We start from the raw sequence: 56,763 nt of genomic DNA, 5'->3' as shown, positions 1-56,763 counted from the left end.
TCCCGACGGTGAAGGAACTGATCGACCGCATCATGGCGGATGCCGAAGTGCTGATCCGCCAGCGGCTGCAGCGCATGCTGACGCTGAGCCTGGCGCAGCGCACGGCCGAGATGGCCTGAAGCGACGGGAAAGACGCCGCGGTGCTTGCCTGGCCTGCGTCAGGCCGGGCGCGCCGACCAGGCCAGCAGCAAGGCCATCGCGACGATCAGCAGGCCACCGAGCAGGTTGATGCGGCGCAGGCGCGCCGCATCGAACACCGCGCGCGTGCTGACCGAATGGGCCGCCATCACCCAAGCGACATCGATCAGGATGCCCAGGGCGATCGGCACCAGGGAATAGCCCAGCAAGGTCGGCGTGGAGAGCGTGGCGTCCTGGCCCAGGTAGCCCGGCACGATGGTGCCGAACATGATGAAGGCCTTGGGATTGGTGAGTCCCACGATCATTCCCGCGGTGAGTGATTTGGCGCCTTTCCCGGCGGACGGGTCGCGGCCTGGCGGGGCGGCCGAAGGCCTGGAAAAGATGTACTGCAGGCCGATCAGGAGCAAGGCCGCGGCACCGAGGAGCCGCATGACCGTGAGCAGGTTCGGCGAGCGCAGGACCAGCGCCCCCAGGCCCAGCGAACAGACGATGGCCACGCTGTACATCCCGAGGGCGTTGCCCACCACACCGTGCACGGCCCGCCGGCGGCCCGCGCTCAGCGTCTGCCCGATCAGGAACATGATCGTCGGGCCCGGGATGGCAATCAGGATGGTGCTGGTGATGAGCAGGCCCCACAGGCCTTGCAGCGATGCGACGCTCTGGTGCATGGTTCCCCCTCGATCTAAATCATGTCTTTTTCGGGTCCGGCTTTGAGAAGTCCAAGTGTCGGCTGAACTCTTAGAGCTTCGACGACTTCGTCTGGCGTCATGAGCGGGTAGCACTTGTCCAGATGTTCGTCGAGCACAGGCAGCATGCTGCGTCGCTCCGGCCACCCCAGTGCGGCGGCGCATGCATTGAACGCCGTGTTCCTGTACTGGTCGACATTGGTTTCGGGATCCACATAGTCGTCCATATCCCAGCGTCCGATGAGACTCTCTTGCATGTGGAACTGATGCGTTTCGATGCCGTCGCGGACAACGTGGAACACAGGGTGAATGTAGGCGCTCTTGGATGTGTCGAAGTGATCCGCTGGCAGCGTGAAGTAGTGTGTGGGGAGGGCGCCATCGCCATAGCGATGGAATCCATATTCGAACACCACTTCGAGCTGATTCGGCACGCTGCCCCAGCGTTCCTTGTTGTACTGTCGCGGGAATGGTGGCCAAACGCGCGCCAGCACTTCATGGTCACCCTCCATCTCGAAAGTGACCATGCTTGCGAAATATCCGAACAGTTCGAACAAGGGCATGGTGGTGCTCACCAGTTTCACCAGGAACGCCGACAACTCCTCAAGGGCATGCGAAGGGCTCAGGCGCGAGAACTGTCTTTCGAGCACAGGGCGGAGCGGCTGTGCGTGGTACTTCTCCGCAACAATCTGGCCAAGCGCTAGGATGTTGCAGCGGAATCCATGGACAAAGCCCGAGGCCGCATCGGGATCATTGGTCCGCGTCGGTGCTCCGATGAAGTAAAGACCTGGAACATTGACGGACTCCCATGTCGAATTGAGCAAGCAGTACTTGCCCTTCTCGTCACGCAGCGGCCGCACGGTGTCCATGTCGAAGATGTCGGCCATCGTGTAGTTGAATCCGCTGCAAACGATGATCTCATCGACCATCCCGGTTCGTCGCAGCCACCGCGGCGGTGTCCAGTGAGGGCAGGCCGTGTCATATCGGAGCAGCAGCCGGCCGGCATCCTTGCCGCTCGGAATCCTTGTCACTTCCACGATTCTGTCGCTGACGATGTTGTTGTTCGATTTGAGTTGCATCAGATCGAACACATCGGCCACCTGCGCACGGATGTCGTGAACGTTGTGGCTCTGGCGTGCGAACTTTGGCAGAGACTTGGTGAGAATGCGGGTCTCGGCCGTGATGCCGACAAGAAAATGAGCGATTTCGAAAGCCGAGTTTCCCCGGCCGATGACCGCGACGATCTTGTTCCTGTAGCGCTCGACGGCCAGCACCGGGTCGAAGTCTTCGTACATCGTGCAGGTATCCGAATTCAGCCCCTTCACGTCGGGCAGGAGGGCCTCGCTCTTGCCGGTTCCGCAGAAGATCCGATCGGCCGTCAAGCTCGACTCACCGTTGACCTCAATGACGAAAAGATCGTGGGGACGTGAGATCGCCGTGACGCGGGAATGAGTGCGGATGGAAGAGGTCAGTCCCATGTTCTTTGCCAGATACTGAAGGTACTTCTTATACGTCTTCGCGCATGGCCAGTGCTCTGAAGTCCATTCCGTGAAACGTAGCTTGGGATCTTTGCGAGCGTCTTCTTCGCTGATCGAACTCAGCGTGTGCCAGTCATAGCGCATGCGGTACGTGTGGCTCTCGCCAGGGACGTACTTTTTGTTGAGGGAAATCAGCTGCCCACATACCGGCACGCGATCCCATTGACCGCCCACTGCTTCGCTGCCTTCGAGCAGAAGATAGTCGATGCCTGATTTGCTGAACTCCAGCGCCAGATTCAGCCCGGCCGGGCCACCTCCGACAATCAGGTTCGGGTAGTGGTTCTTCATGTCTGTTACTCCCTTAGAAAACGACGCACACGTGAAAGAAATGAGGTTGAGAAGCCTCAAGCGAGCGCTGACATCTGGCAGTCGACACCGGCCTGTACGTTGTCCACGACGGGCTGGCTTTCCGCCAGCGAACCAGATTGCACTGCCGAGGAGGACTTCGATGCCGCCGGAGCGCCTGCCCAGAGAGGAATCAAGGGACGTGGCAGTGCGACAAGAAGACTGGGGCACTTGGCAGGAGGCCGACCGGCCGCGCCTTCAAGAGGGTCGCCCAGGTGCCACGTCTCGACAATGGCGATGTCGGCCTGGTCGAGAAGATCAAAGGCCAAGCCCCTGCGCTGGACAGGTCCCTGTGCTCGCATGGTGGCGACGGCCTCGGGCTTAAGAGGCGCGCGCACTCCCGCAACGCCTGTCGCCAGCTCGTTTGACCTTTTTGCAAGGATCTCCACAAGCGCTTCCTCCCAGAAACTGGGAAGATTTCACCTCGCGAAGACTTGTAGCGCAATCACCAATTTGGTTTAAATCGCCAAGATCGAGGGATGGTCTCCACTGCGAGGGCAGTCTGCGCGTCGTCGGTATAGCAGCACCAGATCGCACGGGGTTACCGCATCACGAGCTGAGGCGCTAGGCGTACAACCCGTCGATCATCCCCGCGTACTTCGACTCGATCACGCGCCGGCGCAGGCGCAGCTGGGGCGTGAGTTCCTCGTCGTGTCCGCCCAGCAGCCGGGGCAGGATGGCGAAGCGATGGATGCGCCGGGCCGCGGGCAGGCCTGCGTTGAGCGCTTCCAACTGCTGCGCGATCAGCTGCTGGATCTCCGGCTGCGCGACCAGCTGCGCATAGTCGGTGTAGGGCACGTGGTGGTCCTGCGCGTACTTGAACACCCGCTCGGGCTCCAGCGCCAGCACGCAGGTGCAATGCGCGCGCCGGGCGCGCACCAGCATCGCATCCGACACATAGGCGTTGGCGCGCAGCAGGCGCTCGAGCTCGTCGGCCACCAGCGTGTCGCCGGGCGCGGCCTCGATGCGCTCGCTGCGCCGCCCGAGGATGCGCAGGCGGCCGTCGGCCTGCACGGTGCCGAGGTCGCCGGTGGCGAACCAGCCCTCGGCCGTGGCCTCGCGCCGCTGCAGCGCGCCGGCCGACCAGTAGCCCGCCAGCACGGCCGGCCCCCGAAGCAGGATCTCGCCGTCGGCGGCCAGCCGCACCTCGGTGCGCGGCGCCGGGGGCGCGCCCTCGGCCTGCAGCCAGACCATGCCGCAGGCTTCCGCCAGCCCGTAGACCTCGGCCAGCGGCAGGCCCAGCGCGGTGTACCACTGCACCAGCGGCTCGGACAGCGAGGCGGTGCTCACCAGCGCGAGCCGCGCGCGCGCCAGGCCCAGCGAGGCGCGCACGCGCCGCAGCGCGGTGCGGCCGATCCAGCCGGGGCGCCGGGCCGCCACGCTGCGGCGGTAGAACCGCTGGAAGGCGGGCCGGGTGTCGCCCGCGAGGATGTCGGTGCGCGCATGCAGCCGCTCCCAGAAGCGCGGCGGCCCCGAGACCCAGTGCGGTGCGGCTTCGCGCAGATCGTTGAACACCGTGCCCGGGCTTTCGGCGAAGTGCACCACACCGCCCGCCACCAGCGGGATGCCGGTGGCCAGCAACCGCTCGTCGGCCTGCGCCAGCGGCGCGAAGGACAGCGAGTGGTCGCCGGCCTGCGCACCCAGGCCGGCCTGCAGGGCCTGCACCTGGTGCAGCAGCGCCCGCTGCGTCACGGCCGCGAGCCGCGCGGGCGCGCTGGTGCCCGCGGTGCCGATCAGCGCCGCGACCTGCGCGCCGGTGCCGGCCGCGATGCGGGCCTCGAACAGCGCGGTGTCCGGGTGTTGACGGCCCTGCTGCAACAGCGCGGCATAGGTGCCCACGGCCGGGTCGGCCAGCCCGCGCAGGCCGCGGTCGTCGATCACGCAGATGCGGCGCAGCGCCGGGCAGCGGCCGCGCGCCTGCAGGGCCTTCATCAGCTGCTCGGCGTTCTCCACCAGCAGCACGCGCGTGCCGGCCTCGTGCAGCGCATGCGCGACCTCTTCGTCGGAGCTCGAGGGGTAGAGGCCGTGGCTCACGAAACCCATGGCCTGCGCGGCCAGGTCCATGCAGAGCCACTCGGGGCGGTTGTGCGAGAGGATCGATACCACCTCGCCCGGCTGCAGCCCGGCCGCGTCGAGCGCCAGGCCGAGCGCGCGCGCCTCGTCGAAGTAGCGGCCCCAGTCCATGGTGGTCCAGATGCCCAGCCGCTTGTGGCGCAGCGCGGGCTGCGCGGCCCACTGCGTGCAGCGCTGGCGCCACCACTGCGGCAGCGTGGCGACGCCGTGGGGCAGTGCGTGGTCGGCCATGGCGCTCACGCGCTCTTCGCCGGATCGAGGACGCCCGAGCGGCCGATCCACTGGCCCTTGACCACCTGCTCGACCTGGATCCACTCGGGGTCGACGTGGCCGTTGCTGTAGTGCTGCGCATCGTAGGAAGACAGGCCGCGGTACTTCGAGGCCTGCAGCGCCTTCACCAGGCTGTCGGTGCTGAGCGCGCGGCCGGCCGCCTCCACGCCCTGGAAGAACCATGACGCGTAGTCGTAGAAGGCCAGTGAGATGTCCTGCGGCTCGAGCTTGAAGCGCTTGCGGTAGCTGTCGGCCCAGGTCTTCTCGGCGGCCGAGACCTGGTCCGCCGGCGTGATGCGCCAGGTGCCGATGCCGTAGAGCCCCTCGACCGAGGCCTTGCCCAGCGTGGCCGTGAGTTCGGCGCGGCCCGGGCTGGAGGTCAGCACGTTGACGTCGGTCCAGCCCAGCTTCTTCACCTCGGCCGCCACCGCGATCGTCTCGCGCGTGGTGGTGGCGGCCACGATCAGGTCGGCGCCCGCAGCCTTCATGCGCGCCACCTGCGAGGAGAAGTCGATGTCGCCGACCTTGTAGCTGGCTTCGGCCACCAGCGTGAGCTTGCGGGCCTGCAGCGCGCTCTTCACGCCCTTGCCCACGAGGTCGCCGAAGGGGCCTTCCTGGTAGATGAAGCCGACCTTCTTGCTGCCCAGGTTCTCCACCGCCCAGCGGATGCCGGCGGCGGTGCTGGTGTCGTAGTGGATGTTGTTGGTGAACAGCAGCGGCGAGTTGCCCGCGGCCTGGCGCACCAGCGCGGAGGCGGCATAGGGCGCGAAGCAGACGATGCCCGCGTCGACCAGCTTCTTGGCCGTGGCCACGGTCGGGCCCGAGCCGAAGGGGCACAGCATCGCGAAGATCTCGTCGCGCCGGATCAGCTTGTCCACCGCGCGCACCGCCTGCGAGGCCTGGCTCGCGTTGTCCTCGATCACGAAGCGGATCTTGCGGCCGTGCAGGCCGCCGGCCTCGTTGAGCTCGTCGACCCGCATCTGCAGGCCGTTGCGGATCGGCGGCGCCGCCACCGACACCGGCCCCGAGAGGTCCAGGTGCGTGCCGATCACGATCTCCTTGTCGGAAATGCCGCCGGCGCGCGCGGGAAGCGCAAGGAAGGCCGGTGCGAGCCCGGCCAGGCCCGAGCTCAGGAGGGTTCTGCGGCGAAGGGTCATGCGTGTCTCCAGTGGATGTTGAAAGTGATGCGTCGCGTGTTCGTCGTCAATGCCAGCTCAGGCTGCGCCGCGGCGGGCGCACGCCGCCCGCGGTGCCGTGCGCCACGTGCGCCACCGCGTGGCCGAGGTAGAAGCGCTGGACGTCGTCGCGCGCGCTCAGCTCGGCGCAACGGCCGGCCGCGACCACGCGGCCCAGCTCGACGATGTAGCCGTCGTCGGCCGAGGCCAGCGCGATGGCGGCGTTCTGTTCCACCACCAGCACGGCGGTGTGGGTCTCGGCGCTGATGCGCCGGACGATGCCGAAGATCTCCTTGGTGAACAGCGGCGACAGGCCCAGCGAGGGCTCGTCGAGCAGCAGCAGCCGGGGCTGGGCCATGAAGGCGCGGCCGATGGCCACCATCTGCTGCTCGCCGCCCGAGAGCAGGCCCGCGCGCTGCCGGCGGCGCTCGCGCAGCCGCGGGAACCAGTCGTAGACGCGCTCGAGGTCGCGCGCGATGCCTTCGCGCGGGCGCCGCGCGAAGGCGCCCATGCGCAGGTTCTCCTCCACCGTGAGGAAGGGAAAGAGCTGGCGGCCTTCGGGCACCAGCACCACGCCGGCGCGGCAGACCGCGTCGGCATCGAGGCCGTCGATGCGCCGGCCGTCGAAGTGCACGCTGCCGCGCGCCGGGTCGATCACGCCCGCGATGGTGTTGAGCAGCGTGGTCTTGCCCGCGCCGTTGGCGCCCAGCACCGCCACGATGCGGCCGGCCTGGACCTCGAGGCTCACGCCCCGGATGGCGTTGACCGGGCCGTACCAGGTCTCGATGTTGCGCACGGAAAGCAGCGTGTCCACGGTTCAGGTCCCCAGGTAGGCCGCGATCACGCGCGGATCGGACTGCACTTCGGCCGGCGTGCCCGTCATCAGCACCTGGCCCTGTTCCATCACGAGCACGCGGTCGGCCACGGCCGAGACCAGCGACATGTCGTGCTCGACCATCACCACCGTGATGCCGAGTTCGTTCTGGATGTCCTCGATCCAGTAGGCGAGCTCGCGCGTTTCCTCCGGGTTGAGGCCGGAGGCCGGCTCGTCGAGCAGCAGCAGCGAAGGCTCGGCCGCGAGCGCCCGGCCGAGCTCGACGATCTTGCGGATGCCGTAGGGCAGGCCCGCCACCGGGCTCATGCGGTAGGGCGTGAGCGCGAGGAAGTCGATCACCTGCTCGACGCGTTCGCGGCTCAGGAGTTCGGCGCGCTGCACCGACGGCAGGTTGAGCATCTGCGAGAACACGTTGCCGTGCGGCGCGCGGTGCCGGCCCAGCAGCAGGTTCTCGAGCACGGTCGCGCCCTCGAACAGCTCGATGTTCTGGAAGGTGCGCGCCACGCCGCGCCGCACGATGTCGTGGCGCGCCACGCGCGTGATGTCCTGGCCGGCCACGCGGATGCGGCCGCTGCTGGCGTCGAACACGCGCGTGACCAGGTTGAAGACCGAGGTCTTGCCCGCGCCATTGGGGCCGATGATCGCGAACACCTCGCCGCGCTGCACCGAGAAGTGCACGTCGCGCACCGCCTTCACGCCGCCGAAGGACAGGCTCAGGCCGTCGACCTCGAGCAGCGGCTCGGCCGCGGCATCGCGGATCGCGGCCGATTCGGGAATGCTCAGCGCCTTCATGCGCGCTCCGATCGCATGTAGGCCTTGGCGCGCTTGGCGCTGGCGGTGCGCAGGAAGGGGAAGTCGCGCGCCAGCGCGCGGATGCGCATCCAGCGCCCGTTGAGGCCCGTGGGCTCGAGCAGCACGAAGAAGGTCAGCACCGCGCCGTAGACGAAGAGCTCCAGCCCGAACTGGTCGGCGATGCGCGAAGGCAGCGCGCCCTTGAGCAGCGAGATCAGCGAAGGCAGCAGGCCGATCAGCAGCGCGCCGAGGATCGCGCCGCGCAGGCTGCCCATGCCGCCGATGAACACCATCAGCACCAGCTGCAGCGACAGCGCCAGGCCGAAGCTCTCGGGCGTGATGAACTGGATCTGGTGCGCCATCAGCGCGCCCGCGATGCCGCTGATGCCGGCCGACAGCACGAAGGCCGTGACCTTGGTGCGCGCCACGTGGATGCCCAGGCCCTGGGCCGCGGCCTCGGAGTCGCGCACGCCCACGAAGGAGCGGCCGATGGACGAGCGCATCAGGTTGAGCAGCCCCAGCAGCACCGCCACCAGCAGCGCCAGGCAGAGGAAGTAGAAGGCGCGCGGCCCGCCCAGGCTGAAGCCGAACAGCAGCGGCTCGGGCACCGCCAGGCCGCTGTGGCCGCCGGTCACGCCCTTCCAGCGGCCGATCACGTGCTCGGTCACGATGGCGAAGGCCAGCGTCACCACCGACAGGTGCAGCCCCGACACGCGGATGGCCGGCAGGCCGATCGCCAGCCCGGCCAGCGCCGCCACGCAGGCCGCGCCCAGCAGCGAGAGCGGCAGCGGCACGCCGGCCGTGAGCAGCAGCGCATGCACGTAGGCGCCCAGGCCGATGAAGGCCGATTGCCCCAGCGACACCTGGCCGGTGAAGCCGGTGAGCGTCATCAGGCCCAGGCTGGCGATGCAGAGGATGAAGACGAAGGCGACCTCGCCCACGTAGAAGGTCGGCAGCAGCAAGGGGGCGGCGAGCAGCACCACGGCGAGCGCCAGGTAGGCCAGGCGGCCCGGCAGCGTGGGCAGCAGCCGGCGGCCCTGGCGGTAGTCGGTTTCGTAGCGCATGGTGGTCAGACCCTCCGGCCGTGGGCTTCGCCCAGCAGCCCCTTGGGGAAGAACACCAGCACCGCGATCAGCACCAGGTAGGGCATGACGTCCTTGAAGCCGTCGGGCAGGTAGACGCCCGAGAACTGCTCGATCAGCCCGATCAGCAGGCCGCCGACGATGGCGCCGGGCACGCTGCCGAAGCCGCCCAGCACCAGCGCCGAGAAGGCCTTGAGCATCACGAACCAGAGGCTCAGGTCGACCAGCGAGATCGGCGCGAGCAGCAGCCCGCACAGCGCCGCGATGGCGCCCGAGATGGCCCACACCAGCGAGTTGAGCCGCTTCACGCGCACGCCGCTGAGGTAGGCCGCGAGCTGGTTCTGCGAGGCGGCCTGGATCGCCACGCCAAGCGAGGTGCGCGCCATGAAGACGAACAGCAGCGCGGTCACGGCCAGCGCGGCCGCGACGATCACCAGGTTGAGGTCGGCCACCACCGCGCCGCCGAAGCGCGTGGTCTGGCCGGTCCAGGGCGTGTCGTAGGTGCGCGAGTCGGGGCCGAACACCATGCTCACGCCGCCGCGGATCATGAAGCCGATGCCGATGGTCAGCATCACGCCGGCGAACTGCGGCTGGCCGACGATCACGCGCATCACGCGGGCCTCGAGCAAATACGAGAACAGCGCGATGACCAGCACCACCAGCGGCAGCACGGCCCAGAAGGGCAGGCCCACGCCCTCGATCAGCCACCAGCCGAGGAAGGCCGACAGCATCAGGATGTCGCCGTGCGCGAAGTTCAGCACCTCGGTGGCCTTGTAGCCCAGCACCAGGCCGAGCGCGACGAGGCTGTAGATGGCGCCGGTCGACGCACCCTGCAGGCCCAGTTGAAACAACTGCGAAGTGTCCAAAGCGTGTGCACCCTTCTATGAAAAACGTTGGTTAACCAAACGATCGACAGACTATAGATTCGGCCGAAGCGCGCGGTCAACGGCGCGCGTCGCGTATTCGCTAGGGGTATGCCCTAGACGCGGAAGGTGGGGAGGCGGTGTTCCCGCGCGCGGTGTGCGCGCGGGTTTTCTTCGACGCTCCGGGCGATGGCTGGGCCGCGCCGGAAGGGGTCGGGCCCGGCCGGCGTGGGCCTAGAAGCGGTAGCCCAGCTTGACCCAGACGCTGCGCGGCGTGCCTTCGGTGTAGCCGTTGTAGCCGCCCAGGCCGCTGTCGTAGCGCTTGTTGCCGAGGTTCTCGACGTTGACCGAGGCGCTGAGCTGCCGGCTGAACTCGTAGCGCGCCATCAGGCCGACCAGCGTCAGGCCGCCCTGCGTGGCCCGGCCGAGGCCGTAGTACTCGTCGTAGTAGATGCCGCTCTGGTAGCTCAGGCTGCCGCCCACGGTGAGCCGCTGCCAGTCGCCAGGCAGCCGGTAGCTGGTCGCGATGCGCAGCAGGCGGCGCGGCAAGGAGGTGTTGAGCAGCAGCGCGTCCGCGTCCCGCTTGGCGTGGTACGTGTAGCCGCCCATGAGCTGCCAGCCGCGCGCGAGCTCGCCCGACACGGTGGCCTCGAAGCCCTTGCTGCGCGCGCCCCGCACGGCCCGCGAGGGAATGGTGCCGTCGGGCAGCGGCGCGGCGCCATCGAGGGTCACCGCCAGGTTGTCCTCCTGCGTGCGGAAGACGGCGAAGCCGGTGTTGAGCTTGCCGTCCAGGTGCTCGCTCTTGACGCCCACTTCGACATTGCGGCCACGCCGCGGCGCGAGCACGCTGTTGTTCACGTCCTTGGCGGTGTTGGGCTGGAAGATGTCGGTATAGCTCGCGTAGACCGAGAAGGCCTTGCTCAGGTCGTAGACGACGCCGAAGTAGGGCGTGAACACGCCGTTGGCCCGGTCCTGCGGCGCGCGGGCGGTGCTGGCGACGCCGTCGGTCCATTCGGTCGAGAAGCCCGCATTGCGCCACCAGCTGAGCCGGCCGCCGACGATGACCGACAGGTCGTCGGTCGGCCGCAGCCGGGTCGATCCGTAGAGGCCCCGCTGTTCGGTCTGCTCGCCGAAGCGCAGCACCGGGTAGATGAAGTCCGGCCGCACCGAGGCCGCCAGGTTGCCGAGCGTGATCGCCTCCTGGTCCTGGCTTTGCGGCACCGAGCTGTTGGCGGTCACCGCGTAGGTGTAGCGGTTCAGGTTCAGACCGAAGCTGGCCTGGTGCGTGCGGCCGAACAGTTCGAAGGGTCCGGTGGCGTGCAGGTCGAAGGACTTGTTGCGGCCCTCCGCCGGGTTGTCGCCACGGTCGAGCACGCCTTCCTGCGTGACCGGATCGAAGGACGAGGGATAGAGCCAAAGGTCGCCGCCCGCGCGGTCGCGCCGGTTCTTCACCGTCGCCGCCTCGGCCTTGACGCGCCAGCCATTGGCCAGCCGGTGCTCGAGGTTCAGGAACAGGCGGTCGGTGCGCATGTCCCAGTGGCTCCAGGGCGCGCTCGAGTTGAAGGACACCGGCAGGTGCGTGCGCGAGCCGTCGGTGTAGAACAGCGGCGTCTGGCCGAAGTTGGCGCCCTGGATCGCGGTCTTCTGGTATTCATAGCCCAGCGCCACCGTGGTGTCGGGCGATGCATCGATCTCGACGATGCCGTAGAGCAGGTCCTCGCGGCGCTTCTTGTACGCGGTGAAGGTGTCGCCGTCGGAATGCGAGGTCACCACGCGGCCGCGCACCGTGCCCGCCGCGTTGAGCTTGCCGCCGATGTCGGCCTCGGCGCCGTAGCGGTTCCACGAGCCGGCGCCGATCGACACGCTGCCCGCGAACTCCGGGGTCGGCCGCTTGCGCACCAGGTTGATCGAACCGCCGGGCGTGCCCACGCCGTTGAGCAGGCCGGCCGCGCCGCGGACGACCTCGACGCGGTCGTAGATCGCGGTGCCGACCATGCTCGGTTCGCCGGCCACGCTGTTGAAGGCCAGCGTGGGAATGCCGTCGAGCATGGTGCTCAGGTCGAAGCCGCGCGACGAGTAGGTCACGCGCTCGTCGATCCGGTCGGCCACGATGCCGGGCGTCTGCCGCAGCACGTCGTTGAGCGTGACCAGGTGCTGCTCGTCCATCTGCTGGCGCGTGACCACGCTGACCGATTGCGGCGTCTGGCGCAGCGACAGGTCCATGCGCGTGCCGGCACCGGTGATGCGCGTGGTGTAGGCGCCCGTGCCCTCGGTCGTGCCGTCGATGCCGGCCTGCGCCGTCACGTTCACCTGCGGCAGGGTGGCGCGATCGGCCGCCGCGGCCGCGGCGCGCTGGATCGTCACCTGCGAGGCGCCGCTGCGCACCGCGACCAGGCCGCTGCCGCCCAGCATCCGGTCGAGCGCCTGCTGCACCGTGAGGCGGCCCGCGAGCGCGGGCGAGCGCAGGCCGCTCAGCACCTCGCCGGCGGCGAAGACCTGGAGGCCGGTCTGGCGCGAGAGCGCCTGCAGGGCCGAGGCCAGCGGCTGGGCCGGCAGTTCGAGGTCGAACACCGCGGCCGTCAGTTCGGGGGCCTGGGCCGCGGCCGCGCCGTGCCAGCCGGCGAGGGGAAGGCCGAAGGCGGTGGCGAGCGCGGCGCTCAGCAGGCGCTGACGCGGCGAGGAAAAAAACAGGCGAGGCATGGATCGGGGCTCCGGTAGGGTCGATACAGCCAAGACGTTCGGGCGCGCGAAACGGAGACAGCCCCGTCGCAAGGCGCGTGCGGTGCGCGGGCGCTCAGCGCGGCTTGAGCACCACGCTGCCATCCGTCTGCGGTACGGCGGCCAGCGGCAGGATCGACGGCAAGGCCGCGAGCAGGCCCGCGGACTCGTTGCTTCGGAAGCGGCCCGACAGGCGCATCGCGTCGACGCGTGCGTCGGCCGTGACGATGGGCTGCGCGCGGTAGCTGTTGACCGTCGCCAGTGCCTCGCCCAGCGGCGTGTTCTCGAACACCAGCCAGCCCTCGCGCCAGGCCGCGAGCGCTGCGGTGTCGGCCTGCCGCACCGGTTCGGCGCGGCCCTCGCGGATCTCCAGCAGTTCGCCGCCGCGCAGCTCGATCACGCTGGCTCCGGCCGGTGCGCCCGGTGGCGCATGCAACTGGACGCGCACATGACCACGTTCGACCCCGATGCTGACCGGCCCGCCGCGGTCGCGCACGGTGAAGGCGGTGCCGACCACCTCGATGGTGGCCGCGCGGGTGTGGATCCAGAACGGGCGCTCGCGGTCGTGCGCGACCTCGAAGCGCACCTCGCCGCGCGCCATCGCGACCATTCGGCGCTGGCGGTAGAGCGTCACGTCGAGCTGGCTCTGCGGCGCCAGGTCGAGCCGGCTGCCGGGTGCGCCGTCGAGGCCGTCGGCCAGCATCACGCGCAGCGTCTGCGCAGTGCGCGTGGCATAGGCCGCCGCGAAGACCGGTTGCTGCCAGTACCACTGCACTCCGCGGCCCGCGGCCAGGCCGGCGCCCAGCAGGCCGGCCACCGAGAGCAGCAGCTTGCGTCGCTGCGCCCGCGCCGGGGCGAGCGGAGGGCGGGCGGGTTCGTCGAAGCGCGCGCGCAGGCCATCGGCCATGCCGCCGAGCGCGTCCCAGCGCGCGCGGGCCTCCTGGGCCGCCGCCGCATGTTCGGGGGATCGGCCGCACCACCGGTGTAGCGCCAGCCGGGCCTGCTGCGCGGCCTCGCCGGGCGCGATCTCGCTGTCGACGATCAGCGCCAGCGCGCCTTCGATCAGGCGCTCGTCCGGCGCGCGCATCGCCAGGCCGCGGCTCACGGGCGGTCTTCGGCCAGCGTCGCGTCGAAGCCGGCGCGGTGCGACACCACGGCGGGCTCGATCAGCTCCGCGCGCAAGGACGCGAAGACGCGCGAGCAGTCGAGGGTGGCGCGCAGCACATGCTTGGCCACGGCCATCTCGGTGATGTGCAGCCGCTGCGCGATCTCCGCGCGCGAGTGGCTGTAGGCGCGGAACAGCAGGAACACCTCGCGCCGGCGCGGCGGCAGCTGCTCCAGCGTCTGGACCACCCGCGCCAGCACCCGCTGCTGGGCCAGCAGGTATTCGCCCGAAGGCGCTGCGAGGTGGGTGCCGAGCACGGCCTGCGAACGGACCCATTCCTGCGCGACCTTGTGGCGGCGCGCCTCGTCGATGCAGAGGTTGCGGGCCACGCGGAACAGCAGGGCGCGGGGCGATTCGATGGCATCGCCCGCGAGGGTGTCGGCGCTCCCCGCCGGGCCGCGCCGGCCCGTGGCCTGCGCGTACACACGCTCGAAGCTGGATTGCGCGATGTCCGCCGCATGGTGCGGATCCCGCAGCTCGCGCGCGAGCTGCCGACGCAGGTCCGCACAGTGGACAACAAGTTCCTGGACGAGATCGCGCATCCGACCGTCTTCTCGCAAGCGTGGACCCTGCGCCCGGCCGAAGGGCGCCGCGTGATCCGGAGGGGTTGTAAATGGGAATTATTCTTATCAAAGTGTAGCACCGGGCCGTGGCGGCCTGGGCCTCGCCGCGGTGCGGCGTGCCTGCGCGGCACCCGGGCCGGGCATACTCGACCCGCCAACAACTTGCCTGAAATCTCTCCGAATGGACAAAGAAGTCGACGCCGCGGTGCTCGCGGTCATCAATGAAAAACGCCTGCTGGGCGACAAGCGCACACCGGTCGAGATCATCGCCAAGATGGGCGTGTTCGACGCGCGCCAGCAAGCCTCCGAATCCGCCTGGCTGGCGACAGGCGACAACGTGATCGCCACCATCTGGGCCGAGTTCGTCAGCGTGGGCGCGGGCGGGCGCTGGTTCTACCTCGAGTCGCTCGACGCACAGCAGCGCCTGGGCGGCAACGGTGAACGCACCGCGCTGCAGGTGCAGCGCGCCAAGGACCGCTTCAAGCTGCTCAAGCGCTCGCTCGACGCGGGCCAGTCCTTCCGCGCCGTGCTGCAGACCAACCGCGTGGCCATCGCCGACCTGGAAACCGACAAGGCCGCCAAGGTCTCGATGCGCGTGCCGGACGACGAGGAATGGCATGTCGCGAGCTGGGACGCCGACCTCAAGGTCGCGGTGCTGGTGCGCGGCCCGCGCGGCTGGCTGCCCAGCGACGACGAGATGAAGGCCGCCCGCGCGCGCGGCAGCGTGCCGCCGCCGGCACCGGTCGTCACGTCCGGCCCGATGTCGAGGGACGAGGTCCAGGCGGCCGCGATGGCCTACCTGGTCAAGCACTTCTCGAGCTATGGCTACAAGGCCGAGGACGTGGCGAGCCAGGGCCTGGGCTATGCGATCGAGGTGTCGGACAAGAAGGGCAACACGCTGCTCAAGCTGGCGGTCAAGGGCACGGCCCGCGGCGTGCCCAGCTTCCAGCTCGACAGCGTGGAACGCGCGGCCGCCCAGCGCGGCGACCCGTGGCGGCTGGCGGTGGTGATGGACATCGGCGGCCCCGCCGCCCAGCACAAGATCTACAAGCCCACCGAGATCGACAGCGCGCCGGGCCTCGAGCCCTTGCTGAGCTGAGGCTGCACCCTGCAAAAAGCCGCTGGCGCCTTGCGGGGCCAGCGGCTTTTTCGTGGGCGGGCCGGATCAGAAGTCGACCAGGCTCACACCGATGCTCAGCACCGTGCGCTTGCGGTTGTAGTCGACCAGCGTGTCGCCGTAGCCGTGGAACAGCTGGGTGTGGAAGCGCAGGTTGCTGGTGACCGGATTGCCGATGGCCTTGAACCATTCGAGGCGGATCGAGCCGCGGCCGCTGTCGCGCAGGTTGTTGCGCACGGTCATGCCGAAGGTGTTGTCGCGGTCGTAGTTCCAGCGGCCGGTGACCTCGGCACGGCCGATGTAGTCGGCGATGTCCGGGTTGTCGTCGCTGTCGGCGTTCTCCTTCCAGCGCTTCCAGATGCGGGCCGAGACCTGGAAGCGGTCGTCGAGCTCCATGCCGCCCATCAGGTAGGTGCGGTTCCAGCTGCGCGACAGCGGCAGGCTCTGGCCGTTGGACTGGTGCACGATGCCCACGCCCAGGTAGCGCCAGCGCCAGCCGAAGGGCAGCCGGAAGTCGGCCGGGTAGACGTACATCATCTCCGGCTCGTGGTCGGTGCTGCGGAAGGGGCGCGAGATCTCGCCGTTGAACAGCTGCCAGGTCGACTGCTGGGAGTAGGCGAACCAGAGCGAGTCCTTCTTCTGCGGATCGTTCGAGGTCAGCAGCCCCTGGGCCAGCTTGGTGCGCATCGACAGGCCCAGGCGCATCTCGTTGGCCTGGTAGTCCACGGCCGTGCCGGTGTGGTCGGCGGCGGGCGAGGTGGGCACGTCGGGCTTGTGCGTGGCGGCCGAGATCGACACGTTGAGCGGGCGGTAGCCGCGGAAGCCGAAGGTGCCGCAGTCGCTGCCCTCCTCCAGTTCCCAGAAGCGCGAGAAGGTCGAGTACTGGCGGTCGCGGCAGCCCTGCTCGGTGGCCACGGCCACCACGCGGGTCGCGGGGATGCTGGCATCGACCGGCGGCGCGGGCTGCGTGCTGGCGAGCACCGGCGGCGCGCTGGGCACGGCCGCGGCCGGCAGCGTCTGCTGCTGGGCCCAGCGGTCGAAGCAGGCCAGGCGCGCGTCCTTGCTGTCGGCCAGGCGCTGGCACTGCTGCCAGGTCAGCTGGTCGCTGGCGAGCGAGCTGGCCGGCTTGTCGGCCGGCTGTGCATGGGCCGCGCCCATGCCCGCCAGCAGCGCGGCCAGCGCGGCGCCGTGCCAGGTCGTCAGGGGGGACCGATCTTGCGCAGCACGAAGGGCTGCTCGCTGTCGTCGCTTGAATTTCGCCATGTTCCTTTGAACTCCTTGCCGCATGAGCCGGCCTGCATTTCGCCCGACCAGACTGCGCTGATGGCGCGGCCGTCCAGGGATTCGTCGAAGACCAGAAAGCCTTCGTCGCCGATGTCGCCCGACAGCTGGGCTGTCTGGTAGCCGCGCGTGATGGTGCCACGCACGCTGCCTTGGTATTCGGGATGTTCGGCCAATCGCACGTCGGCCGGCGCCGCGAGATTTCCGAAACGGGCCTCCCAGCGGCCGTAGAGCGCTTCGGGCGGCAGTTCGCCGGCGTTGGCCGGGCAGGCCTCGGTCGCATGCGCGGGCGCGCCCAGCAGGCCGGCGAACGTCACCAGCAGCCACAGCGATGCGATGCGGCGCTTCATCGGTCGGCGGCCGCAGCGGCGGCGGCCGCGGCGGCGTTGTCCTGCACCTTGCGCGCGAACTCGGCGCGCAGCGCCTTGAGCTTCTCGCGCGGGTCTTCCTTGATGGTGGTCTTGTCCAGGCCCATCTCGGCGATGAAGCGGCTGGGCTGGGTGGCGATCATCTCGCGGCCCTTCTTGCGTCGCTTGGTCCAGCTCACGGCCAGCGTGCGCTGGGCGCGCGTGATGCCCACGTACATCAGCCGGCGCTCTTCCTGCAGCCGCTGCAGCGTGTCGTCGCTGACCTTCTGCTGGCGGCCGTCGTCGTCGTCGAGCTTGAAGGGCAGCGTGCCCTCGTTCACACCGATCAGCAGCACGTGCGGCCATTCGAGGCCCTTGGAGGCATGCAGCGTCGACAGCGTCACCACGTTCTGGTCCTTCTCGCGCTCGCTGATGGTCGACAGCAGCGAGATGGTCTGCGCCACCTCGAGCAGGTTCTTGCGCTCGCTCTCGACGGTGGCGCCCGAGGTGTCGTCGATCTCGCCGCCGCAGCGCGCGGCCATCCAGTCGCAGAACTCGAGCACGTTGGTCCAGCGCGTGGCGGCCGCGCTCTCGCTGTCCTCGCCGTCGTAGAGATGCTGCTCGTAGCCGATCTCCTTGAGCCATTCGGTCATGAAGGCCCGCGCGGCTTCGGCGCCCACGGTGTGGCGCGCCTTGTATTCGAGGTCGTTGATGTAGCGGCCGAACTCGAGCAGGCCCTCGAGCGTGCGCTTGGGGATCACGCTGGGCAGCGAGGAACTGAACAGCGCGCCGAACAGGCTCAGCTTGTACTGGCTCGCGAAGGTGCCCAGCGAGGCCAGCGTGGTGTGGCCGATGCCGCGCTTGGGCGTGGTCACGGCGCGCAGGAAGGCCGGGTCGTCGTCGTTGTTGGTCCAGAGCCGGAACCAGCCGCAGAGGTCCTTGATCTCGGCGCGGTCGAAGAAGCTCTGGCCGCCCGAGACCTTGTAGGGGATCTGCGCCTTGCGCAGCGCCTGCTCGAAGACCCGCGCCATGTGGTTGGCGCGGTAGAGGATCGCGAAGTCGCGGAACTCCTTGTGCTGCTCACCCTGCGTCACCGCGGTGCCGGCGCGCAGGCTCACGATGCGGGCCACGGCGCGCTCGGCCTCGTGGGCCTCGTTGTCGGCGTCGACCACGCGCACCGGCTCGCCCTCGCCCAGTTCGCTGAACAGCGTCTTGGGGAACAGCTTGGGGTTGGGGCCGATCACGTTGTTGGCCGCGCGCAGGATCGCGCTGGTGGAGCGGTAGTTCTGCTCCAGCTTGATGACCTTGAGCTTCGGATAGTCGATCGGCAGCTTGCGCAGGTTGTCCAGCGTGGCGCCGCGCCAGCCGTAGATCGACTGGTCGTCGTCGCCCACGGCGGTGAAGTGGCCCTCGGTGCCGACCAGCGCCTTGAGCACCTCGTACTGCGTGGCGTTGGTGTCCTGGTACTCGTCGACCAGCACATGGCCCAGCGTGTTCTGCCATTTCTCGCGCACCGCCTCGTGCTCGCGCAGCAGCTTGAGCGGCATGCCGATCAGGTCGTCGAAATCCACGCTCTGGTAGGCCGTGAGCCGCTCCTCGTAGCGCGCCATGATCTGCGCCGTGATGCGCTCGTTGTCGTCGGCGGCGATGGCCTCGGCCTGGGCCGCGTTGAGGCCCATGTTCTTCCACTTGCTGATGGTCCACTGCCAGATGCGCGCGGTGGCGGTGTCGCTGCTGCCGCCCGCGTCCTTGAGGATCTTGGTGACGTCGTCGCTGTCGAGGATGCTGAAGGCCGGCTTCAGGCCCAGCACCGCGCCGTCCTCGCGCATCATGCGCACGCCCAGCGCGTGGAAGGTGCAGACCACCACATGCTTGGCGTCGCGCCCGATCAGCCCCTTGGCGCGCTCGCGCATCTCGGCGGCGGCCTTGTTGGTGAAGGTGATGGCGGCGATGCGCTTGGGCGCCATGCCTGCCTGGATCAGGCGGCCGATCTTGTGCGTGATGACGCGCGTCTTGCCGGAGCCTGCACCGGCCAGCACGAGGCAGGGACCATGCAGGTAGTTGACGGCTTCCTGCTGGGCGAGATTGAGACCGGAAGACATGCGGGCGTGAGCGGCGAGGAGGGCAGGCGCAAAGCGCGCAATGATACTGGCGCGCCGAAAAGCCCGGCCTTGACGGAACGCCTTCCGGCGTGCATGCGGATGGGTGTTCGTCGCACGCGCCAGGGCGCCGCCGCGTGTTAAGACCGCGGCCTCCTTGCGTGCAACACCATGAAAAAAACAAGACATCCGCTCACGATCGTGCTCTGGACCGCGCTGCTGACCGTGCTGGCCACGGTGCTGGTGCTGAACTTCATCCCCGGCGAGAAGAAAATCGACCAGCACATCGAACGCGAGTACGGCCTGCATGACCCGCAGTTCCGCCGCGCGATGGGCGTGCTGCTCGGGCCGGCCATCGTGCAGGGCAACCGCTTCGAGGCGTTGCACAACGGCGACCAGATCTTCCCGCCCATGCTGGCCGCCATCCGCGGCGCGCAACAGAGCATCACCTTCGAGACCTACATCTACTGGTCGGGCGACATCGGCCGGGCCTTCGCCGACGCGCTGGCCGAGCGCGCACGGGCCGGCGTGCGCGTGCACGTGCTGCTCGACTGGGTCGGCAGCGCGAAGATCGACGAGCGTTTCCTGCAGGAGATGGAGAAGGCCGGCGTCGAGATCCGCAAGTTCCACAAGCCGAGCTGGTACGACATCGCGCGCATGAACAACCGCACCCACCGCAAGCTGCTGGTGGTCGACGGCGCGGTGGGCTTCACCGGCGGCGTGGGCATCGCGCCCGAATGGACCGGCCACGCGCAGGACCCCGAACACTGGCGCGACTCGCACTTCAGGGTCGAGGGGCCGGTGGTGGCGCAGATGCAGGCGGTCTTCATGGACAACTGGGTCAAGGTCTCGGGCCAGGTGCTGCACGGCGAGCGCTACTTCCCGGCGCTGCAGGCGCACGATGCGCGCGCGCCGGGCGCGGGCGGCGGCGCGCAGATGTTCAGCAGCTCGCCCTCGGGCGGCAGCGAGAGCATGCACCTGATGTACCTGCTGGCGATCACCGCGGCCGAGCGCTCGATCGAACTCTCCAGCGCCTATTTCGTGCCGGACGCGCTCACGCGCGACGCGCTGGTGGCCGCGGTGCGGCGCGGCGTGCGGGTGCGCATCATCACGCCCGGGCCGATCATCGATGCGCAGACCGTGCGCGGCGCGTCGCGCGCGGCGTGGGGCCCGCTGCTGGAGGCGGGCGTGCAGATGCATGAGTACCAGCCGACCATGTTCCATTGCAAGGTGCTGGTGGTCGACGACTTCCTGGTCTCGGTCGGCTCGACCAACTTCGACAACCGCTCCTTCCGCCTCAACGACGAGGCCAACCTCAACATCTACGACGAGGCCTTCGCCAAGGCGCAGGTCGCGACCTTCGAGGACGACCTGCGGCAGAGCCGCGCCGTCACGCTGGCGCAGTGGCAGGCGCGCCCGCTGCGCGAGAAGGCGATGGAGCACCTGGCGAGCCTGCTGTCGGCGCAGCTTTGACGGCGGCGACAATGCCGCCGTGCTGCCGATCTTCCTCGTCACCTTCCCCTTCTTCGCGCTGATCGCGGCCGGCTACGCGGCCGCGCGCTTGCGGGTGCTGCCGCTCGAGGCGATCCCCGGCCTCAACGTCTTCGTGCTGTATTTCGCGCTGCCCTGCATGCTCTACCGCTTCGGCGCCGGCACGCCGATCGCGCAACTGCTCGACGGCAGCGTGGCGATGGTCTGGGGGCTGTGCGCGCTGGCGGTGGTGGCGGTCATGGTGTGGCGCACGCGCAGCGCGCGCATCGGCTGGAACGACGCGTCCTTCGGCGCGCTGGTGGCGGCCTTTCCCAACACCGGCTTCATGGGCGTGCCGCTTCTGGCCGCGCTGCTCGGGCCGGGCGTGGCGGGACCGGTGATCATCACGATCACCTTCGACATGGTGGTCACCTCCTCGCTGTGCATCGCGCTGTCGCGGCTCGACGGCGCCGACGAGCATGGCGCGGCCAAGGCCGTGCGGCAGGCGTTGCGCGGCATGTTCATGAACCCGCTGCCCTGGTCGATCCTGCTGGGCGCGCTGGCCTCGGCGCTGCAGGTCCAGCTGTTCGGGCCGATCGATCGCACGGTCACGATGCTGGCCGACGCCGCCTCGCCGGCCGCGTTGTTCACCATCGGCGCGGTGCTCGCGCGCTCGGCGCTCGTGGCCCGCCGCCAGCCCGCGCTGGGACTGGCGCGCGTCGGCGACGTGCTGCCCGTGGTGCTGGCCAAGCTGCTGCTGCATCCGCTGCTGGTCTGGGCCGCGGCGCGTGGCGCGATCGCGTGGGGCCTGCCACTGAGCCAGCCGGCGCTGGTGGCGATCGTGCTCGTGGCCGCGCTGCCGAGCGCCAGCAACGTGTCGATGCTGGCCGAACGCTTCGGCGCCGACAACGGGCGCATCGCCCGGATCATCCTCTGGACCACCGTGGCGGCCTTCTTCACCTTCCCGCTGGCCGTGGGTTGGTTGAACTGAGGGCTCTCTTCGGGGCTAGTTCGTCAGGACGCCCAATTGATAGGGGTCAGCGCCGGACAGCAACTCGCACTTGGAAAAGTCGCGTCCCTGGGTGCCATCGCAGTAGAAGGTGTTGTACACGCGCCCGAACAGCGTGGGCGAGGAGGTGAACAGCACGCCGTGGTCGGCGCGCCAGTTCTCGCGCGGGGCGCTGCCGCCGGTTTCCACCAGGGGCGTGCTGGCGGACGGGGCCGGCGCGGTGAACTCGGCCAGCGTGCGGTGGGTGTCGTCGCCGCGCCAGCGGGTCGCCATCTCCTCGGCCGTGGGCCGCGCGGCGACCGGCAGCAGCAGGCCGTTGATCTGCAGGCCCGAGCCGAAACGGTGCGACTTGGCGGCCAGGAAGGCGTAGGCGCAGGCCGCCTGGCACTGGCCGCGCACCTCGGTCTGCACGCCGCTGCTGCGGATGGCCGCGGCATAGGCGCCGGCCGCCTCGGCGGTGCCGCCGAAGGCGTCCTCGAACACCACGGTGCGCACCTTGCCCGAAGCCAGCTGTTCGCTGAAGGCGGGCAGCGTCTCGGCATCGAGCTGGCCGATCACGAGCAGGCGGTTGCCTTCGTGCTTGAGCTCGGCGGCGGGGGCCACCGAGGCGGTGGCCAGCAGGCACAACAGCCCGGTCAGGCGAGACAGGGTTCCCAGCAGTGTCATGGCGTCACTCCGGTGCGGGCCCGCGCGGGCCCGTGGCTACAGCTTGCGCAGCCCGCCCTCGGCGTCAACTGCATTTGCAAAGTATTGCCGATGCCAGGGGGCCGGCGGGGAAAAACTTAGATCTGCTGCGGGTCGACGTCGATCAGCCAGCGGATCACGCCCTTGCCCTCGGGCGTGCGGCGCAGCGCGTTCAGCACCGGCTGCCACTGGGCCAGCAGGCGCTGCAGCGCGGCGCGCGAATGGCTTTCCAGCAGCATCTGGGCACGCTCCACGTTGGCCACGCGCTGGATCGTCAGGGGCACGGCCGGGTAGCGCACCACATGCTCGCCACCTTCCAGCGTCTCGGCGGCGGCGCTCGCGGCCTGCAGGAAGGCCTGGGCCGCGGCCTGTGTGCGCGCGTCGGCGCGCAGCAGCGCCTGGAAGGCGAAGGGCGGCATCCGGGCCGCGCTGCGCTGCGCCAGCTCGCCGGCGGCGAAGGCGGGGTAGTCGTGGCGGCGCAGCGCGGCGAACAGCGCATGGTCGGTGTGATGGGTCTGCAGCCACATCTCGGCGGTGCTGCCCTGGGCCGCCAGGTAGGCCGCGTCGCGCCCGGCCCGGCCGGCCGACTGCATCAGCAGGCTGAACAGCCGCTCCGGCGCGCGGAAGTCGCTGGAGAACAGCGCGCCGTCGGGGTTCACGGCCGCCACCAGCGTGATGCGGCGGAAGTCGTGGCCCTTGGCGATCATCTGGGTGCCGACCAGCACGTCGACTTCGCCCGCATGCACCGCCGCCAGCTGCGCGGCCAGCGCGCCCTGCTTCTTGGTGCTGTCGGCGTCGATGCGCGCGATGCGCACCGGGCTGCCGTCGGGCCGGGTCACCGCGGCGAACAGCGTGCCCAGGTGCTCCTCCAGCTGCTCGGTGCCGCGGCCGACCGGCGCGATGTCGGGGTTGCCGCAGGCCGGGCAGGCGCGCGGCACGCGCTCGGTGAAGCCGCAGTGGTGGCAGCGCAGCGTGCGGTCGATCTTGTGGAACACGCGGTAGGCGCTGCAGTGCGGGCACTCGCTCTTCCAGTCGCAGTCGCCGCAGGCCAGCACCGGCGCGTAGCCGCGGCGGTTGAGGAACACCATGCTCTGCTCGCCGCGCGCGATGCGCTGGCCGATGGCGTCGAGCAGCACGCCCGAGAGCACCGTCTTTCCCGGCTGCAGCCGCATGTCGACCAACCGCACCGCGGGCAGCGCGCCGGCGCCGATGCGCGAGGGCATGGCCAGCCGCACATAGCGCCCGCCCGGGTCGCCGGCCTCGGCCGGGCGGCTCTGGTGCCAGCTTTCGAGCGAGGGCGTGGCCGAGCCCAGGATCACCTTGGCGCCCTCGCGCCGGCCGCGCCACACGGCCAGGTCGCGCGCCGAGTAGCGCGCGCCTTCCTGCTGCTTGTAGCTGGGGTCGTGTTCCTCGTCGACCACGATCAGCGCCAGCCCCGGCATCGAGGCGAACACCGCCATGCGCGTGCCCAGCACGATGCGCGCCGTGCCCGCGTGCGCCGCCAGCCAGCTGGCCAGGCGCTGCGGATTCGTCATGCCGCTGTGCAGCGAGACCACCGCGCCGGCGCCGAAGCGGGCCTCGAAGCGTTCGCGGAAGCGGGCCTCCAGCTGCGGCGTGAGGTTGATCTCGGGCACCATCACCAGCGCCTGGGCCTCGGGCGCGCGGGCCAGCAGCGTGGCCACGGCCTGCAGGTAGACCTCGGTCTTGCCGCTGCCGGTGCTGCCGAACAGCAGGAAGGGGCCGGGCTCGCCGGCGATGCGTTGCAGCGCCTCGGCCTGCTCGGGGCTGACCGGCAGCGCGCCGGCCGCGGCGTCGGCCTCGGGCGTGTCGGTCACCGGGCCGCCCTGGCGCTTGAGCCGGCGCGTGAGCTGCACGCTGCTCAGGTCGCGCAGCTGCGGCGGCAGGGCCGCCAGCGCGATCTCGCCCAGCGAGCGCTGGTAGTAGCGCGCGGCGAACGTGACCAGGTCGCGCCAGCCCTCGCCCAGCGGCGCCAGCGCGTCGAGCGCCGCGCCCACCGGCTTGAGTTCCAGGGCCGCGTCCGCCTCGCCCATCGGCTGGCTCTGCCAGGCCACGCCCAGCACCTCGCGGCGCCCCAGCGGCACGCGCACCAGGGTGCCGGCCGGCAGCGCCGCCGGGGCCACATAGCTCAGCAGATCGCCCAATGCGGCATGCGCGGGCGTGTGGACGGCGACCTCGACTCGCCAATTCATGGGAGGGCTCCGAAAGCGGTGAAAGTTAAAGCGACGTGGAGCAAGGTGCCTTAAGTCGTTGATTTTCTTGCAGTTTGCAATTGATCCAGTGTTTCTGTGGATAACTTTGTTGATATCCCCGCCCGATCCGCCTGCAGCCCTTGAGAATCAAGGCTTTGGGCGAACTGCCCGCAAAAAAAGCATCCGGCCAAAGCCATATGAATCAACGACTTAGCGGCGCTATCGCTTTGTGAGCAGGGCTTCCTCGCCCTCGGATAATTTTCCGCACCGCAACACGTGTTTTGTGCATAAGTCAACCGCGGGCGCACTTTGGACTTGACAAACGGGAAGCGCCGCTTTTCCGGTTGCAACCGGATGTAGCCGGCGCGCCGTGTCAGCGGCGCAGCGCGCGGGACTGCGCGTGCACCGCCTGCACCAGTGCCGCCACGTGGTCGGGCGGCGTGAACTGGCTGATGCCATGGCCCAGGTTGAAGATGTGGGTCGGGCCCTTGCTGTCGCGGTCGGTGTGCGGCCGGCCGAAGGCCTGCAGCACTTTCGCCACCTCGGCTTCGATCCGCGCCGGCGGCGCGAACAGCACGTTGGGGTCGATGTTGCCTTGCAGCGCCTTGGCCTGCGGGCCCTCGCCGACCAGCGCGCGCGCCTTGGCCAGGTTCACCGTCCAGTCCACGCCCAGCACCTCGCAGTCGAGCGCGCGCATGGCTTCCAGCCACAGGCCGCCGCCCTTGGTGAACACCAGGCGCGGCACCGGCGTGCCGTCGGCGCCCTCGCGCTTCAACTGCGACAGCACGCGGGCCGTGTAGGCCAGGCTGAATTCCTGGAAGGCGCCGTCGGCCAGCACGCCGCCCCAGCTGTCGAACAGCATCACGGCCTGCGCGCCGGCGTCGATCTGGGCGTTGAGGTAGGCCGCCACGGCGTCGGCATTGACGCTCAGCAGCCGGTGCATCAGGTCGGGGCGGCTGTAGAGCATCGACTTGACCAGGCGGTAGTCGCTCGAGCCCGCGCCCTCGACCATGTAGCAGGCCAGCGTCCAGGGGCTGCCCGAGAAGCCGATCAGCGGCACCCGGCCGTTGAGCGCGCGGCGGATCGAGGCGACGGCGTCGAACACGTAGCGCAGCTTCTCCATGTCCGGCACCTCGAGCGCCGCGACGGCGGCCTCGTCGCGCACCGGGCGGGCGAAGCGCGGGCCTTCACCGGCCTCGAAGGACAGGCCCAGGCCCATCGCGTCGGGCACGGTCAGGATGTCGGAGAACAGGATCGAGGCGTCGAGCGGGAAGCGCTCCAGCGGTTGCAGCGTGACCTCGGTCGCGTAGTCGACGTTGGTGGCCAGCCCCATGAAGCTGCCGGCGCGGGCGCGCGTCGCGACGTACTCCGGCAGGTAGCGCCCGGCCTGGCGCATCAGCCAGACGGGGGTGTGGTCGGTGGCCTGGCGCCAGCAGGCGCGCAGGAAGGTGTCGTTGGTCAGGGGAGCGAAGGCCATCCCCCGATTGTCGAGGAAGTGCGTCCCCGGACTTTGGACTCAGGTCTTGTACTTGATCGAGCAGCCGTAGGGCCGGGTCGTGGCGGCCGAGATCGGCTGGCCGCCGAAGGCCTCGCGCAGCGCCTGGTTCACGTAGTTGGTGGCGGTCTTGATGTCGTCGGGCCGGGCCGACGGGATGCTGTCGATGCCGCCCGCGTACACCAGCGTGCCTTTGGGGTCGATGATGAACAGGTGGGGCGTGGTGCGCGCGCCGTAGGCCTGGCCGATGCTGCCGTCCTCGTCCATCAGCACGGCGGTGGGCGCGGCCGACTGGGTCTTCATCCAGCTGTCCAATGCGGCCGGCTGCAGGTAGTCGCTGGCGGCGCGTTCGGTGGAGTTGATGGCCAGCCAGACCACGCCCCGGGCGGTGGCCGCCTTCTGCGTGGCCGGCATGTTGCCGCTGCCGTAGTGCTTGCGCACGAAGGGGCAGCCGGGGTTGGTCCATTCGAGCACCACGTACTTGCCGGCGAAATCCGAGAGCTTGTGCTGTGCGCCGCGGGTGTCGACGGCGACGAAATCGGGGGCGGGCTGGCCCACGGCGGGCGCGGCATGGGCCGGGGCGCCGATCAGCAGCGTGCTGCCCAGGGCGACGGCGGCGGCCATCACGGCGCGGCGGGATGCGCGGCTCAGCGCGGCGCCGGCCTGGCGGGCGGCGTGGGCGGAACGCGATGCGGACGATGTCAAAGACGGCATGGTCGGCGGGTCTCCTGTCAGAAAATCAAACAACGGCGACAGCTTAGAACGCTTTTCTCATCGCGATGTGACAAGCCGTAGTGCCCTCAGGAAGGACCGGGGCTCGCGCCTTCAGAGCCGGTCCAGCGCGGCTCGCACATCGTCCTTGCTCAGGATCTCGGTCAGCACCACCGGCGGCTTGCCCGGCGCCTGCAGCACATAGACCGGCACGCCGCTGCGGCCCAGCGCATTGAGCGCGGCGGTGATCGCCGGGTCCTGCCGCGTCCAGTCGGCGCGCAGCATCGCCACCTGGCGGCGGTCGAACTCGGCCAGCAGCGCGGCGTCGCCGAGCGTGGTCTTCTTGTTGTACTGGCAGGTCACGCACCAGGCGGCGGTGAAATCGACGAACACCGGCCGACCGGCCGCATGCAGCTCGGCCACCCGCGCGGCCGACCAGGGCTGCCAGCGCTCGCCGTTCGCAGCCGCCAGCGTCGCCGGTTCCAGCGGCCGCACGATGTTGCCGCCGATCGCCACGGCCAGCGCCGCGGTGGAGGCCAGCACCAGGCCGCCCACCACCCAGCGCGTGCGGCCGCGCAGCGTGAGCGACCACACGATGGCCGCCAGGCAGACCAGCAGCCCCAGCAGCGCGCCCGCGCCGTCGATGCCGCTCTGCTGCCCCAGCACCCAGACCAGCCAGGCCACGGTGGCGAACATCGGGAAGGCCATCACGCGGCGCAGCGTGTCCATCCAGGGGCCGGGCCGCGGCAGCAGGCGCGCCACCGCGGGCACGAAGCCGGCCACCAGGTAGGGCAGCGCCAGGCCCAGGCCCAGCGCGCCGAACAGCATCAGCGCCTGCGGCGCCGGCAGCGCGATCGCGATGCCCAGCGAGGCGCCCATGAAGGGCGCGGTGCAGGGCGAGGCGACCACCACCGCCAGGATGCCGGAGAGGAAATCGTTGGCGATCGGGTGCTTGACCTGGGCCGCGCACAGCGATCGCGGGGCCAGCAGGCCGAACTCGAACACGCCCGCGAGGTTCAGGCCGATCAGCGTGAACAGCGCCGCCAGCGCCGCCACCACGGCCGGCGACTGCAGCTGGAAGCCCCAGCCCAGCTGCTCGCCGGCCGCGCGCAGGGCGAGGATGGCGGCGCCCAGCGCCAGGAAGGTGACGATCACGCCGGCCGTGTAGGCCAGCCCGGCGCTGCGGTGGCCGCGGCGGTCGCCCGCCTGGTTGGCGAAGGCCAGCACCTTGATCGCCAGCACCGGGAACACGCAGGGCATCAGGTTGAGCAGCAGGCCGCCCAGCAAGGCGCCGAGCAGGGCGGCGAAGAAGCCGGTGTTCGAGGTCTGGGGCGCCGTCTGGGGGGCGACCGCATTGGCCGCCAGCGCGGCCTGCAGTGCCGGCGAGACCTGCGTGGGGGCCGCCACCGTGGCCCAGGTGCCCGTGACGGGCGCCTCGGCGCGCCACGCGACTGGCGCGCCGGCCACGCGGTCGGCCTCGGCCAGCGCCACCACCACCGGCATCACCGTCGGGCTGGCGCTGCGGTGCTCGGCCAGCGGCAGCGTGGCGGTCCAGCGCTCGCCCTGCCAGGCCTGGGTCCAGTCGCGGCCGGAGACCGCGGCGGTGTGGATCACCTCGCCGGTCTCGGGGAAGAACTCCAGCGTCTTGCCGCGCGCCGCGGCCGGCAGGCCGTCGAGCTGCACGCGCAGCGTCTGGTCGACCACTTCGATCGCGCCCTTCGGCGCCAGCGGCGCGGGCTGGGCCGCGAAGGCCGCGTCGAAATCGGCCTTGTGCAGCGCCGTCGAGCCCTGGGCCGGCAGCCGCAGCGCGAACTCGCCTTCCTCGGGGATGCATTCCTTGCGGCAGACCAGCCACGAGGCCTTGAGCTTGACGTCGACGCCGGCCGCGCCGGTCAGCCCGGCCGCGGGCGTGAAGCCGGGCGCGACCGTGAGCGGCACCGGCAGCAGCACGGTGTTTTCGTAGCCGTAGTTGGCCAGGGTGCCGATCGCGATCTTCTTGGGCACCGGCCAGGCGATGTCGCCCGCGGCCAGGCCGGCCGGCAGCGTCCATTGCAGTTCGGTCGGCAGGCCGGAGTCGCCGGCGTTCTTCCAGTAGGTGTGCCACTCGGGCTGGTGCGCGATCTGCAGGCCCAGCCAGACCGTGGCGCCCGGGCCCACGCCGTCGGGCGCATGGGCCACCAGTTCGGCCCGCACGTGCGGGGTGGTGACGACCGAGGAGACGCGGGGAGAGAGCTGCGCGGCGACGGGCAGGACGGCCGCCAGTGCGAGCGCGGCCAGGGAGAAACGGGACAGAAAGGATCGGAGCATGCCGGCAGTCGGAGCGGAAGACGGGGAGATGGTTCCTGGCCAGGCCGTATCGTTGCCGGGCGTCGTCAGGGCCCGATGGTAGCGGTGGCACCGGTTTCAGGCCGGCCCACGCCAGAAAGCGCCCACAGCCGACAGGCGGAAATGCGCGGCGCACGCATGCTCGCGCCCGTTCCGGGCCCGTGTTGCGGCCCTGTGTCGACCAAGGAGCCCCGAATGAACCGAACCGCCCGCCTCTGCATGATCCCCCTCGCCGCGGCGCTGATGGCGGCCTGCGGCGAAACCGCCCGCCTGCCCTTCGAGGCCGGCGTCGGCCCGAGCCCGCAGCTGCCGGCGCCCAACAAGACCTTCATTCCCACGCTCAAGATCGCCGAGGCGGTGGGCTGGACCGACGCGGCCGGCCCGACCGCGCCGGCCGGCTTCACCGTGACCGCGCTGGCGCGCCAGCTCGACCATCCGCGCTGGGTCTACACGCTGCCCAACGGCGACGTGCTGGTGGCCGAGAGCAACAAGCCGCCCAAGGAGCCGGGCGCGCCCGAGGCCAAGAAGGGCCCGTTCGGCATGATCAAGGACTTCGTGCAGGGCAAGGTGATGAAGCGCGCCGGCGCCGAGGTGCCCAGCGCCAACCGCATCACGCTGCTGCGCGACACCGATGGCGACGGCGTGGCCGAGACGCGCAGCGTCTTCATCCAGGGGCTGCAGTCGCCCTACGGCATGGCGCTGGTCGGCAACGAGCTGTTCATCGCCAACGCCAACGCGCTGGTCAAGGTGCCCTACGCCGAAGGCCAGACCGCCGCGGCCGGCGCGCCGGTCAAGGTGACCGACCTGCCGGCCGGCATCAACCACCACTGGACCAAGAACGTGATCGCCAGCCCCGACGGCAGCAAGCTCTACGTGACCGTCGGCTCCAACAGCAACATCGGCGAGAACGGGCTCGAGGCCGAGGAGGGCCGGGCCGCGGTCTGGGAGGTCGACACGAAGAGCGGCGAGAAGCGCCTGTTCGCCAGCGGCCTGCGCAACCCCAACGGCCTGGCCTGGGAGCCCGACACCAACGTGCTGTTCACCGTGGTCAACGAGCGCGACGAGATCGGCAGCGACCTGGTGCCGGACTACCTGACCTCGGTCAAGGACGGCGCCTTCTACGGCTGGCCCTGGAGCTACTACGGCGGCAACGTCGACATCCGCGTGCAGCCGCAGCAGCCCGACCGCGTGGCCAAGGCCATCGCACCCGACTACGCGCTGGGCACCCACGTCGCGCCCCTGGGCCTGACCTTCTCCCATGCGCGCGGCATGCCGGCCGAGTTCGCCACCGGCGTGTTCATCGGCGAGCACGGCTCCTGGAACCGCAACCCGCCGTCCGGCTACAAGGTGGTCTTCGTGCCCTTCATCGGCGGCAAGCCCACCGGGCAGCCGGTGGACTTCCTGACCGGCTTCCTGTCGGCGGAGGGCAAGGCGCAGGGCCGCCCGGTCGGCGTGGCGCTCGACAAGGGCGGTGCGCTGCTGGTGGCCGACGACGTGGGCAACGTGGTCTGGCGCGTGGCGAAGTCGCGCTAGAAACCCTGCAGCACCACCTTGCCCTGCGCCGTGCCGCTCTCGATCAGCGCATGGGCGCGGCGCAGGTTGGCCGCGTTGATGGGGCCGAAGCTCGCGTTGGCCGTGGTGCGGATGCGGCCGGCGTCGACCAGGGTCGCGAGCTCGGCCAGGATCTGGCCCTGCTCGGCCATGTCGGGCGTCTGGAAGCGCGCCCGGGCGAACATCATTTCCCAGTGCAGCGACAGCGACTTGGTCTTGAGCGGCATCGCGTCGAGCACCGGCATGTCGTCGATCACGCCGATCTTGCCCTGGGGCTTGAGGCTCTCGATGATCTGCGCGTAGTGCTGCGCGGTCTGCGTGAGGGCCGCCACCATGTCCACCTCGCCGAAGCCGCCGGCCTGCAGTTCGGCGGCCAGCGGCTTCGCATGGTCGATCACCGCGTGCGCGCCCAGGCCGAGGCACCAGGCGCGCGTCTCGGCGCGTGAGGCGGTGGCGATCACGCGCAATTGCGTGAGCTGGCGGGCGAGCTGGATCAGGATCGAGCCCACGCCGCCCGCGCCGCCCACCACCAGCAGCGTCTGGCCCGCGCCGCCGCCCTGCGGCACGCCCAGCCGGTCGAACAGCAGCTCCCAGGCGGTGATCGCGGTCAGCGGCAGCGCCGCGGCCTGCGCGTCGTCGAGGCTGCGCGGCGACTTGGCGGCGATGCGCTCGTCGACCACGTGCAGTTCCGAATTGGCGCCGGGCCGGGTGATCGAGCCCGCGTAGTAGACGCGGTCGCCGGCCCGGAAGCCGGTCACCTCGCTGCCCACGGCCTCGACCGTGCCGGCCGCGTCCCAGCCCAGCACCCGGGCCTGGCCGGCCTCGGGCGCCATGTTCTTGCGCACCTTGGTGTCGACCGGGTTGACCGAGATCGCGTTCACCCGCACCAGCAGGTCGCGCGGTCCGGCCACGGGCGCGGGCAGTTCGATGTCCTGCAGCGCGGCCGCATCGTCGATGGGAAGGGACTGGTAGTAGCCGATGGCTTTCATGGGGAAACCTTTCAGAAGATGGCCGCACTGTAGAAGCCATCGATTCATTTGATAAGCTGCCTCAAGAAACTATGAGTTTCAAATGAAGATTGAAAATCTCTCCGACCTGCGGGTGCTGGTCCAGACCGCGCAGGCCGGCAGCCTGAGCGGCGCGGCGCGCGTGCTGGGCATCACGCCGGCGGCGGCCAGCGCCACGCTCAAGCGGCTCGAGGCGCAGCTGGGCGCGCGCCTGTTCGAGCGCTCGACCCGCGCGCTGCGGCTCACGCCCCAGGGCCAGACCCTGCTCGACTACGCGGGCCGCGCGCTCGACCTGCTGGCCGAAGGCGAATCGCTGGTGACGGCCGAGGGCGGCGCGCTGGTCGGCCGGCTGCGCGTGGCCGCGCCCTCCGACCTCACGCGCAGCACGCTGCTGCCCTGGCTCGACGCATTCCTCGACGCCCATCCCGGCGTGCAGCTGGACCTGTCGGTGGGCGACCGGCCGCTGGACGTGATGCGCGACGAGGTCGACGTGGCGCTGCGCTACGGCCCGCTGGCCGACTCGCGGCTGGTGGCGCGCCTGCTCACCATGAGCCGGCCGCTGCTGTGGGCCTCGCCCGAGTACCTGCGCCGCCATCCCGCGCCGCGGGTGCCGCAGGACCTGCTGCAGCACAACTGCCTGACCTTCCACCGCAACGGGCGGCACCACCGCCTCTGGCGCTTCGCGAAGCAGGGCCAGTGGACGCAGGTGCGGGTCGACGGCGACCGCGTGGTCGACGACGCCTCGCTCTCGCGCCAGTGGGCGCTGGCCGGCCGCGGCATCACCTTCAAGTCCGAGCTCGACGTGCTGCAGGACCAGGCCGCCGGCACGCTGGTGCGGCTGCTGCCCGACTGGGACACCGAGCCCTACCCGCTGCATGCGCTGATGCCCAGCGGGCGTTTCGTGCCGGCGAGGGTGCGCGCGCTGGTGGACTTTCTCGCGGCCCGCTGCGCGGCGCTCGCCGTGCGCGAAAATCAGGGGCACCCGACCGCCCCATGAAAACGCGCAAACCCCTCACCTCCTCCACGCCCTTCATCCGGGTCTCCGACAGCGGCGTCCACGGCCTGGGCGCCTTCGCGACCCGCGCACTGCCGGCGCAGTCGGTGCTCGGCCTCTACGAAGGCCGGCGCTACACGCCCGCGCAGATCGCCACCAAGGCCTGGAACGACCAGCTGACCTACCTGTTCCGGCTGTCCAACGACGAGACCATCGACGGCGCCAAGGGCGGCAACGCGACCCGCCACCTCAACCATTCCTGCGACCCTAACTGCGAGGCGGTCGAGGTCTACGACGAGACCGGCGAACTGGTGCTGCAGTTCCAGACCCTGGTGGCGGTCGAGGCCGGCGACGAGCTGTTCATCGACTACAGCCTGACGGCCGAGGAGGGCTCGCCCGCCAGCGACTACCGCTGCCATTGCGGTGCCGCCAGCTGCCGCGGCACCATGCTGGCGCCGGTGACCACCGACGCGGAGGAAGAGAGCTTCGATTCCTTCGGCTTCTCGCTGGAACCGCGCGCCGCCTAAGATCGCGCGCATGACCGCTTCCGCTCCTTCCGCCGCGCCGCGCCGCTTCTGGTCGCAACTCACGACGCGCGATTTCGCCGCGCTCGACCCGGCCGCCACGGTCGCGGTGCTGCCCCTGGGCGCGACCGAGCAGCACGGCCCGCACCTGCCGCTGGGCGTGGACTCGGTGCTGGCCGACGGCATCGTGGCCGCCGCGCTGCCGCTGCTGCCGGCCACGCTGCCCGCGCTGTTCCTGCCCACGCAGCACATCGGCCTGAGCCCCGAGCATGCGAACTTCCCGGGCACGCTGACCCTGTCGTCCGAGACGCTGATCCGCCTCTGGCGCGAGATCGGCGCCGGCGTGGCGCGCGCGGGCGTGCGCAAGCTGGTGCTGTTCAACGCGCACGGCGGCCACACCGGCGCGATGGACATCGCCGCGCGCGAGCTGCGCGCCGCGCACGGCCTGATCGTCTACAGCGTGAGCTGGTTCAACCTGCCGCTGGGCGAGGCCGGCGCGCAATTCAGCGCCGAGGAGCACCGCTTCGGCGTGCACGCGGGCGAGATCGAGACCGCGATGATGCTGGCGCTGGCGCCCGACCAGGTCGTGATGGGCGCGGCGCAGGATTTCGATTCGGCCTCGCGCCAGCGTGCCGGCGCCTACCCGATCCTGGGCAACGGCCGCAGCGCCAAGCTGGGCTGGGCGATGGAGGACTACAACGCCCACGGCGCCGCGGGCAACGCGGCCGCGGCCACCGCGCCGCGCGGCCAGGCGGTGGTCGATGCGGCGGCGCGCGCACTGGCCCAGCTGCTGGCCGAGGTCTCGCGGCTGCCGCTCTCGGTGATCGGCACGCCCGCGCCCTGAGGGCTCAGCCCGCGATCGCCGGCCCGGCCGGTGCGTCCTGCTCGATGCGGACCGAGCCGTCGGGCCGTTCGCAGGTGCCGATCAGCAGGCCGCTCGCGATCGCATGCGCGCGCAGCGCGTCGATCACTTCGTCGCGTCCCGGTGTCTCCGAGAACTCGGGCAGTGCCGCGAGCGCATAGAGCTGGAAGGCATAGCGGTGCAGGCCGTGGCCCGGCGGCGGATCGGGCGGCAGCCAGGCCGCCTGCAGATAGGAGTTGCGGCCCACGTGCAGGCCGGTGCCCGGCTGGCCCGCGCTCGGCAGCGCGGCCTCGGCGAGCGCGCCGTCGCCGGTCGGCAGCCCCACCACGATCGCATGCACCAGCGGCTGCGGCGTGGGCGAATCGGCGTCTTCCACCAGCAGCACGCAGCAGGCCGCGCCGGCCGGCACGCCGGTCCATTGCAGCGGCGGCGACAGGCCTTCGCCCTCGGGTGCGTCCGCGGTGTAGCGCGCGGGCAGCGGGGCGTGGTCGGCGAAGGCCAGGCTGCTCAGCGTGATCGCCGCCATGCCCTCGCGCAGGCCCAGCGTGTTGAAGACGATCGCGTCGAGGCCGGCGCGCACGCCGTGCAGCGCATGGCCGATCACATCGGGAAGTTTTTCGAGCATTCCTGCGGTATAGCGCGTCGGTGACCACATCCGTGTAGGACGCCGCAGGACAGCCAAGCGCAGCCGCTGTCGGCAGAATGCAAGCACCGCGCGTGCTGCGCCTTCCTTTTCCCCACAGGCTCACGTGCCCCTCACTTCCCCTCCCTCGGTCCGGGCGCCCCAGAACCGCGCTTCCACCGGCATCGCCGGTCTCGACAACGTGCTGGTCGGCGGGCTGCCGCGCGGCCATCTCTACCTGGTGGAGGGCACACCCGGCGCGGGCAAGACCACGCTGGGCCTGCAGTTCCTGCTCGAGGGGCGGCGCAACGGCGAGAAGGGGCTCTACGTGACGCTGTCGGAGACCGCGTCGGAGCTGCACACGGTGGCCGAGTCCCACGGCTGGTCGCTCGACGGCATCGAGCTGTTCGAGCTGGTCAACGAAGAAGGGCTGAGCCCCTCGGCCGAGCAGTCGATCCTCTATCCCTCGGAGGTCGAGCTGGGCGAGACCACGCGCGACGTGATGGCGGCGGTGGAGCGGCTGTCGCCCACGCGGCTGATCTTCGACAGCCTGTCGGAGATGCGGCTGCTGGCGCAGGACCCGCTGCGCTACCGCCGGCAGATCCTTGCGCTCAAGCATTTCTTCGCCTCGCGCGCCTGCACCGTGCTGCTGCTCGACGACATGAGCTCGCAGGGCGGCGACCTGCAGCTGCACAGCATCGCCCACGGCGTGCTGGCGCTGGACCAGGCCACCGGCGACTACGGCCCGGTGCGGCGCCACCTGCGCATCGTGAAGATGCGCGGCGTGCGCTACCGCGGCGGCGAGCACGACGTGAACCTCGACACCGGCGGCCTGCAGGTCTACCCGCGGCTGATCGCTTCGGAGCACTCGGCCGACTTCGAGGTCTCCAACGCGCCGACCGGCACGCCCGCGCTCGATGCGCTGCTGGGCAACGGTCTGGCACGCGGCAGCAACACGCTGTTCATGGGGCCGTCGGGCGTGGGCAAGACCACCACCGCGATGTCGGCCGTGGTGGCCGCGCTGCGTCGCGGCGAGAAGGCCTCGTACTACCTGTTCGACGAGGGCATGGGCACGCTGATGCGCCGCTGCGCCGCGCTGGGCCTTCCGCTCGAGGACTTCATCGCGAGCGGCCAGCTCGAGATCCTCTCGCTCGACCCGTCGGAGATGTCGCCCGGCCAGTTCTCGAACATGGTGCGCTCGGCGGTGCAGGTGCGTGGCGCCGGCGTCGTCGTCATCGACAGCCTCAACGCCTACCTGCAGGCCATGCCCGGCGCCAAGTTCCTGCTGCTGCAGATGCACGAGCTGCTGAGCTTCCTCAACCAGCAGGGCATCGTCACGCTGCTGGTGCTGGGCCAGCACGGCATCATCGGCGACGTGCGCAGCGACCTCGACCTGAGCTACCTGTCGGACGCGATCGTGCTGTTCCGCTTCTTCGAGGCGCGCGGCCAGCTGCTCAAGGCGGTGTCGGTGGTCAAGAGCCGGACCAACCGGCACGAACTCAGCATCCGCGAGTTCCGCCTGGGCGAGGGCGGCGTCGAGGTCGGCCCGGCGCTGACCGACTTCGAAGGCGTGCTGGGCGGCGTGCCGGCCTACCGCGGTGCGATCCCCCTGCTGGGCGATCAGCCGCTGGTGGCCAGGTCCTGACATGGAACGACGGGTGCTGATACACGCGCCGCGTGGCCGCGACGCGGCGGTGGTGCAACGGGTGCTGCAGGACATCAATTTGGTGGCGGTGATCTGCGATTCGGCCGAGGCGATGGTGGCCGACCTCGACGTGGGCGCGGCCGCGGCCATCCTCACCGAAGAATCGCTGGTGCAATTGCCCGAGGCGCCGCTGCGCGCCTGGCTCACCGGCCAGCCCAGCTGGTCCGACTTCCCCTTCATCGTGCTGGCCTCGCGCGATGCGGGCGGGCGCTCGCGCCAGGCACTGGCGCTGCTGCAGACATTGGGCAATGCCTTCGTGCTCGAGCGGCCGGTCCACACCGAAACGCTGGCACGCGCCGCCGACGCGGCCGTGCGCGCGCGCCGGCGCCAGTACGCGACCCGGCTGCACCTGCGCCAGCTGGAAGACACGCGGGCCGAGGTCGAGCGCCTCAACGCCGAACTCGAGGCCCGCATCGCGGCCCGCACGCGCGAACTGGCGGGCGCCAACGACCGGCTGATGGCCGAGATCGCCGAACGCGAACGCGCACAGGCGGCGCTGATCCAGGTGCAGAAGATGGAGGCCATCGGCCGGCTGACCGGCGGCATCGCGCACGACTTCAACAACCTGCTGCATGTGGTCAACATGAACCTCGACCTGGTGGCGCGCGTCGCCAAGGACGAGAAGGTGCTGGGCATCGCGGCGCGCGCCAAGGGCGCGGTCGGCCGGGGCGCCAAGCTCACCGGGCAACTGCTGTCCTTCGCGCGCAACCAGTCGCTGCTGCCGCGGCTCACCGATGTCAATGCGCTGCTCGAGGGCATGCGCGAGCTGGTGGTGGTGTCGGTGGGGCCGGCGATCCAGGTGGAGATGGCCGTGTGCGAACAACCGGCCTGGGCCATGCTCGATGCCAACCAGCTCGAGATGGCGGTGCTCAACCTCGCGGTGAACGCACGCGACGCCATGCCCGCGGGCGGCACGCTGTCGATCAGCACGCAGCTGGCCGAGACCACGGGTGGCGAACTGCCCGCCGGCTCGTACGTGACGGTGGCGGTGCGCGACACCGGCGTGGGCATCGCGCCGCAGCTGCTGACCAAGGTCTTCGATCCCTTCTTCACCACCAAGCCGGTCGGCAGCGGCACCGGCCTCGGGCTGAGCCAGGTCTACGGCTTCGCGCGCCAGTCGGGCGGCCAGGCGGTGCTGCGCAGCGAAGAGGGCCAGGGCACGGTGGTCGAGATGAGCTTCCCGGCCTCGCGTGAAGGCGCCGAGGCGCCGGTCGCGGACAGCCTGTTGCCCCAGCAGAGCGCGACCCGGCGGCAGAAGGTGCTGGTGGTCGAGGACGACGCCGAAGTGCGGCGCGTGCTGGTCGAAAGCCTGTCGATGCTGGGCTACGTGGTGAGCGAGGCGGCCGAGGGCAGCAGCGGCCTGGCCGCGCTGGCCTCGGCCCCGCACGACCTCCTGGTGGTCGACTATGCGATGCCGGGACTCAACGGCGCCGAGGTGATCGCCAAGGCGCGCGAGATGGTGGGCGACATCCCGGTGATCCTGGTGACCGGCTACGCCGACATGGCGCAGGTCGGCCGCGTGCTGGGCACCCAGTCGGTGCTGATCAAGCCCTTCGACATCGCGACGCTCGCGAGCGCGGTGTCGAAGGCCCTGCCGGTGCTTGCGCCGCTATCATGAGACCGCGTTGCCGCGTACAGGCGCGAACGCCGGTCTTCTCCTTTCGTTTTTCACTTCAAGGAACACTCCATGAGCATCGTCTGGACCATTCTGATCGGCTTCGTGGCAGGGCTCGTGGCGCGCGCGCTCAAGCCCGGTGACGACGCCGCCGGCTTCATCGTCACCACGCTGATCGGCATCGCCGGTTCGCTGGCCGCGACCTACCTGGGCCAGGCCATGGGCTGGTACACGGCCGGCCAGGGCGCGGGCTTCATCGCGTCGGTGGTGGGGGCGATCGTGCTGTTGTTCATCTGGGGCATGATCAAAAGAAGGTAACCCCCCGAAGCGCCTTCGGCGCCTCCCCCCAAGGGGGGCGATACCAGCGGCCCGGCGAAGCCGGTTCCGCGGTATCCCTGGAAAGGAAATCGTGCGGATGGTGGGTGGCCCCTCTCTCTGAACCATGAAGCGCCCGCACTACCACGTCTACGTCGTCGCACTCGATGACCGGGTGTGGAACGTCGCGCGTTTCCGGCGCGCGAATCCGGGTTATGTGCTGGGCAAGCCCTTCGTCTATGTGGGCATGACCGGGCTCGACCCGGACCTGCGCTTCGACAGGCACAAGGCCGGCATCCAGGCCAATCGCTTCGTGCAGGACCACGGCCTGCACCTGCTGCCCGCGCTCTACGAACGCTACAACCCGATGCGCTATGCCGAGGCGCAGGCGCTCGAGATCGAGCTGGGCATCCGGCTGCGCGCGCTGGGCTACGGGGTCTGGCAGGGCTAGCCGGGGCTCGCGCGGCCGCCGGCCCCTGCCCGCCGCGCGATGCAGAGCACCTGTGCGTGCGCCGGTTTTTATGCGCGAGTCATGAAGCTGCCATGAGGACGTCATGCGCGGTCGACACCATCGCGCTCCTGTTTCGGTTGCCCTTTGTTGCAAAGGCGGCCGGATGGTTCCCTTGGTGTCTTCATTTTTTCCATGACCTCCTCATCACCGAATCCGTCTCGCGCGGCGTCCCTGCTCGTCGCCGCCGCCGTGCTGTCCCTGCTCGCCGCCTGCGGCGGCAGCAACAACACCCCCGTCGCCGTGGCACCGCCGCCCACCACGCCCACCCCGCCGGAAGTGACGCCGCCGCCGCAGCCGCCGGTGCCCGGCACCGGCGTGCAGATCGCGTTCATGCCCGACATCCATTTCCACGACGTCTACGCGACCTTCAAGGACGGCTCCTTCAAGGGCATCCCGAACAAGAAGTCCGGCCGCAACGCGACCATCCGCCTGATGCAGGCGCAGATGACCTCGACCCGGCTGTTCAACGAGAACTACTTCGCCTTCATCGCCGCGCTCGACGATGCGGTGGCGCGCGGCGTCAAGCTGATCGCGCTGCCCGGCGACTTCTCGGACGACGGCCAGCCGGTCCACATGCGCGGCCTGAAGAAGGTGCTCGACGAGTACGCGGCCAAGTACGGCCTGCAGTTCTTCGCCGCGCCCGGCAACCACGACCCGAACCGACCCTTCGAGCGCCCGGGCGGCAAGGACGACTACATGGGCCCGGACGGCAGCGGCCGCGCCGGCTACCCGCAGGCCATCTACAGCCGCGGTGCCAAGGACTGCAACAACTACAGCGGTGACTGGACGCGCACGTCCAACTACACCTACTGCACCGAGGAAGTGAAGGAACTGGGCTACCAGGGCATCGTCGAGGCGCTCGACCAGCACGGCTTCATGCCCAAGGCCAACTACAAGTACTTCGAGACGCCCTACAGCACCTACAAGTACGCCAACTACACGCTCGACCAGGCCAAGGCGCAGGCCGTGTGGAGCAAGCGCGAATACGAGATCTGCGCCCAGGGCGCGGGCGGCACGTACAAGAAGGACGGCTACACGCTGTGCCACACCGTGCCCGACACCAGCTACCTGGTCGAGCCGGTCGACGGCGTCTGGCTGGTGGGCATCGACGCCAACGTCTACGTGCCGACCGGCACCGGCGCGAACGACTTCAACGGTTCGGGCGACGCGGGCTACAACAAGATGCTCACGCACAAGCCGCATGTGATCGCCTGGCTCAAGGACGTGGTCGCGCGCGGCAAGGCGCAGGGCAAGCAGGTCATCGCCTTCAGCCACTTCCCGATGAGCGAGTTCTTCAACGGCGCCTCCGACGACATCGTGGCGCTGCTGGGCGCGGGCAAGATGCAGATGGTGCGTCGCCCGGTCGAGGACACGACCAAGGCGCTGGCCGACACCGGCCTGCAGGTGCACGTGGGCGGCCACATGCACTTCAACGACACGGCGATCCGCAAGTACGACGACGGCCACGGCCTGGTCAACATCCAGGCGCCCTCGATGGCCGCCTATGTGCCGGCCTACAAGATCCTGACGCTCAAGGACTCCGAGCACATCGACGTGCAGACCGTGCGCATGGACAACGTGCCGCGCTTCGACGAACTGTTCGAGCACTACCAGGACGAGCACAGCTACTTCACCGACTACCCGTTCATGATCCCGGGCGGTGGCGAGCTGTGGAACAAGTCCATCCTCGACGCCAAGACCTACGGCGACTTCAGCACGCGCTACATGTCGGAGCTGGTGCGCCTGCGCCTGTTGAAGGACGACTGGCGTTGCGAGATGCGCGAACTGGTGAAGAGCCCGCTGTACGGCGCCGACCTGCTGGTGCTGTCGCAGCTGAAGACCCAGGTCACGCTCAAGCAGCTGGGCAACACCGGCAACCACGGCCTGTTCAGCAACGCCTTCTTCTCCTGCCTGTCGGATGCGGGCGGCGACGGTTCCGCCAGCGCGCAGTACGCCAAGGACTATGCCGCGGCCGAGACCAAGGCGCGTGCACTGGCCAACGCGGCCGGCCTGCGGCTGGAAGACTTCAACCAGTGGAAGGCCCTGGACCTGGCCGGCGACTTCGTGCGCCTGGCCAATGCCGGCGACCTCGCGTTCACCGACATCCCGGTCGGGCGCGCCAAGCAATACAAGGTGATCGCCGAAGCGCTGGAAGGCACCAACGCCACGCTCAAGTTCAACGGCGACCAGGTGCGCAACGACAACGAGGTCGGTGCCCTGTTCCAGGCGCGCTTCAAGCCGCTGATGGCGATCCTGCTCAAGCTGGCCCGCGGCGCGCCGACCCAGCATTTCGTGATCGACCTGAAGAACAACACGCTGACCGACATGACCACGGCCCCCATGCCGTTCTGAGAGTGACTTGATGATGAACAACGACAGCCACAACAACGACGCCAGCGCCGTGACTTCTTCCGAAGAAAAGGGCGGCCTGCGCCGCCGCAGCCTGCTCAGCGGCATGACCACCTTCTCGCTGGTGGGCGCGAGCGGCGCCCTGCTGGCCGCCTGCGGTGGCGGCGGCAGCGACGCCGCTGCGCCCGCGCCCCCGGCGCCGCCCGCGCCCGCACCGGCTCCGCCGCCGCCGGCACCGGCGCCCGAACCCGAAGTCACCGCGCCCACGCTGACCGGCCGCGCCATCCTTCCGGCCAACAGCTTCGTGGCCGGCCCGACCTCGGGCCAGTACATCTCGGGCGGCGACCTGGACCGCGCGAAGAACGTCTACGGCTTCACGCTGCCCTTCGCCGACAAGCAGCCGATGCAGGGCTTCTCGGCCCTGGTGCCCGGCCCGGTGCCCGGCGTGTTCTACGTGATGCAGGACAACGGCTTCGGCGGCAAGGCCGCGTCGCCCGACGCGCTGCTGCACATCTACGCGGTGCGCTTCGACTGGGCGCAGGGCAAGGTGCTGCCGGCCCACTTCCAGACCGGCGCCGCGCTGGCCTCGTTCACGCCCGACAGCTTCGTGCGCATGAGCGATCCGCAGCGCCGGCTCGGCTACCCGATCGTGGCCGACTTCGCGACCTATCCGGGTTCGTCGGTTTCGCCTGCGAACCAGACGCTGCCGGTGGACCCGCGCATCACGGCCAGCCGCCTCTTGACCGGCTACGACCTCGACCCCGAGTCGCTGCAGTTCGACGCCGACGGCAACTTCTGGATCGGCGACGAGTTCGGCCCCTTCCTGGTCAAGTTCGACAAGCAGGGCCGCGTGCTGTCGCGCGAGGTGCAGATCCCCAACCTGCGCAAGCTGGGCAGCAACCCGCTGGTGCAGACCTCGAACAACCCCTACATCCAGTCCAACACCAGCGTGGCCAACCTGGGCGGCTCGGGCGGCCTGGAAAGCATGGCGATCAACAAGAGCCGCACCAAGCTCTATGCGATGTTCGAGAAGGAGGTCTACGGCGACAACCCGCAGCGCCGCGTGATCAACGTGTTCGACCTGCGCACCCAGAACTTCGATCCGCAGGTCTTCTCGTACCGCGTGAGCACGATCCAGAAGATCAACGGCGACGGCAACCTCGAGACCGAGACCTGCAGCGTCAACGACATGGTCGCGATCAACGACCACGAGTTCCTGGTGATGGAGAAGGACAGCGGCGCGGGCGACGTGCGCACCGGCAAGTTCGCCGCCTCGGGCACCTGGCGCAACGCGGCGCGCTTCAAGCGCGTCTACAAGGTCGACATCGCGGTGGTCGACACCGACGGCTTCCTGGTCAAGGAAGAGATCGTCGACCTGATGGCGCTCAAGGACCCGAAGGGCATCGGCGGCGCCGACACCATCGACGGCGTTTTCACCTTCCCGATGGAATGCGTGGAAGTCGTGACCATCGTCGATGCGCAGACGCTGCTGTTCTGCAACGACAACAACTACCCCGGCGGCTCGCCGTCGCGCATCACGACAGAGCCCGACGCCAACGAGTTCATCCGGGTGCGGCTGCCCAAGCCCTTGGCCATCGGCTGAAGGCCGGGGCTCAGAACATGTGAAGGAACCGTCGCGAGCGCCCCGAGCCTGTATCGAGGCGCGGAGCCGCACGCCCGTGCGGTGAGCACCGCAGATGCGGGATCGGGGTGCGCAGCAGGTTCATTCGCATGTTCTAGGCGGACGTGATCCAGTCCTCATATGCGGGGCCGTCGAGATGCGGCAGCGTGTTGAAGGTCAGGAGCATGTGCCGCTTGGGCGTGAAGACGAACTCGGTCACCGCGGTGTTGCGGATGCGCAGGTTGAGTTCGATGGTCGTCTCCGGCGAGGTGCCCAGCACATGGCCGACGGCGGTGCTGATCGGCCCGCCGCTGGACACCGCGAGCACGCGCGCGCCGTGGTGGCGGTCGCGCACATGGTCCAGCGCCGTGGTCACGCCGGCCAGGAAGTCCACGTAGCTGGGCATGCCGACCGGCGCGCTGCGGCCGTTCATCCAGCCCGCGAGGCCGTCGCGCAGCAGGCGGAAATGGTGGCGGTACAGCTCGGGCGTGTCGGGCTTCTGCAGCGGCTCGGGATGCACGGTCGCGATCACCGCGTGGCTGTCGTATTCGTTGAGGCCTGGCCATTCGAGCGGCACCGTGCCCGCGTCCAGCCCCAGCCCTTCGGCGATGCCTTCCCAGGTCTGCCGATGGCGCTTGAGCGTGCCGATGATCACGGCATCGAACTGCATGCCGCGTTCGCGCCAGTATTCGCCCAGCCGCACGGCCTGGCGGCGGCCCAGTGCGCTCAGTTGGTCGTAGTCGGCCTCGCCGAAGCTGGCCTGTCCGTGTCGGACGAGATAGAGGGTGCCCATGGCCGCATTCTGGCCGGGCCGTGGCGCGCTGTCGGTCCCGGCGGCGACGCTCAGCCGCCCGCGAGCACGCGCGCGTAGACCTCGGCGTCGACGTTGCCGCCACTCACCGCGATGCCCACGGTCTTCCCTTGCCAGCGCTCACGCTGCTGCATCGCCGCGGCCAGCGCCGCCGCGCCCGCGCCTTCGGCCACGTTGTGCGTGTCGGTGAACAGCCAGCGCATGGCCTGCGCCACTTCGTCGTCGCTGACCGCCACCACGTCCTCGGCCTCGGCCGCCAGCACCGCCAGCGATTCGGGCACCGGCGTGCGGCAGGCCATGCCGTCGGCCAGCAGCGTGCTGACCGGCGCATCGAGCGGCCGGCCCGCGCGGAAGGAGTCGCGGTAGGCGGTGGCGTGCGTCGACACCACGCCGATGAGCTTGGTCGCCACACCGCAATGGCGGCGCGCGGCGGCGGCGCCGGCGAAGCCCGAGCCCAGGCCGATCGGGATGAACAGCACCGCGGGCACGTCGCCGGCCTGCTTCAGCGCTTCGAAGAACTCGACCCAGCCGGTGGCCACGCCGCGCACCAGGTCGCGCGCGAAGGAGGGCACGCGGTGCAGGCCTTCGGTGTCGGCGAGCCGGGCCGTGTGTTCGCTCGCGGCCTGGAAGTCGTCGCCGTGCTCGACCAGCTGCACGCCCAGCGCGCGCATCGCGGCGTTCTTCTCGACCGAGTTGCCGTGCGGCACCACGATGGTCGCGGCCAGCCCGTGGCGGGCCGCGGCGAAGCCGATCGACTGGCCATGGTTGCCGCGGGTCGCGCTCACCACGTGGCGCACCGCGGGCTGGGTGCGCGCCAGCGCCTCCATGTAGGTCAGGCCGCCGCGCACCTTGAAGGCGCCCAGCGGCGTGTGGTTCTCGTGCTTGGCCCAGACCCTGCAACCCAGGCGCGCGCCGAGCAGCGGCCAGGCGTACTGCGGCGTGGCCGGCATCGCGGCGTAGACGGTGCGTTGCGCGGCTTCGATCTCTTCGCGGCTGAAGTTCATGGCGTGGCCTTGCGTCCGTCGAAGGCGATGCGCACCGCCAGCGCGGCGAGCACGCTGCCCATCACGTAGCGCTGCGCGCGCAGCCAGCCCTCGCTGCGCGAGAGCACGGCGGTGATCGATGCGGCGCCGAGCACCAGCAGCAGGTTGACGGCGCCGCTCACGCCGATCTGCACCGCGCCCAGCGCCGCGCTCTGCCACAGCACCGAGCCGCGCTCGGGGTGGATGAACTGCGGGAAGAAGGACAGGTAGAACATCGCGACCTTGGGGTTCAGCACGTTGGTCAGGAAGCCCATGCGGAACAGCTTGGCCGGCGGATCGATGGGCAGCGCGCGCGCGACGAAGGGCGCGTGGCCGCCGGGCTTGACCGCCTGCCAGGCCAGCCACAGCAGGTAGGCCGCGCCCACGAGCCGCACCGCGTCGAAGGCGAAGGGCACGGCGTGCAGCAGGGCGGTGAGCCCCAGCGCCGCGGCCACCAGGTGCACCAGGAAGCCGACCAGCACGCCGGCCAGCGAGACCATGCCGGCCGAGCGGCCCTGGCACAGCGCGCGCGACACGCAATAGATCATGTTGGGCCCGGGCGTGAGCACCAGCAGCAGCGCGGCCAGCGCGAACCAGGCGAGTTCGGGGAGGGTCAGCATGTTCAGAGGCCTTTGGATTCGAGTTGGATGCGCCCGCGCGGCGTCTGCAGCGTGGCGATCAGGTTGGGCGGGCCGGGCTGCACGTCGAAGGCGGCCAGGCCCAGCGCAAGGTGCGCGGCGCGCAGCACTTCGGGCCGCGGATGGGTGGCGGCCAGCGCGAGCAGCGTGACGCCGGCGTCGGGCATGGTGTCGGCCGGGTGCACCGGCCCCCACTGGATCACCGTGGGCAGCGTGCCGTAGAACAGGCGCTGGCCGTCGTCGCGCACGCTGATCTTCCAGTCGAGGCGGCCGGCCGGCGTGTCGCGCGAGGCCTCGACCAGCGGGCCGCGGTCGATCGGCACCGGGCCGGCGGCCAGCGCGTGCAGGCTGGCGGCCGCATCGGGCACGCGCGCCACGAAGTGCACCAGCTGCGGCCCGTGCTGCGCGAGCCCGGCCTGCAGCGCCGCATCGTCGAGGTCGAACCAGCGGTGCAGGCCCGCGCCACGCGTGGGCTGCTTGGTCGCATCGATCGCGATGATCTCGAGGTAGGCCTGCGGAAAGGCCGGCGTGGCCACCGAGACCAGCCGGTTGTGCGTGCCCATCAGCGGATGCGCGCCGCCCGGCCCTGGCACCACGCCCAGCGTGGCCTCGCACCAGCGCACGCCCTCGTCGAGCGTGCGGGCGGCGATCACCAGGTGGTCGATGCGGGCGGCCATGGCGCGCTCAGAGTTCGACCTGGCCGGCGATGCAGGTCACGACGTCGCCGCCGACCCAGACCACGCCCTCGGCGTCGCGCGCGATGTGCACCCGGCCGTCGCGGCCCAGGCATTGGCCCTGGCCGGCGATGTACTGCTCGGGCATGTGGCCGTCGGCGATCAGCCATTGGGCGGCGCTGGCGTTGAAGCTGCCGGTGACCGGGTCTTCCTCGACGCCGATCGGGGCCGCGAAGGCGCGCACTTCCAGCGCCACCGGCGAGGGCGCGGGGCGCCCGGCGAAGGCGCGTGCCTCGCGGTTCGAGCGGCCGATGAGCGCGGGCGTGTCGGGCACCGCCACCACGCCCACCTTCTGGCCCAGTTCCTTGAGCGCGCGGTGGTCGGGCTCGAGCGCGAGCACGGTGTCGACGTTCTCCAGCAGCAGGCCCATCCACACCGGGCCGTTGTCGAGCATCTGTGCGCTGCGGATCTGCGAGGGCTTGAGGCCCAGCGCGCCGGCCACGCGGGCCAGCACGCTGGGGCTGGGCGCGCTGCGCCGCAGCGGGGGCGCGGCGAAGGCCAGCCGCTCGCCCTCGCGGCGGATCGGCACCAGGCCGACCGCGCTCTGCTGCACGATCTGTTTCGCAGATTTGGGTTTGCCGCCCGCGCGCAGCCACGCATGGCAGCTGCCCAGCGTGGGATGGCCGGCGAAGGGCAGCTCGCTGCCGGGCGTGAAGATGCGCACGCGGTAGTCGGCGCCGGGGTCGGTCGGCGGCAGCAGGAAGGTGGTCTCCGACAGGTTGGTCCACTGCGCGAAGCGCTGCATCTGGGCCTCGTCGAGGTCGCTGCCGTCGAGCACCACCGCGAGCGGGTTGCCGCGGTAGGGCACGGCGGTGAAGACGTCGACTTGCTGGAAAGGGCGATGTTTCATAGGACTTGAATCAGGTGGCAAGAGCCCGCCGCCGGGCCGCCCCAAGGCGGGCTGCGGCCCCCTCGGGGGGCAGCGAGTACACGAAGTGACGGAGCGTGGGGGTCATTTCATTCGAGGGCGAGGTCGAGCACGCCGCGCGCGGCGGAGCGGCTCTTGAGTTCGGCGAACCAGCGCTCCACGTTCGGCCAGGCCGGACGCGTGTATTCGGTGGGCGGCAGGCCGAACCAGCGATGCGCTTCGCAGCCCAGCGGGATGTCGGCCATGCCGAAGGCATCGCCGCCCATGAAGGCATGCGTTGCGAGGTGCGCGTCGAGCAGCGCGAACAGCGGCTCGGTGGCGCGCACCGAATGGTCGATGACCGCGGCGTTGCGCACCGCCGGCGGCGTGCGGATCCACTGCTTGAAGGCCCCGCCGCTGACCGGGTTCAGCGCGGTCTGCTGCCAGTCCATCCAGCGCTCGGCATCGAAGCGCGCGCGCAGGTCGTCGGGGTACAGCGTGCCGGGCGCGTGGCGGGCGCAGAGGTAGCGCACGATCACGTTGGATTCCCACAGCACCACACGCGCCTCGCCCTCGCCGTCGTCGATGGCCGGCACCATGCCGTTGGGATTGAGCGCCAGGTAGTCGGGCGTGTGCACCACGCCGAACTTGCCGCCGGCCTCGGTGCGCTGGAAGTCGAGCCCGAGCTCCTGCGCGCACCAGACCACCTTGCGCACGTTGATCGAGCTGATCCGGCCCCAGATGTTGAGCATTTCTTTCTTTCTCTTGTCGTTGTGGTGAGAGGGTGCGTATCGTCTCAGCGCGGCGCCGGGCGGTCCAGCATCAGCAGGCGCAGCCCCAGGCCGAGCATCGCCACCGCCAGCAGCCGGTGCTGCAGGCGCGCGGCACCGGGCCGGCGCTGCAGCCAGCGCCCCACCTGGCCGCTGAAGGCGCCGAGCAGCGTGTTGAAGGCCAGCGCCGCCAGCGAGAGCACGCCGCCCAGCAGCACCAGCTGCAGCGTGACGTGGCCGCGCGCCGGGTCGACGAACTGCGGCAAAAACAGCATGAAGAACAGCAGTGCCTTGGGATTCACCAGGTTGTTGAGCCAGGCCTGCCGCACGATGCGCGCGAAGGGCGCGGGCGCGGGCGCGGCCGTGCCGGGCGCCGCCGCACCGCCGTCGCGCCAGGCCTTGCGCGCGAGCCAGAGCAGGTACAGCGCGCCCGCATAGCGCAGCAGGTCGAAGGCCGGCGCCCAGGCCGCGACCAGCGCGGTGATGCCGGTGGCCGCGCACAGCGTGTGCACCAAGTCGGCCGCCGAGATGCCGATCGCCGCCGCGAATCCGCCGCGCGGCCCCTGTGCCACGCCATGGGCCAGCACGAAAGCCATGTTCGGCCCGGGCGACAGGAACAGCGCCAGCACGGCGAGCAGGAACAGCCCCAGGGTGGCGAGGTCGATCATGGTGCTCGCGGCGCGCCCCGGGTCGTGCGGCTCAGGTCGCGGCCAGCTCGCGCTGCACCTGCGCGGCGGCGTTGTGGGCCAGCTGCTCGCGCAGCGTCGCGGCCAGCGCGGCGATGGCGGTGTCGATCTCCTCGACGCTGGCGGTCACGAAGGACAGCCGCAGCGTGCGCGGATCGCCCTTGCCGTCGGCATAGAAGGGCGCGCCGGGCACGAAGGCCACGCCGCGCGCCACCGCCTTGGGCAGCAGCGCCACGGTGTCGATGCCCTCGGGCAGGCGGGCCCACATGAACATGCCGCCGATGGGCGCGTTGAAGCTCACGTCCAGGCCCTTCATCTCGCGCGTGAGCGCCGCGGCCATCGCATCGCGCTGGCGCTTGTAGAGCGCGCGGATGGTGGGCACGTGGCGGTCGAGGAAGCCGTCCTTCATGACCTCCATCACCATGCGCTGGGTGAAGATCGGCGTGTGCAGGTCCACCGCCTGCTTGGCCTGCAGCAGCTTCGGGTAGATGGCCTTGGGCGCCACCAGGAATCCCAGGCGCAGGCCCGGCGCCAGCACCTTGGAGAACGAGCCCAGGTAGATGCAGCCTTCCGGGTTGCGCGCGGTCAGCGGCAGCGGCGGCGCTTCGTCGAACCAGAGTTCGCCGTAGGGGTTGTCTTCGACGATCGGCAGGTTGGCCGCGGCGGCGGCGGCCGAGACGGCGGCGCGGCGCGCCTCGGTCATGGTGCGGCCGGTCGGGTTCTGGAAGTTGGGCAGCAGGTAGATGAAGCGCGAATCCTTGGCCTTGGCGATCAGGTCTTCGACGATCACGCCTTCGGCATCGCTCGCCACGCTCACCGGCGTGGGTTCCATCGGCGAGAAGGCCTGCAGCGCGCCGAGGTAGGTCGGGGTCTCGACCAGCACGCGGCTGCCCGGGTCGATCAGCACCTTGGCGATCAGGTCCAGGCCCTGCTGCGAGCCGGTGGTGATCAGCACCTGCGCCGGGTCGACGTTCCAGGGCAGCATGTCGGCCACGGCCTGGCGCAGCGGGCCGTAGCCTTCGCTCGCGGCGTACTGCAGCGAGGCCGGGCCGTCGTTGGCCAGCACTTCGGCGCAGGCGGCGGCGAAGGCCGTGATCGGGAAGGTCTTGGGCGAAGGCAGGCCGCCGGCCAGGCTGATGATGCCGGGCTGGTCGGTCACCTTGAGGATCTCGCGCAGCACCGAGGGGTTCATCTTCTCGGCGCGGGCGGCCATCTTCCATGTCGTCATGATTTTTCCTAGAGAGTGTGTGCGTGGGCGCGCGGCATCATCGCGCGCCCTGTGAAAGTTTCTTGCCGATCAGCACGGTCGCGACCACGGCCAGCGCGAAGCCGAGCGTGACCACGTCCAGCGGCTCGCCCAGCAGCGGCACGGCGGCGAGGATCGAGAGGAAGGGCTGCAGCAATTGTGTCTGGCTCACGCGCAACGCGCCACCCATGGCCAGGCCGCGGTACCAGGCGAAAAAGCCCATCCACATCGAGAACACGCCGACGTAGACCAGGCCGGCCCAGGCCGACACGGCCACCGGCTGCTGCGGCCAGGTCAGCAGCGCGCCCGGCAGGGTGAGCGGCAGCGCCATCACGCAGACCCAGCAGATCACCCGCTCGGCCCCCAGGGACGGCGTGACCTGCGCGCCGTAGATGTAGCCGAAGGAGGCCGCGAAGACCGCGCCGACCAGCAGCAGGTCGGCCCATTCGAAGCCGAAGCCGTGGCCCTGCTGGTAGGCGCGCAGCAGCGAGAAGGCCACCACCAGCAGGCTGCCCACCACCGCGCAGACCCAGAAGCCCAGCCGCGCGCGCTGGTGCAGCACCCAGGCCGCCACGGCCGCGGTCACCAGCGGCAGCAGCGCCGTCACCACCGCCGCATGGCTGGCCGTGACCACGCGCAGCGCATAGCCCAGCAGCAGCGGATAGCCGATCGCGTTGCCCAGCAGCGCCATGCACAGCGGCTTCCATTGGTGGCGCTGCGGCCGCGGTGCGCGCGTGGCGACCAGCACCACGATCGACAGCCCGCCGGCCAGCGCGGCGCGGCCGAAGGTCACGAACCAGGGCGAGAGCTGCGGCGCGGCCTGCGTGCCCGTGGCCAGCCGCGTCATCGGCAGCGTGATGGCGAAGATCAGCACGCCGAGCACGCCCAGCCACATGCCCAGCGTCTCGCGGCGCATGCCGAAGGTCGTCTTTTCCTGTGCCAGCGTGCCGCTCATATCTTGAGCATCCAGGCGGCGGTGAGCACCAGCACGGCGGCCATCGCACGGTTGAACCACAGCAGCCGGGTGCCCCGGGCCAGCCAGTCGCGCAGCAGCGCGCCGACCAGCGCATAGGTGAAGTTGCTCGCGAAGGCGAACACCAGCATCACCGGCGCCACGATCGCGAAGCGCCGGGCCGCATCGGGCTGGCCCGCGATCCAGCCGGCCACCAAGGTGAGTGCCAGCAGCCAGGCCTTGATGTTGAGGAACTGCAGCATCACGCCCTGGCCGAAGCCGACCTGCAGCTTGTCGTCGCCGGCCTTGCCCAGCGTGGCGCTGCCGCTGAGCCTGAAGGCCAGCCACAGCAGGTAGCCGATGCCCAGCGCCTTGATCACGAAGCGCAGCGCCGGCGCCGCCACCACCAGCGCGCCGACGCCCGCGGCGCACAGCGCGAGCAGCAGGCTCCAGCCCACCGGCACGGCCAGCACGAAGCGCATGGCGCGCGGCAGGCCGCCGTTGGCGGCGAGGGCGGTGGAGAGGGTGGTGTTGGGCCCGGGCGAGAAACTCATCGCCGTGGCCAACACCAGCAGCGCAGTGAATTCTTGCCAGTTCATGACACACACTCTAGACTGATGACCATTACAGTACCGATACAGTTGGGTGGACAAAAATGTAGGCTGTATCGGTCCGCTGCTCGACACAGAACCCGCCATGCTGACACGAACCGCGACCCAATCACTGACCGGCCAACTGGCCGACCGCTTCGCCGAACGCATCCGCACCCGGCTGCTGCCGCCCGGCACGCGGCTGCCCTCGGTGCGCGAGTGCGCGCGCCAGCAGGGCGTGAGCCCGCACACCGTGGTGGCGGCCTACGACCAGCTGCTGGCGCAGGGGCTGGTCGAGGCGCGGCGCCAGCGCGGCTTCTTCGTGCGCGACGCGGCACCGGCGCCGGCGCCGCGCCCGGCACGCGCGGGCACGCAGGCGCCGGCGGTGCCGGCCGACGCCAGTTCGCTGATCCGCGGCATGTTCCATAGCCACAGCGACAAGCCGCAGCCCGGCATGGGCGTGTTCCCGCCCGACTGGATGGATTCGAACTTCATGCCGACCTCGCTGCGGCGCCTCACCGGCACGCGCGCGCTGCAGGAGATCTCGCTGCAGTACGGCGAGCCGGCCGGCGACGGCGCCTTGCGCCACAGCCTGTCGCAGAAGCTCATGGGCATCAACATCCCGGCCGGGCCGGAGCAGATCGTGACCACGGTCGGCGCCACCCATGCGCTGGACATCGTGAGCCGGGCGCTGCTGCGCGCCGGCGATCCGGTGATGGTCGAGGAGCCGGGCTGGGCCATCGAATTCGCGCGGCTGGAGGCGCTGGGCATGCGCATCCTGCCGGTACCGCGCCGCGCCGACGGGCCCGACCTGGCGGTGATGGCGCAGTACTGCGAGACGCACAAGCCCAAGCTCTTCGTCAGCGTGAGCGTGCTGCACAACCCGACCGGCTACAGCCTCACGCCCGGCAGCGCGCACCGGGTGCTGCAACTGGCCAACCAGCACGACTTCCACATCGTCGAGGACGACACCTACAGCCACCTCGCGCCCGAACACGCCACGCGGCTGTGCGCGCTCGACGGGCTGCAGCGCACCATCTACGTGAGCGGTTTCGCCAAGATCCTCGCGCCCAACTGGCGCATCGGTTTCCTGGCCGCGCCGCCCGCGCTGTTCGGCCGGCTGCTCGAGACCAAGCTGCTGACCACACTCACCACGCCCGCGCTGTTCGAGCGCGCGCTGGCCTGGTGCATCGACCAGGGGCAGCTGCGCCGGCATGCCGACCGCGTGCGGCTGCGGCTCGACGGCGCGCGGGCGCGCACGGTGAAGCTGGCGCTGACGCACGGCTGCACCTTCGTCTCGGAACCCGCGGGCCTGTTCGGCTGGGTCGACACCGGCGCCGACACCGATGCGCTGACCCAGCGCATGCTCGACGAGGGCTACCTGCTCGCGCCGGGCTCGCTGTTCCATGCGCGCCGGCCGCCGAGCACGCTGATGCGCATCAACTTCGCGACCGCGCAGGACGCGACCTTCTGGAAGGTGTTCGCCCGCGTGCGCGGTTGATCAGAGCAGGGCGTCGGGCGCCAGCGGGCCGAAGAGCTTGAGCAGCAGGCGCAGGCCGGCGCTGGTGTCGGGCTCGGTGCGCGCGTCCTGCAGCTTGCTGCCTTCGGGCGCGCGCCAGACCAGGCCGCCGTCGGCCTTTTCGACGCGCCAGGCGCCCTTGCGCATCGCGGTTTCGATCTGGCCGACCGCCTGGCGCGACAGCGCGTCGCTGCGGATCAGCAGCGCGATCTCGGTGTTCTGCAGCTGCGAGCGCAGGTCGAGGTTCATCGAGCCGACCACCAGCAGCCGGCCGTCCATCACCAGCACCTTGGAGTGCAGCATCGAGCGCGATTCGCCGGTCGCGCTGGCGCCGGAGGAGCCGGAACCGAAGGCGCTGCCCAGGCCGGCCTGCTCGCTGCGCAATTCGTAGAGCTCGACGCCCATCGCCAGCAGTTCCTCGCGGTGCCGCGCATAGCCCACGTGGGCCACCGGCGCATCGTTGGAGGCCAGCGAATTGGTGAGCACGCGCACCCGCACGCCGCGCGCGCGCGCCGCGGCGAAGGCCTGCTTCATGTCCGCGCCCGGCACGAAGTAGGGCGAGATGATCGTGAGGTCGCTGCGGGCCTGGCCGATCAGTTGCAGCAGGCCCGAGACCACGGTCTCGCTGCCGGCCGTGAGGTCCGAGACGGTCTCGAGCGCGGCCGCGCGCCCGGTGGCGCCGGCGGCATCGCGCGACTGCGTCACCACCAGGCCGGGCGCCCTGGCGCTGGGCGCGTCGTTCGGGCCGTCCGCCTCGGCGGCGATCTTGGCCGGCTTGTCGGCCATCACCACCGCGGGCGCCCAGACGAAGGCGGCGCTGCGCAGGTCCAGCGGCTTCTCGTCCCAGGCCGCGGCGCGCTGCGCATCGGTCGGGCCGGCATCGGCGGGGCGCGGCTCGCCGTCGGGCGGCTGGGGCGCACCGCTCGGGTCCTGTGCCTGGTCGCGCTCGCGCTGTTTGGCGTCGGCGGCCCGAACGTCGTCGCGGATCTTCAGCAGTTCCTCGCGGTCGACCAGCGACTGCACCGGGTAGGCGCGCTCGTCGTTCCAATAGGTGTCGAAGCTGTGCGAGAGGTCCTGCACGATCGGGCCGGCGGCCAGCACGTCGAGGTCGACGAAGTTGCTGGTCTCGGCGATGCCGAAGTAGGCGTCGCCGAGGTTGCGCCCGCCCGTCACGCCCATGGCGTTGTCGGCCAGGAACAGCTTGTTGTGCATGCGCTGCTGCACCCGGTCGAAGTCGCTGATCGCGTTGACCATGCGGCCGATGGTGGAGCCGCGGGCGCCGGCCAGCGGATTGAACATGCGCATCTCGATGCCGGGCTCGAAGGCCAGCCGCATCACCAGCGCATTGCGGCCGGTGCTGTGGAAGTCGTCGAGCAACACCCGCACCCGCACGCCGCGCCGCGCGGCCGCGACCACGCCGCGCAGCAGCCGGCCCGTGCTGGCGTCGGCATGGATCGCGTAGTACTGGAGGTCGAGCGTCTTTTGCGCCGCCTCGATCAGCGCGAGCCGGCTGCCGTAGGCGGCCTGCGGGCCGTCGAGCAGCAGGAAGCCCGATTCGAAGCGGCCCTTGGCCGCCTCGCGGCGCTGCTGGACCAGGGCTGCGAGCGGCGTGTCGCCGGGCGAGGCCAGCGCGGTCGACACCGGCCGGTCGACGTTCTGCGGCAGCTGGGCACAGCCCGCGGCCAGCAGGAGGGGAAGCAGCAAGGCCAGGCATCCGGAGCGAAGGCGGGATGCAAAAGCGCGGGACGAAGGCATGCGGCGTTCCTGGGCCGTGGAGAAGGCCCTATATATAGCGCACGCCGCGCGCCGTCCGCGTGGGACAGCGCGCGAAGCGCGGCCCGCCTTCAGCGCGAAGCGCCCAGTTCTTCCTGGCGCTCGAGCGCGTTGAGCAGGTCGTCGTCGATCTGCGCATGGCGCTCGGCCAGCTCGGCCGCGCGCGAGGCGTCGCTGGCGTAGATCGCGCCGCCGTCGAGCGCGAGCAGTGCCGCGATCCGACCCTGCTCTTCTTCCAGCGAGGCGATCAGGGCGGGCAGGGCTTCGAGCTCGCGCTGCTCCTTGTAGGCCAGCTTCTTCCTGACCACGGGCCGGGTGTCGACCGCCGGCGCCGCCGCCGGGCTGGGCGCGGGTGTCGGGGCCGGCGCCCGCGGTGCCGCGGCGGCACGCTGCTCGGCGATCTCGCGCGCGCGCTTGGACTGGATCAACCAGTCCTGCACGCTGCCCTCGTACTCGCGCCAGCGGCCCTCGCCCTCGAAGGCGATGGTGCTGGTCACCACGTTGTCGAGGAAGGTCCGGTCATGGCTCACGAGGAACACGGTGCCGTCGTAGTTCTGCAGCAGGTCTTCCAGCAGTTCGAGCGTGTCGATGTCCAGGTCGTTGGTCGGCTCGTCGAGCACCAGCACGTTGGCGGGCCGCGCGAACAGGCGGGCCAGCAGCAGGCGGTTGCGCTCGCCGCCGCTGAGCGAGCGGACCGGCGAGTTGGCGCGCGCGGGCGAGAACAGGAAGTCGCCCAGGTAGCTCTTGACGTGCTTGCGCTGCTTGCCGATCTCGATCCACTCGCTGCCGGGGCTGATGAAGTCTTCCAGCGTGGCGTCGAGGTCGAGCTTGTCGCGCATCTGGTCGAAGTAGGCGACCTGCAGGTTGGTGCCGCGGCGGATCTTGCCGCTGTCGGGTTCGAGCTCGCCCAGGATCAGTTTGAGCAGCGTGGTCTTGCCCGCGCCGTTGGGGCCCAGCAGGCCGATCTTGTCGCCGCGCAGGATGGTGCCGCTGAAGTTGCGGATGATGGTCTTCTCGCCGAAGGACTTGCTCGCCTCGGTGAGCTCGGCGACGATCTTGCCGCTCGACTGGCCCGAGGCCACGTCCATGTTGACGCTGCCCTGCACCTCGCGGCGCGCCGAACGGCTCGCACGCAGGGCCTCGAGGCGGCCGATCCGGCTCTGGCTGCGCGTGCGGCGCGCCTCGACGCCCTTGCGGATCCAGATCTCTTCCTGCGCCAGCAGCTTGTCGGCCTTGGCGCTGATCACCGCTTCCTGGGCGAGCTGCTCTTCCTTCTGGATCAGGTACTGCGCGAAGTTGCCCGGGTAGGAGCTCAGCTTGCCGCGGTCCAGCTCGACGATGCGGGTGGCGACGCGGTCCAGGAAGCTGCGGTCGTGGGTGATGGTGACCACGCTGCCCTTGAAGTCGATCAGCAGCTGTTCCAGCCACTCGATGGAGTCCAGGTCCAGGTGGTTGGTCGGCTCGTCGAGCAGCAGCACGTCGGGGGCGGCCACCAGCGCCTGGGCCAGCGCCACGCGCTTGCGCGTCCCGCCCGAGAGCGAGCCCACGCGGGCGGTGGGATCGAGGTGCAGGCGGTGCAGCGTCTCCTCGACGCGCTGTTCCCAGTTCCAGGCGTCGTAGGCCTCGATCTGCGACTGCAGCGCGTCCAGGTCCACGCCCTCCGCGCCGGACAGGTAGAGCTCGCGCACGGCGATCACTTCCGACAGCCCCGCGCTGGCGGCGGTGAACACGTCGGCGTCCACGTCCAGGGCCGGCTCCTGCGCCACATATGAGATGCGCAGGTTCTGCTGGAGCTGCAGGACGCCGTCGTCCGCCTTCTCCAGGCCGCCGAGGATCTTGAGGAAGGAGGACTTGCCCGCACCGTTGCGACCGATGAGGCCGATGCGTTCCGAAGACAGAAGGGAGAAGTCCGCATGATCGAGCAGCGGGACGTGACCGAACGCCAGTTGGGCGTCGAGGAGTGTGATGAGTGCCATGTGGGGGGGATTATCCGAGGGGCGGCCGACCGCGGCATGACCGAGGGCGATCGGCGATGCCATGCAGCGCCGATGCGAGATGCAAATTCTTTGTGCGGTCTTCGCGTTTTCCCTCGAATCCCCTCTGAACTGCGCTATAGTTGAGGGCTTCGCTCAGCAGACGTCACGTACGAAAGCAGGTCGGGGTGGAGTCGGAAGGCTTCACTCGGATGAGCAAAGAAAAAAGCCGAAAGGTTTGACGAAGTCACCAAAACCGAGTCATAATCGAAGGCTGCGCTGAAAACGAATCGCAGTTGAGCTTCAGGAAGACGAAAGTTGATTGAAGCAAGACGGTGAAGAAAAAGAAAGCGAAAAAAGTTTGACGGTTCTGTAAAAACCGTGATAGACTACAAGGCTTCGCTGATCGCAGCGAACGCAAGCAGAGGACGGTAGATGTCTGATGCGGTTCATTAAAAATCTACAGCCGATAAGCGTGGGCGTTTGAAGGTAATTGCCAAGTTCTTCGGAACAAGTCGCAAGACTTTAAACGCTCATG

The 56,763-nt window shown here is 70.1% G+C and carries 48 protein-coding genes (1 of these 48 only partly in view); 15 read left to right on the top strand and 33 right to left on the bottom strand.

Translation table 11 applies throughout. From position 1 onward, the window contains the following. Positions 1–119, top strand: the 3' portion of a protein-coding gene (locus QTI20_RS25845) for an NAD(P)H-dependent flavin oxidoreductase (RefSeq protein WP_219215385.1). The gene continues 889 nt to the left of window position 1, outside the view; 119 of the gene's 1,008 nt are visible here — the last part of the coding sequence; the start codon falls outside the window, past its left edge; the stop codon is at positions 117–119. Between the two features lie 39 nt (positions 120–158). Here the strand turns inward: QTI20_RS25845 and QTI20_RS25840 are convergent, their stop codons facing one another. The 11 genes from QTI20_RS25840 to QTI20_RS25790 form a co-directional block, all read right to left on the bottom strand. Then, positions 159–806, bottom strand: a complete 648-nt coding sequence (locus QTI20_RS25840; RefSeq protein ID WP_183027523.1) for a LysE family translocator — start codon at positions 804–806, stop codon at positions 159–161. A gap of 14 nt (positions 807–820) precedes the next feature. Next, complete coding sequence (locus QTI20_RS25835; RefSeq protein ID WP_286555593.1) at positions 821–2,647, bottom strand: NAD(P)-binding domain-containing protein; 1,827 nt, start codon at positions 2,645–2,647, stop codon at positions 821–823. A gap of 621 nt (positions 2,648–3,268) precedes the next feature. Then, positions 3,269–5,008 carry an AMP-dependent synthetase/ligase gene (locus tag QTI20_RS25830; RefSeq protein WP_286555595.1) on the bottom strand — a complete coding sequence of 580 codons (1,740 nt, stop codon included), beginning with the start codon at positions 5,006–5,008 and terminating at the stop codon, positions 3,269–3,271. A 5-nt stretch (positions 5,009–5,013) separates the two neighbouring features. Then, complete coding sequence (locus QTI20_RS25825) at positions 5,014–6,204, bottom strand: ABC transporter substrate-binding protein (RefSeq protein WP_286555596.1); 1,191 nt, start codon at positions 6,202–6,204, stop codon at positions 5,014–5,016. A gap of 46 nt (positions 6,205–6,250) precedes the next feature. After that, complete coding sequence (locus QTI20_RS25820; protein ID WP_286555597.1) at positions 6,251–7,036, bottom strand: ABC transporter ATP-binding protein; 786 nt, start codon at positions 7,034–7,036, stop codon at positions 6,251–6,253. 3 nt (positions 7,037–7,039) lie between these two features. Next, on the bottom strand, positions 7,040–7,849 hold the full coding sequence (locus tag QTI20_RS25815; protein ID WP_183027518.1) for an ABC transporter ATP-binding protein: 810 nt from the start codon (positions 7,847–7,849) through the stop codon (positions 7,040–7,042). Next, positions 7,846–8,913, bottom strand: a complete 1,068-nt coding sequence (locus QTI20_RS25810) for a branched-chain amino acid ABC transporter permease (RefSeq protein WP_286555599.1) — start codon at positions 8,911–8,913, stop codon at positions 7,846–7,848. Before QTI20_RS25810 ends, QTI20_RS25815 begins: the two co-directional genes overlap by 4 nt. A 5-nt stretch (positions 8,914–8,918) precedes the next feature. Beyond that, positions 8,919–9,797: a branched-chain amino acid ABC transporter permease gene (locus tag QTI20_RS25805; protein WP_183027516.1), complete on the bottom strand. Its 879-nt coding sequence runs from the start codon at positions 9,795–9,797 to the stop codon at positions 8,919–8,921. A 231-nt stretch (positions 9,798–10,028) separates the two neighbouring features. Beyond that, on the bottom strand, positions 10,029–12,494 hold the full coding sequence (locus QTI20_RS25800) for a TonB-dependent siderophore receptor (protein WP_286555602.1): 2,466 nt from the start codon (positions 12,492–12,494) through the stop codon (positions 10,029–10,031). A 94-nt stretch (positions 12,495–12,588) separates the two neighbouring features. Next, complete coding sequence (locus QTI20_RS25795; protein WP_286555603.1) at positions 12,589–13,617, bottom strand: FecR family protein; 1,029 nt, start codon at positions 13,615–13,617, stop codon at positions 12,589–12,591. After that, positions 13,614–14,219, bottom strand: a complete 606-nt coding sequence (locus QTI20_RS25790) for an RNA polymerase sigma factor (RefSeq protein WP_286555604.1) — start codon at positions 14,217–14,219, stop codon at positions 13,614–13,616. Before QTI20_RS25790 ends, QTI20_RS25795 begins: the two co-directional genes overlap by 4 nt. A gap of 202 nt (positions 14,220–14,421) precedes the next feature. On the opposite strand from QTI20_RS25790, the gene QTI20_RS25785 reads away from it, so the two are divergent. Beyond that, positions 14,422–15,339 (top strand): protein NO VEIN domain-containing protein, encoded by a 918-nt coding sequence (locus tag QTI20_RS25785; protein WP_286555605.1) that lies wholly within the window; start codon positions 14,422–14,424, stop codon positions 15,337–15,339. Between the two features lie 66 nt (positions 15,340–15,405). On the opposite strand, the gene QTI20_RS25780 is transcribed toward QTI20_RS25785, so the two are convergent. From QTI20_RS25780 to QTI20_RS25770, 3 genes are read right to left on the bottom strand one after another with little or no spacing between them, the layout of a single operon-like run. Next, positions 15,406–16,515, bottom strand: a complete 1,110-nt coding sequence (locus QTI20_RS25780) for a phospholipase A (RefSeq protein ID WP_286555669.1) — start codon at positions 16,513–16,515, stop codon at positions 15,406–15,408. Positions 16,516–16,556: 41 nt separating this feature from the next. After that, a complete protein-coding gene (locus QTI20_RS25775) occupies positions 16,557–16,988 on the bottom strand; it encodes a hypothetical protein (RefSeq protein ID WP_286555607.1) in 432 nt (143 codons plus the stop codon). Continuing rightward, positions 16,985–19,087 carry an ATP-dependent helicase gene (locus QTI20_RS25770; protein ID WP_286555608.1) on the bottom strand — a complete coding sequence of 701 codons (2,103 nt, stop codon included), beginning with the start codon at positions 19,085–19,087 and terminating at the stop codon, positions 16,985–16,987. The genes QTI20_RS25775 and QTI20_RS25770 overlap by 4 nt, the downstream gene beginning before the upstream one ends. A gap of 168 nt (positions 19,088–19,255) precedes the next feature. On the opposite strand from QTI20_RS25770, the gene QTI20_RS25765 reads away from it, so the two are divergent. Beyond that, a complete protein-coding gene (locus tag QTI20_RS25765; protein WP_286555609.1) occupies positions 19,256–20,557 on the top strand; it encodes a phospholipase D-like domain-containing protein in 1,302 nt (433 codons plus the stop codon). 19 nt (positions 20,558–20,576) lie between these two features. After that, positions 20,577–21,545 carry an AEC family transporter gene (locus QTI20_RS25760; protein ID WP_286555610.1) on the top strand — a complete coding sequence of 323 codons (969 nt, stop codon included), beginning with the start codon at positions 20,577–20,579 and terminating at the stop codon, positions 21,543–21,545. 15 nt (positions 21,546–21,560) lie between these two features. Here the strand turns inward: QTI20_RS25760 and QTI20_RS25755 are convergent, their stop codons facing one another. The 5 genes from QTI20_RS25755 to QTI20_RS25735 form a co-directional block, all read right to left on the bottom strand. Then, a complete protein-coding gene (locus QTI20_RS25755) occupies positions 21,561–22,229 on the bottom strand; it encodes a hypothetical protein (RefSeq protein ID WP_286555611.1) in 669 nt (222 codons plus the stop codon). Between the two features lie 116 nt (positions 22,230–22,345). Beyond that, a complete protein-coding gene (priA, locus tag QTI20_RS25750) occupies positions 22,346–24,457 on the bottom strand; it encodes a replication restart helicase PriA (protein ID WP_286555612.1) in 2,112 nt (703 codons plus the stop codon). A 373-nt stretch (positions 24,458–24,830) separates the two neighbouring features. Beyond that, positions 24,831–25,934 (bottom strand): uroporphyrinogen decarboxylase, encoded by a 1,104-nt coding sequence (gene hemE / locus QTI20_RS25745; protein WP_286555613.1) that lies wholly within the window; start codon positions 25,932–25,934, stop codon positions 24,831–24,833. A gap of 39 nt (positions 25,935–25,973) precedes the next feature. Beyond that, the gene (locus QTI20_RS25740; RefSeq protein WP_286555614.1) at positions 25,974–26,666 is read right to left on the bottom strand and encodes a thioredoxin family protein; all 693 of its coding nucleotides are present in this window, start codon (positions 26,664–26,666) and stop codon (positions 25,974–25,976) included. Positions 26,667–26,777: 111 nt separating this feature from the next. Beyond that, complete coding sequence (locus tag QTI20_RS25735; protein WP_286555615.1) at positions 26,778–28,970, bottom strand: protein-disulfide reductase DsbD family protein; 2,193 nt, start codon at positions 28,968–28,970, stop codon at positions 26,778–26,780. A 213-nt stretch (positions 28,971–29,183) separates the two neighbouring features. On the opposite strand from QTI20_RS25735, the gene QTI20_RS25730 reads away from it, so the two are divergent. Beyond that, positions 29,184–30,521, top strand: coding sequence for a PQQ-dependent sugar dehydrogenase (locus QTI20_RS25730; protein ID WP_286555616.1), 1,338 nt, complete (start codon positions 29,184–29,186; stop codon positions 30,519–30,521). Here QTI20_RS25730 and QTI20_RS25725 read toward each other — a convergent pair. Beyond that, positions 30,518–31,528 (bottom strand): zinc-binding alcohol dehydrogenase family protein, encoded by a 1,011-nt coding sequence (locus QTI20_RS25725; protein WP_286555617.1) that lies wholly within the window; start codon positions 31,526–31,528, stop codon positions 30,518–30,520. The two genes, QTI20_RS25730 and QTI20_RS25725, sit on opposite strands and share 4 nt — an antisense overlap. 82 nt (positions 31,529–31,610) lie before the next feature. Between QTI20_RS25725 and QTI20_RS25720 the strand changes: the two genes are divergently transcribed. The 3 genes from QTI20_RS25720 to QTI20_RS25710 are packed head-to-tail and all read left to right on the top strand — an operon-like array spanning position 31,611 to position 33,908. Then, positions 31,611–32,543 (top strand): LysR family transcriptional regulator, encoded by a 933-nt coding sequence (locus tag QTI20_RS25720; RefSeq protein ID WP_286555618.1) that lies wholly within the window; start codon positions 31,611–31,613, stop codon positions 32,541–32,543. Next, a complete protein-coding gene (locus tag QTI20_RS25715) occupies positions 32,540–33,067 on the top strand; it encodes an SET domain-containing protein (RefSeq protein WP_286555619.1) in 528 nt (175 codons plus the stop codon). The genes QTI20_RS25720 and QTI20_RS25715 overlap by 4 nt, the downstream gene beginning before the upstream one ends. A 10-nt stretch (positions 33,068–33,077) precedes the next feature. Then, the gene (locus QTI20_RS25710; RefSeq protein WP_286555620.1) at positions 33,078–33,908 is read left to right on the top strand and encodes a creatininase family protein; all 831 of its coding nucleotides are present in this window, start codon (positions 33,078–33,080) and stop codon (positions 33,906–33,908) included. Between the two features lie 4 nt (positions 33,909–33,912). Here QTI20_RS25710 and QTI20_RS25705 read toward each other — a convergent pair whose 3' ends face one another. Further along, the gene (locus QTI20_RS25705; RefSeq protein ID WP_286555621.1) at positions 33,913–34,551 is read right to left on the bottom strand and encodes a YbhB/YbcL family Raf kinase inhibitor-like protein; all 639 of its coding nucleotides are present in this window, start codon (positions 34,549–34,551) and stop codon (positions 33,913–33,915) included. A gap of 124 nt (positions 34,552–34,675) precedes the next feature. On the opposite strand from QTI20_RS25705, the gene QTI20_RS25700 reads away from it, so the two are divergent. From QTI20_RS25700 to QTI20_RS25675, 6 genes are all read left to right on the top strand, one after another. Then, positions 34,676–36,193: an ATPase domain-containing protein gene (locus tag QTI20_RS25700; protein WP_286555622.1), complete on the top strand. Its 1,518-nt coding sequence runs from the start codon at positions 34,676–34,678 to the stop codon at positions 36,191–36,193. A 1-nt stretch (position 36,194) separates the two neighbouring features. After that, positions 36,195–37,871: an ATP-binding protein gene (locus QTI20_RS25695; protein ID WP_286555623.1), complete on the top strand. Its 1,677-nt coding sequence runs from the start codon at positions 36,195–36,197 to the stop codon at positions 37,869–37,871. Between the two features lie 69 nt (positions 37,872–37,940). After that, positions 37,941–38,186, top strand: coding sequence for a GlsB/YeaQ/YmgE family stress response membrane protein (locus QTI20_RS25690; protein WP_286555625.1), 246 nt, complete (start codon positions 37,941–37,943; stop codon positions 38,184–38,186). 124 nt (positions 38,187–38,310) lie between these two features. After that, positions 38,311–38,634 (top strand): hypothetical protein, encoded by a 324-nt coding sequence (locus tag QTI20_RS25685; protein WP_286555626.1) that lies wholly within the window; start codon positions 38,311–38,313, stop codon positions 38,632–38,634. A gap of 249 nt (positions 38,635–38,883) precedes the next feature. Further along, positions 38,884–41,046, top strand: coding sequence for a metallophosphoesterase family protein (locus QTI20_RS25680; protein WP_286574300.1), 2,163 nt, complete (start codon positions 38,884–38,886; stop codon positions 41,044–41,046). Positions 41,047–41,059: 13 nt separating this feature from the next. Continuing rightward, a complete protein-coding gene (locus QTI20_RS25675; RefSeq protein ID WP_286574299.1) occupies positions 41,060–42,646 on the top strand; it encodes an esterase-like activity of phytase family protein in 1,587 nt (528 codons plus the stop codon). 133 nt (positions 42,647–42,779) lie between these two features. On the opposite strand, the gene QTI20_RS25670 is transcribed toward QTI20_RS25675, so the two are convergent. The 10 genes from QTI20_RS25670 to QTI20_RS25625 form a co-directional block, all read right to left on the bottom strand. Then, on the bottom strand, positions 42,780–43,457 hold the full coding sequence (locus tag QTI20_RS25670; RefSeq protein ID WP_286555631.1) for a histidine phosphatase family protein: 678 nt from the start codon (positions 43,455–43,457) through the stop codon (positions 42,780–42,782). A 50-nt stretch (positions 43,458–43,507) separates the two neighbouring features. Further along, positions 43,508–44,479, bottom strand: coding sequence for a threonine dehydratase (locus QTI20_RS25665; protein WP_286555632.1), 972 nt, complete (start codon positions 44,477–44,479; stop codon positions 43,508–43,510). After that, positions 44,476–45,117: a LysE family translocator gene (locus QTI20_RS25660; RefSeq protein ID WP_286555633.1), complete on the bottom strand. Its 642-nt coding sequence runs from the start codon at positions 45,115–45,117 to the stop codon at positions 44,476–44,478. The genes QTI20_RS25665 and QTI20_RS25660 overlap by 4 nt, the downstream gene beginning before the upstream one ends. A 2-nt stretch (positions 45,118–45,119) precedes the next feature. Beyond that, a complete protein-coding gene (locus QTI20_RS25655) occupies positions 45,120–45,812 on the bottom strand; it encodes a VOC family protein (protein WP_183027488.1) in 693 nt (230 codons plus the stop codon). Positions 45,813–45,819: 7 nt separating this feature from the next. After that, on the bottom strand, positions 45,820–46,719 hold the full coding sequence (locus tag QTI20_RS25650) for a PhzF family phenazine biosynthesis protein (protein ID WP_286555634.1): 900 nt from the start codon (positions 46,717–46,719) through the stop codon (positions 45,820–45,822). 107 nt (positions 46,720–46,826) lie between these two features. Continuing rightward, the gene (locus QTI20_RS25645; RefSeq protein WP_286555636.1) at positions 46,827–47,468 is read right to left on the bottom strand and encodes a glutathione S-transferase family protein; all 642 of its coding nucleotides are present in this window, start codon (positions 47,466–47,468) and stop codon (positions 46,827–46,829) included. A gap of 44 nt (positions 47,469–47,512) precedes the next feature. Next, positions 47,513–48,154, bottom strand: a complete 642-nt coding sequence (locus QTI20_RS25640; RefSeq protein ID WP_286555637.1) for a LysE family translocator — start codon at positions 48,152–48,154, stop codon at positions 47,513–47,515. Between the two features lie 31 nt (positions 48,155–48,185). After that, positions 48,186–49,400 (bottom strand): aminotransferase-like domain-containing protein, encoded by a 1,215-nt coding sequence (locus QTI20_RS25635; protein ID WP_286555639.1) that lies wholly within the window; start codon positions 49,398–49,400, stop codon positions 48,186–48,188. Between the two features lie 37 nt (positions 49,401–49,437). Continuing rightward, entirely contained in the window at positions 49,438–50,373 is a 936-nt protein-coding gene (locus QTI20_RS25630; RefSeq protein WP_286555640.1) for a DMT family transporter, read from the bottom strand. After that, positions 50,370–50,969: a LysE family translocator gene (locus QTI20_RS25625; RefSeq protein WP_286555641.1), complete on the bottom strand. Its 600-nt coding sequence runs from the start codon at positions 50,967–50,969 to the stop codon at positions 50,370–50,372. The genes QTI20_RS25630 and QTI20_RS25625 overlap by 4 nt, the downstream gene beginning before the upstream one ends. Before the next feature lie 97 nt (positions 50,970–51,066). On the opposite strand from QTI20_RS25625, the gene QTI20_RS25620 reads away from it, so the two are divergent. Further along, positions 51,067–52,461, top strand: coding sequence for an aminotransferase-like domain-containing protein (locus QTI20_RS25620; protein ID WP_286555643.1), 1,395 nt, complete (start codon positions 51,067–51,069; stop codon positions 52,459–52,461). Here the strand turns inward: QTI20_RS25620 and QTI20_RS25615 are convergent, their stop codons facing one another. Further along, a complete protein-coding gene (locus tag QTI20_RS25615) occupies positions 52,462–54,234 on the bottom strand; it encodes a phospholipase D family protein (protein ID WP_286555645.1) in 1,773 nt (590 codons plus the stop codon). A gap of 89 nt (positions 54,235–54,323) precedes the next feature. Then, positions 54,324–56,228, bottom strand: a complete 1,905-nt coding sequence (locus QTI20_RS25610; protein WP_286555646.1) for an ATP-binding cassette domain-containing protein — start codon at positions 56,226–56,228, stop codon at positions 54,324–54,326. Between the last annotated feature and the right edge of the window lie 535 nt (positions 56,229–56,763).

The organism is Variovorax sp. J2P1-31, from assembly GCF_030317215.1.
Taxonomy (GTDB): domain Bacteria; phylum Pseudomonadota; class Gammaproteobacteria; order Burkholderiales; family Burkholderiaceae_C; genus Variovorax.
The sequence above is the reverse complement of the archived record's forward strand: the minus strand, read 5'-3'. Positions and strand labels throughout refer to the sequence as shown.

Coding starts and splice junctions, on each gene's coding strand:
- QTI20_RS25665 (WP_286555632.1), bottom strand. CDS start 44,479: ATGAACTTCAGCCGCGAAGAGATCGAAGCCGCGCAACGCACCGTCTAC.
- QTI20_RS25640 (WP_286555637.1), bottom strand. CDS start 48,154: ATGATCGACCTCGCCACCCTGGGGCTGTTCCTGCTCGCCGTGCTGGCG.
- QTI20_RS25695 (WP_286555623.1), top strand. CDS start 36,195: ATGGAACGACGGGTGCTGATACACGCGCCGCGTGGCCGCGACGCGGCG.
- QTI20_RS25830 (WP_286555595.1), bottom strand. CDS start 5,008: ATGGCCGACCACGCACTGCCCCACGGCGTCGCCACGCTGCCGCAGTGG.
- QTI20_RS25670 (WP_286555631.1), bottom strand. CDS start 43,457: ATGGGCACCCTCTATCTCGTCCGACACGGACAGGCCAGCTTCGGCGAG.
- QTI20_RS25715 (WP_286555619.1), top strand. CDS start 32,540: ATGAAAACGCGCAAACCCCTCACCTCCTCCACGCCCTTCATCCGGGTC.
- QTI20_RS25655 (WP_183027488.1), bottom strand. CDS start 45,812: ATGGCCGCCCGCATCGACCACCTGGTGATCGCCGCCCGCACGCTCGAC.
- QTI20_RS25685 (WP_286555626.1), top strand. CDS start 38,311: ATGAAGCGCCCGCACTACCACGTCTACGTCGTCGCACTCGATGACCGG.
- QTI20_RS25650 (WP_286555634.1), bottom strand. CDS start 46,719: ATGAAACATCGCCCTTTCCAGCAAGTCGACGTCTTCACCGCCGTGCCC.
- QTI20_RS25755 (WP_286555611.1), bottom strand. CDS start 22,229: ATGACACTGCTGGGAACCCTGTCTCGCCTGACCGGGCTGTTGTGCCTG.
- QTI20_RS25735 (WP_286555615.1), bottom strand. CDS start 28,970: ATGCTCCGATCCTTTCTGTCCCGTTTCTCCCTGGCCGCGCTCGCACTG.
- QTI20_RS25835 (WP_286555593.1), bottom strand. CDS start 2,647: ATGAAGAACCACTACCCGAACCTGATTGTCGGAGGTGGCCCGGCCGGG.
- QTI20_RS25810 (WP_286555599.1), bottom strand. CDS start 8,913: ATGCGCTACGAAACCGACTACCGCCAGGGCCGCCGGCTGCTGCCCACG.
- QTI20_RS25615 (WP_286555645.1), bottom strand. CDS start 54,234: ATGCCTTCGTCCCGCGCTTTTGCATCCCGCCTTCGCTCCGGATGCCTG.
- QTI20_RS25765 (WP_286555609.1), top strand. CDS start 19,256: ATGAAAAAAACAAGACATCCGCTCACGATCGTGCTCTGGACCGCGCTG.
- QTI20_RS25780 (WP_286555669.1), bottom strand. CDS start 16,515: ATGGGCGCGGCCCATGCACAGCCGGCCGACAAGCCGGCCAGCTCGCTC.
- QTI20_RS25710 (WP_286555620.1), top strand. CDS start 33,078: ATGACCGCTTCCGCTCCTTCCGCCGCGCCGCGCCGCTTCTGGTCGCAA.
- QTI20_RS25625 (WP_286555641.1), bottom strand. CDS start 50,969: ATGAACTGGCAAGAATTCACTGCGCTGCTGGTGTTGGCCACGGCGATG.
- QTI20_RS25740 (WP_286555614.1), bottom strand. CDS start 26,666: ATGCCGTCTTTGACATCGTCCGCATCGCGTTCCGCCCACGCCGCCCGC.
- QTI20_RS25690 (WP_286555625.1), top strand. CDS start 37,941: ATGAGCATCGTCTGGACCATTCTGATCGGCTTCGTGGCAGGGCTCGTG.
- hemE (WP_286555613.1), bottom strand. CDS start 25,934: ATGGCCTTCGCTCCCCTGACCAACGACACCTTCCTGCGCGCCTGCTGG.
- QTI20_RS25770 (WP_286555608.1), bottom strand. CDS start 19,087: ATGTCTTCCGGTCTCAATCTCGCCCAGCAGGAAGCCGTCAACTACCTG.
- QTI20_RS25825 (WP_286555596.1), bottom strand. CDS start 6,204: ATGACCCTTCGCCGCAGAACCCTCCTGAGCTCGGGCCTGGCCGGGCTC.
- QTI20_RS25635 (WP_286555639.1), bottom strand. CDS start 49,400: ATGACGACATGGAAGATGGCCGCCCGCGCCGAGAAGATGAACCCCTCG.
- QTI20_RS25720 (WP_286555618.1), top strand. CDS start 31,611: ATGAAGATTGAAAATCTCTCCGACCTGCGGGTGCTGGTCCAGACCGCG.
- QTI20_RS25660 (WP_286555633.1), bottom strand. CDS start 45,117: ATGCTGACCCTCCCCGAACTCGCCTGGTTCGCGCTGGCCGCGCTGCTG.
- QTI20_RS25675 (WP_286574299.1), top strand. CDS start 41,060: ATGAACAACGACAGCCACAACAACGACGCCAGCGCCGTGACTTCTTCC.
- QTI20_RS25620 (WP_286555643.1), top strand. CDS start 51,067: ATGCTGACACGAACCGCGACCCAATCACTGACCGGCCAACTGGCCGAC.
- QTI20_RS25725 (WP_286555617.1), bottom strand. CDS start 31,528: ATGAAAGCCATCGGCTACTACCAGTCCCTTCCCATCGACGATGCGGCC.
- priA (WP_286555612.1), bottom strand. CDS start 24,457: ATGAATTGGCGAGTCGAGGTCGCCGTCCACACGCCCGCGCATGCCGCA.
- QTI20_RS25610 (WP_286555646.1), bottom strand. CDS start 56,228: ATGGCACTCATCACACTCCTCGACGCCCAACTGGCGTTCGGTCACGTC.
- QTI20_RS25705 (WP_286555621.1), bottom strand. CDS start 34,551: ATGCTCGAAAAACTTCCCGATGTGATCGGCCATGCGCTGCACGGCGTG.
- QTI20_RS25775 (WP_286555607.1), bottom strand. CDS start 16,988: ATGAAGCGCCGCATCGCATCGCTGTGGCTGCTGGTGACGTTCGCCGGC.
- QTI20_RS25730 (WP_286555616.1), top strand. CDS start 29,184: ATGAACCGAACCGCCCGCCTCTGCATGATCCCCCTCGCCGCGGCGCTG.
- QTI20_RS25630 (WP_286555640.1), bottom strand. CDS start 50,373: ATGAGCGGCACGCTGGCACAGGAAAAGACGACCTTCGGCATGCGCCGC.
- QTI20_RS25785 (WP_286555605.1), top strand. CDS start 14,422: ATGGACAAAGAAGTCGACGCCGCGGTGCTCGCGGTCATCAATGAAAAA.
- QTI20_RS25645 (WP_286555636.1), bottom strand. CDS start 47,468: ATGCTCAACATCTGGGGCCGGATCAGCTCGATCAACGTGCGCAAGGTG.
- QTI20_RS25790 (WP_286555604.1), bottom strand. CDS start 14,219: ATGCGCGATCTCGTCCAGGAACTTGTTGTCCACTGTGCGGACCTGCGT.
- QTI20_RS25815 (WP_183027518.1), bottom strand. CDS start 7,849: ATGAAGGCGCTGAGCATTCCCGAATCGGCCGCGATCCGCGATGCCGCG.
- QTI20_RS25800 (WP_286555602.1), bottom strand. CDS start 12,494: ATGCCTCGCCTGTTTTTTTCCTCGCCGCGTCAGCGCCTGCTGAGCGCC.
- QTI20_RS25840 (WP_183027523.1), bottom strand. CDS start 806: ATGCACCAGAGCGTCGCATCGCTGCAAGGCCTGTGGGGCCTGCTCATC.